The organism is Mesorhizobium sp. C264A (assembly GCF_040324515.1).
Taxonomy (GTDB): Bacteria; Pseudomonadota; Alphaproteobacteria; order Rhizobiales; family Rhizobiaceae; genus Mesorhizobium.
The window spans coordinates 904,643-959,790 of record NZ_JAMYVY010000001.1 but is presented as its reverse complement, the minus strand read 5'-3'; the positions used below and the strand labels follow the sequence as shown (position 1 = coordinate 959,790).

The window sequence follows — 55,148 nt, the reverse complement described above, 5'->3', positions numbered from 1 at the left end:
GCCTTGCTCGCCGCCCTGGCTTCCTTGTCGCGCGTTGCTTTGAGGATCGCCTTTTCGCTCTTCAGCGTCGTCAGGCCAGGCGCCGGCTCCGAGCCGGTTCTGCCGTTTTGCGGTCCCGTGGGAACCGAGGCGCCCTTGCCCGCATCGTAAAGATCGATGATTTCGGCCAGCCGCTCGGGGGTGAGATCCTCGAACGTATCCTTGAAGACCATCACCATCGGCGCGTTGACGCAGGCGCCGAGGCATTCGACTTCCTCCCACGACAGTGTGCCCTTGTCGTTGGTGTGGAATTGGTCGTGATGGATTTTCGAGCGGCACACATCCATCAGCGCTTCCGAGCCGCGCAGCATGCAGGGCGTGGTGCCGCAGACCTGGATATGTGCGCGCGTGCCGACCGGATTGAGCTGGTACTGCGTGTAGAAGGTCGCGACTTCGAGGCCGCGAATGCGCGGCATGCCGAGCATGTCCGAAATCGTCTCGATCGCCGCCTTGGTGACCCAGCCTTCCTGCTCCTGCGCAATCATCAGCAAGGGAATGATCGCCGACTGCTCGCGGCCCTTCGGATATTTCTTGATCCATTGCTTCGCAACCGCCGCATTCGCCCGGTTGAAGGCGAAGGAGGCTGGCTGGACGCTTGCTTCTGCGAGACGGCGGACTGACATTTAGCGATCGGGCCCCTGCTCTGCTACGAGAGCTATTGCGGTTTCACATTCTTTCTGATGAGAAAACGGAATGCGTTCGGCAGATCGAGCAACACTCGCAAATCGCTCTGCGGGCAACATGTATTGCCACAGCCCCAGAACAGTTTGCCTTACTTGAGGCGAGATCCATGCCATGACCGCATCAGCGTCGATGTCATCGTCGAACAAGTGCTCGTAAAAAGCGACACCAGCCGCATTCCAAATCTGTTTGTTCGGGTGAACGGCAGCCCATTGGGCGAACCCGTGCATTCTACCCAGCTTGTCGACGTCATTGTCGCGGTGGGCAAGGCGCGTCTTGGGTAGCAAGGTAAAAAAGAAGTCATAGATCGAACAGTGCTGAGTCGAGTTGTAAGAAGCCTCTGCGAACTCGACCGGCAGCATGGCTTTTGCCAATTCGCGCCACCGCGGTAGGGCAGCGTCGGCATTCCCTCGAACACCGACCTGAGAGCGCACTGTAGGATTGGCTGCCGCCATCACCGATCAACCTCCCCGAAGACGATATCGAGGGAACCCAGGACGGCAGTGACGTCGGCCAGCATGTGGCCGCGGCAGAGGAAATCCATGGCTTGCAGATGCGCGAAGCCGGGCGCGCGCAGCTTGCAGCGATAGGGCTTGTTGGTGCCGTCGGAGACGAGATAGACACCGAACTCGCCCTTCGGCGCCTCGACGGCAGCATAGACCTCGCCGGCCGGCACGCGATAGCCCTCGGTGTAGAGCTTGAAATGATGGATCAGCGCTTCCATCGAGCGCTTCATCGCCTGGCGCTTCGGCGGCACCACCTTGCCGTCGAGGTTCGACACCGGCCCGGTGCTCTCCTTGCCGAGCAGAAGGTCGACGCACTGGCGCATGATTTTCGCCGACTGGCGCATCTCTTCCATGCGCACGAGATAACGGTCGTAGCAGTCGCCGTTCTTGCCGATCGGGATGTCGAAATCCATCTCGGAATAGCATTCATAAGGCTGCGACTTGCGCAAATCCCAGGCCGCACCCGAGCCGCGCACCATGACGCCGGAAAAGCCCCAGGCCCAGGCGTCGGCAAGCGACACGATACCGATATCGACATTGCGTTGCTTGAAGATGCGGTTGCCGGTAAGCAGCCTGTCGAGGTCGTCAAGCGACTTCAGGAACGGGTCGATCCACTTGCCGATGTCCTCGACCAGCTTCGCCGGCAGATCCTGGTGCACGCCGCCGGGACGGAAATAGGCCGCATGCATGCGCGAACCGGAAGCGCGCTCATAAAACACCATCAGCTTTTCGCGTTCGACGAAACCCCACAGCGGCGGCGTCAGCGCGCCGATATCCAGCGCCTGCGTCGTCACATTGAGGATGTGCGACATGATGCGGCTGAGCTCGGAATAGAGCACGCGGATCAACTGGCCGCGCTTCGGCACTTCGATGCCGAGCAACCGCTCGGTGGCGAGCGCGAAGGCATGCTCCTGGTTCATCGGTGCGCAATAGTCGAGCCGGTCGAGATAGGGCACTGCCTGCAGATAGGTTTTGTGCTCGATCAGCTTTTCGGTGCCGCGATGCAGCAAGCCGATATGCGGATCGACGCGGTCGACCACCTCGCCGTCAAGCTCCAGCACAAGACGCAAAACACCGTGCGCCGCAGGGTGCTGCGGTCCGAAGTTGATGTTAAAGTTGCGGACGGAGGTTTCAGCCATTCTGGCGCCTCTGGCGAAGAGTCAGTAGTGAGTAGTGAGTAGTGATCATCAATCTCAATGCCTGCTTCATTCCGCCTGCTTGGCCTGCACCGTTCGGATAAGAGATCTCATCATTTTTCCAATCTCTTCGCATCGCAGCAGCAGCTCAATCTCATTGTCTTTTCGCAGCAGGCCAACCCGACATGCCAGCAGTATGTGTGTCTCCAGTTCCTTCAACGAGCCTTGCGCCATGCGCAAAAATTGAACGAACGACCCTCTGTTCTCCCGACCGTATCCCTCCGCGACGTTCGCTGCGACCGAAACCGCCGATCGGCGCATCTGAGAGGTCATGCCGTAAATCTCATCCCTCGGAAACTCTTTGGTGAAACGGTAGCAATCCTCAGCAAGCGTCATCGCCGATTGCCACACCTTCAAGTCGCGATAAGATTCGATCCGTTGCTCCAAATCTTTTGCTACTGACTACTCACTACTTCCTACTCACTGTTTCGCCTTCTCATCGCCCGGCAGGACGTAGTCCGTCCCTTCCCATGGCGAGAGAAAATCGAAGTTCCTGAATTCCTGCTTCAATTCCACCGGCTCGTAGATCACGCGCTTGGCTTCGTCGTCGTAGCGCACCTCGACGAAACCTGTCAGCGGGAAGTCCTTGCGCAGGGGATGGCCCTCGAAACCGTAATCCGTGAGGATGCGGCGCAGGTCCGGATGGCCGGAGAACAGCACGCCATAGAGATCGTAGGCTTCGCGCTCATACCAGTCGGCGCCGGGATAGACAGCGGTGAGCGACGGCACCAGCGTCTCTTCGTCGGCCTGCACCTTGATGCGGATGCGCAAATTCTGCTTCGGCGACAGCAGATGATAGACGACATCGAAACGCTTGACGCGCGACGGGTAGTCGGCGCCGCAGATATCGATGATCGAAATGAACTGGCAGCCCGAATCGTCACGCAGGAAGCTTGTCACCTCGATCAGATTGTCTGTAGCAACCGAGATCGTCAGTTCGCCATAGGCAAGCACTGCATCGGTGACGCGGCCCGGCAGCCTTTCGCCGAGATAGGTCGACAGTTCGCTCAGGGATGCGGCCATGGGTCTACCGTTCGATCGTGCCGGTGCGGCGGATCTTCTTCTGCAGGAGAAGAATGCCGTAGAGCAGCGCTTCGGCGCTTGGCGGGCAGCCGGGCACATAGATGTCGACCGGCACGATGCGGTCGCAGCCGCGCACCACCGAATAGGAATAGTGATAATAGCCGCCGCCATTGGCGCAGGAACCCATCGAGATGACGTAGCGCGGCTCCGGCATCTGGTCGTAGACCTTGCGCAAAGCCGGGGCCATCTTGTTGGTCAGCGTTCCCGCCACGATCATGATGTCGGACTGGCGCGGCGACGCGCGAGGAGCCACGCCAAACCTTTCAGAATCATAGCGCGGCATCGAGGTGTGGATCATCTCGACGGCACAGCAGGCGAGACCGAAGGTCATGAACATCAGCGAGCCGCTGCGTGCCCAGGTGATCAGCGCCTCGGTCGAGGTGACCAGAAAACCCTTGTCGGCCAGTTCATTGTTGATCTCGAGGAAGAACGGATCGTCGGAACCGACCGGACGTCCGGTATTGGGGTCGATCAGGCCTTTGGGCTTCGGCGCGACGAGCGTTCCGGAACTGTCGTTCAATCCCATTCCAGCGCTCCTTTTTTCCACTCATAGGCAAAGCCGATGGTCAGCACCGCCAAAAACACCATCATCGACCAGAAACCGAGCATGCCGATCTTCGAGAACGACACCGCCCACGGAAACAGGAAGGCCACTTCCAGATCGAAGATGATGAACAGGATCGACACGAGGTAGAAGCGGATGTCGAATTTCATCCGGGCATCGTCGAACGAGTTGAACCCGCACTCGTAGGCGGAAAGCTTCTCCGGATCGGGATTGCGATAAGCCACCAGGAACGGCGCGATGATAAGCGCCAGGCCTACAACTGCGGCCACGGCGATGAAGAGGACGATGGGCAGGTATGAACTGAGGAGTACGTTCATGCTCGGCTTTCCGTTGGCGGCCAATCCACTTTGATTACAGCAACCAACCCTAATGCGGAAGCGCGACAGTTTAACCGCTGAACCGTTTTAGGTGCCTTTGCTGCGACGCGGCGAGGGTTAGCGCAGGGCTTTCAGCGAAGCAAGTCAAACCTTGTTCAAAAGACAGTGCTGGACGGCAGGCCGGGAAAAACTGGTCCGATCTCCTCCTGTTTGATTTCCTTCATCTTTCACTCCACTTTTGTCTCCTGACACATCTCCCGCCATTTGCCTGCTAGCATGACCGGAATCGCCGGCTAAAGTCGGGGAAAATGGTTCGAGGCAAGACACTTTGACGAAGGACAATATCTCACTCCCGACGGCCAGGCGCATCGCGCTCGCCGCGCAAGGATTTCTCGATCCCCGCCCGGTCGGCACGCCCGATCGCCGCCACCTCGCCCGCGTGCTGTCGCGCACCGGCTTGCTGCAGATCGATTCCGTCAGCGCGGTGGTGCGCGCCCACTATATGCCGCTCTATTCGCGGCTTGGCCCCTACCCGCTGGCTTTGCTCGACAATGCGGCCATCACCCGCAAACGCACGGTGTTCGAATACTGGGCGCATGAGGCCTCGTTCCTGCCGGTCGAGACCTACCCGCTGATGCGCTGGCGCATGCAGCGGGCCGAGCAAGGCGACGAAATGTATCTCGGCCTCGCCAAATGGGGCCGCGAGCACGCCGCCTATATCGAAGAGATCTACCGCGCGGTCGCCGAGCGCGGCCCGATTGCCGCTTCGGCACTGGAAGGCCAGAAAGGTTCGGGCGGCTGGTGGGGCTGGAGCCACGCCAAGCACGCCTTCGAATGGCTGTTCTGGGCCGGACGCATCACCACGGCGCACCGCCGTGGCTTCGAGCGTTTCTACGACCTGCCCGAGCGCGTGCTGCCGCAGGCGATCCTCGATCTGCCGGTGCCGGCGGCCGAGGACGCGCACCGCGAATTGCTGCGCATTTCCGCCCGCGCCCACGGCATCGCGACGTCGGGTGACCTGCGCGATTATTTCCGCTTGTCGCCAGCCGACATGAAGGGCCGGTTGGAGGAACTGGTTGAGATGGGCGAGTTGCTGCCGGTAAACGTCGAAGGCTGGGACAAGCCGGCTTACCTCTATAAGGACGCCCGTCTGCCGCGAAAGATCGAGGCCCGCGCGCTACTGGCGCCCTTCGATCCGGTGGTCTTCGAGCGCTCGCGCACCGAGCGCCTGTTCGATTTCCACTACCGCATCGAGATCTACACCCCGGCTGACAAGCGCCAATATGGCTACTACGTGCTGCCCTTCCTGCTCGGCGACCGGATCGTCGCCCGCGTCGATCTCAAGGCCGACCGGCCTGCGAGTGTCTTACGCGTCCACGCCGCCTACGCCGAAGCAGGCGCACCGCCTGAGACCACCGCACAGCTTTTCGAGGAACTAAAGGAGATGCAGGGCTGGCTTGGACTTGAGCGCATGGAAGTGACGCCCGCCGGCGATTTGGGGCCGGCATTGGCTAGCGAGAGAGATGGCCAACCCTTGCAGCGTCTGTCATAGACGCCTCAATAAGCCTCGTAGGTTGTGCAATGGCATCGGACAAAGTGCTCGACATGATCCATGGCGCCCTCATTGCGCATGGAATAGATGCAGTCCGCAGAGATAGGGACGTCATGCTCCAATCGAAGCAGCTTCGGTTTGAGGCTGAGGTGTTCGAGACGAGTTCTGACCGGCTGGTCCTGGAAATCTACATTTTTTCTCCGCTGCTTGATGTTCAGCCGGTCATTGAATCCTTTGCTGGCTTCGGCGACACGCGCGAACAGGAACTGAACCAGGCGTTTGAAAAGTTTCTCCGTGGTGTTTTCCATGTGGCCATTGAGGGACTGGCCGATCACGTCTGCGAGAACATGCAGGCCGAAATAGAGCTTTGGCAGCGAAGCAGCGCCAGTTGGAAGATCTGGCGAAAAGATGCCCGCTGGAAAATCTATAGCGGCCCGGTCATTTCCCAGGCCACAACCGAGCTATGCTCGCTGACACCAGGCTATCCAGCATTCTATGCCAAGCTGGAAAAGCTGTTCACAGCTTCGGTACCCCCCGGAAGCCATTTTGTCCGGACCTTTCTGGCAGGCTTGAAGGGCACGCTGATTAGTGCCGAAGTCCTTCTGGACAACGCGGTTTGGCATGAGGGACAGAATCTGGCTGTCGGTCATGACTGGGACTATAGCGATGGCTATCAAGCTATCCGACAGGTCATCCTGGCACTGCCGGAAGCCGGGACATGACAGCCCCTGCCGACATCGCCATGTCGTAGCCGTGCGTTGACACCGCCGCCCGCAAAAGCCTAAATCCGCTGCCCGCAACGGCAAGGGCCAAGAGGGAATGCGGTGCGGGATTTCGGTCCCAAATCCGCGGCTGTCCCCGCAACTGTAAGCGACGAGCCAAGGCCGAAAGCCACTGGGTAACACCGGGAAGGCGGCTAACCAAGGCGACGACCCGCGAGCCAGGAGACCTGCCGTCTGAGACAAAGTATCCGATCGCCTGGCGGGTTTCCGGGCAAGGAGCACGGTTTTTGGACCAGAACAGCAGTTTTTCGGCTGGCACAGCGGACATTGCGTCCGGGGACAACGACGCCCTGACCGGCGTGACCGTCATCGTCTGCGCCTCCTGCCGCGATGAGACCGGTTCCGACGCCCATCCGCGCGCCGGCGAATTGCTGGCTGAGGACACACGCCGCGCCGCTGCCGGCGATATCCGGGTCCGCACCGCCGAATGTCTCGGCAATTGCAAGCGCCGCCTCAGCGCCGCGATCCTGCGCGATGGCTGCTGGAGCTATGTCTTCGGCGATCTGACCGCAACCAGCGGCGCCGACCTCGTTACCGGCGCAAAGCTCTTCGCGACTTCGGCCGACGGCCTCATCCCGTGGCGCGGCCGGCCCGATAGCCTCAAGCGCGGCCTCGTTGCCCGCATCCCACCCCTCGACATGCTGAAGGACTGACGATGAACGCTTCAAACCCGGCCGCCAACCTCTCCCGTGTTCCCTGCACTGTCGTTACAGGCTTCCTCGGCGCCGGCAAGACGACGCTGGTCCGCCATCTCCTGGAAAATGCCGGCGGCAAGCGCATCGCCATCATCGTCAACGAGTTCGGCGACATCGGCATCGACGGGGAAATCCTGAAAGGCTGCGGCATCGACACCTGCCCCGAGGAAAACATCGTCGAACTGGCCAATGGCTGCATCTGCTGTACAGTCGCCGACGATTTCGTGCCCGCCCTCGACAAGATCCTCGCGCTGACACCGAGGGTCGACCACATCCTGATCGAGACCTCGGGCCTCGCTCTGCCCAAGCCGCTGGTCCAAGCGTTCCAGTGGCCAAGCGTGAAGAGCCGGGTGACCGTCGATGGCGTCATCGCCGTGGTCGACGGCCCGGCGCTGGCCGAAGGCCGCGTCGCCAACGACATGGACGCGTTGCAGGCACAGCGCGCTCAGGACGAAACGCTCGACCACGACGATCCGGTCGAAGAAGTCTTCGAGGACCAGATCGCCTGCGCCGACCTGATCATCCTGTCGAAAAGCGATTTGATGGATTCAGCCGGTTCGGCCCGCGCCAACGCCATCATCAATGAGCATTCCGCTCGCGCGGTAAAAATCGTGCCGACTGCGCATGGCAAGGTCGACCCGTCGGTGCTGCTTGGCCTCGGTCTCGCCGTCGAAGACGACATCGAGAACCGCAAGTCGCATCACGACGGCGCTTTCGATCATGAGCATGACGATTTCGACACCTTCATCGTCGACATCCCCTCGATCGCCAATCCCGACGACTTAGCCAAGCGCGTCGCCACCGCCGCCGAACGGGAAAACGTGTTGCGTGTAAAAGGCTTCGTCGATGTCGGCGGCAAGCCGATGCGGCTTTTGCTGCAGGCCGTCGGCCCACGCGTCAACCATTACTATGACCGCGCCTGGACGGCCGAGGACGATCGCCGCTCGCGTCTTGTCGTCATTGGCCTGAAAGGACTGAACCGCCCGGCGATCGAGCGTATACTCGCCGGCTGATCCAAACCACGAGCCGAAATGCATATACTCACCACCACATCCGCCTCGCTCGACGATCTCGCCGAGCCCGTCGATCTCGGGCAGACGCCGGCGGATATCGTGGCGCTGTCCTTCACCGACAGCGACCTCGCCGGCCTCGCTGCGGCGTGGAAGGCCGATGCCGCCGCCTGCCGTCGATGCGGCTGGCGGCGCTGCGCGACCTGCGCCATCCCATGTCCGTGGACCTCTGGATCGACAGCGTCGCCCGCCAGGCCAAGGTGATCTTGGTGCGCATCCTCGGCGGCTATGACTGGTGGCGCTATGGCTGCGACCAACTCGCAGTGACTGCTCGCGAACGTGGCATCAAGCTGGCGCTGCTGCCTGGTGAAAGCCATGACGAGGACCTCAGGCTGATCGAAGCCTCGACGCTGCCGCGCGAGGAGCTGGACGGCCTGCTGGGCTATTTCCGCGAGGGCGGGCCGGAGAATATGGCAGCGCTGATGCAGCGGCTGGCGGGGTTGGCTGGGCAGGATGCGGCGGCGGCTGAGCCGGTCAGCGTGCCGAAAGCCGGGTTTTATGAGCCTTGCTGCGGCGTGGTCGAATTTGCCGATGTCGGCGTTCCGTCACACCCCCCTCTGTCCTACCGGACATCTCCCCCTCAAGGGGGGAGATCAGCCGTCACCAAAGCCGGCTCCTCTTCGGCCCCGTTGAACAGGAAGCTGTCTGGGTCATCTAAGATTGGCGAAACCGTTGACGACAGCTCAATCTCCCCCCTTGAGGGGGAGATGTCCGGCAGGACAGAGGGGGGTGTGACAGAACTCCACGCTGATAACCCCATGGTCCCCATCCTCTTCTACCGCTCGATGCTGCTGGCAGCCGACGTCGCCCCCATCGACGCGCTTTTTGATGCACTGCGCCAACGCGGCATGCGCGCGGCCCCCATCTTCGTCTCCAGCCTCAAAGACCCGACCTCCCTGGCCTTCGTCGGAACCGCGCTGGCCACGCTCAAGCCCACCGCCATCATCACCGCAACCGCCTTCGCTTCCGGCGCCGAACCCGGCGTCGAAACGCTCTTCGACCGCGCCGGCGTGCCTGTCTTCCAGGTCATCGTCGCCACCACCCGCCGCGACGTCTGGGACAACAACCAGCGCGGCCTGGCGCCCGCCGACCTCGCCATGCATGTCGTGCTGCCCGAACTCGACGGCCGCATCCTCGCCGGCGCGATTTCCTTCAAGGGCGAGAGCGAGACCGACCCGGCGCTCGGCCACCGCGCCTTCGCCAACCGGCCGGAACCGGATCGCGTGGCGCAAGTGGCGGACAGGCTAGCGGCGTTCACACGGTTGCAGCAGACGCCCCGCGCGACGCGTAAGTTGGCGATCCTCATTCCGGATTATCCGAGTGCGCCCGGCCGCACTGGCTATGCCGTGGGCCTGGATGTGCCGTCCAGCGTGCTGGCCATGCTGCATGACCTGAAGGAGCAGGGCTATCGGGTTGAAGGGATTCCGCAAATGCCGCGTGCGCTGCTGGACGCGTTGGAGCGGAGCGGTGGTGGGCTGGGGCTGGATGAGTATCTGGACTTCTCAAAGGATTTGCCGGCTGAGGCACTGGCTGCAGTCGAGGCGGCATGGGGCGCTCCTTCACCCTCCCCCTTGTGGGAGGGTCGGTTCGCGACATTCGCGAAGCGGATGGCGCGAAACGGGGTGGGGGTAGCGGTGCACCACCCCCACCCGGCCCTGCGGGCCACCCTCCCCACAAGGGGGAGGGTAAGAGCGGCTTCCCCTTCCGCGCCGCCACCTTCGGCAACATCACTGTCGCTCTCGCCCCCGACCGTGGCCGCTCGGCCGACCGGCGCGCCGATTACCACGACCCGACGCTCCCTCCCCGCCACAACCTCATCGCCTTCGGCCTGTGGCTGCGCAAATCGCTCCGCATCCATGCTCTCATCCATGTCGGCGCTCATGGCACGCTGGAATGGCTGCCCGGCAAGACGGTAGCGCTCTCACAAAACTGCTTCCCCGAGATCGTCACCGGCTCGCTGCCCGTCATCTATCCCTTCATCGTCTCCAATCCCGGCGAGGCGGCGCAAGCCAAGCGGCGCATAGCAGCCGTCACGCTTGGCCATCTGCCGCCACCACTGGCAGCTGCTGGCCTTGATGAAGGGCAGCACAAGCTCGAACGCCTCGTCGACGAATACGCCCAGGCCGACGGCCTCGACCGCCGCCGCCGCGATCGTCTGGCCAAGCTGATCGTCGACACGGCGCAAAAGACCGGCTTCGCCTCCGAAGCCGGCGTCGCCGGAACCGATGCGCCCGACGAGGCGCTGCGCCGCATCGACGCCTGGCTCTGCGACCTCAAGGATTTCGCCATCAAGGACGGCCTGCACATCTATGGCCGCGCTCCCGACGACGAGCCCGACGCCATGCGCGTGCAAAGCGCGGAGGCCGAGAAAGCAGCACTTCTTGCCGCGCTCGACGGCCGTCACATCAAGGCGGGTCCGGCGGGCGCACCGGCGCGTGGCCGCTCCGACGTGCTGCCCACCGGCCGCAACCTGTTCACCTCCGACCCGCGCACCATGCCGACGCCGACCGCCTACGATCTGGGAAAGGCGGCGGCAGAAGAAGTCGTGCGCGGCTATATGCAGTCGCATGGCGACTGGCCGCGCTCGCTGGTCATCGACCTCTGGGGCTCGGCCTCGCTGCGCACTGGCGGCGAGGAGATCGCGCAAGGCCTGGCGCTGATGGGCTGCCGGCCGCAATGGGACAGTGCCACCGGCCGCATCACCGGCATCGAAGTGCTGCCGCCGGCCACGCTCGGTCGCCCGCGCGTCGATGTCACCTGGCGGATTTCGGGTCTGTTCCGCGACATGTTCCCGACCCAGATCGCGCTGATCGACGCCGCCGCCAACGCCGTAGCCGCGCGCGACGAGGACGATTCGGAAAACCCGCTCGCCGCCAGAACCCGCGCCGATGGCAAGATCGGCCCGCGCATCTTCGGCACCTCGCCCGGCACCTACGGCGCCGGCGTCGAGGACCTGTTGTCGAGTGGCGACTGGGCCGCGCGCGAAGAAATCGGCCGCGCCTATCTCGATGCGACATCGCATGCCTATGGCGGCGCCGAGGGCGAAGGCATCGCCTCCCCCGGCGCTTTCGAGACCCGCATCGCCGAGGCCGATCTGCTGGTCCACACCGGCGACGATCCCGGCCGCGACATTCTCGAGGGCTCCGCCGACGTCGCCTTCATCGGCGGCTTTTCGGCTGCACTTGCGACGCTCGGCCGAAATGCCGACGTCATCGTGCTCGACACCACCGACCCGCACAAGCCGAAGCCGCGCTCGGTCGGCGAGGCTGTGTCGCGGGTTGTGCGGGCGCGCGCCGTCAATGCCCGTTTCATCGCCGGCCAGATGCGCCATGGCCCGCGCGGCGCTTCCGAATTTGCCGAAACCGTCGACCGCCTCATCGGCTTCGCCGAAACCACCCACGCCATATCAGGGGCGCTGATCGAGGCCGTGCATTATGCCTATGTCGGCGATCCCACGGTTCGCGCCTTCATCCTGCGCGAAAATCCGGCGGCGGCCAAAGTCATTGCCGAACGCTTCCTGTCGGCGCGCCGGCGTGGGCTGTGGCATCCCTTGCGCAACTCGATCGACGACGATCTCGCGGCGTTGATCGCCGAGGCCGAGGCGCTCGGGGTCGCGGCATGAACGCCTTCTCGCGCCGCGGCGCCTGTCCGGCTCTCTCGGCGCCGATGCAGACCGGCGATGGCCTGCTGGTGCGGCTTAATCCTGTAGCTGGAGGTCTTTCGCCCAAGCTTTTGATCCGACTCGCCGAATCCGCCCTGCGGCACGGCAACGGCATCATGGAAGTGACCGCACGAGGCAGCCTGCAGATACGCGGCCTGACAGCGGAAAGTGCTGGGCTGCTGGCGGCGGAGGTGGATGCGCTGGGCATCGCCGTGCGCACCGGCGTGCCGGTCGAGATCGGGCCGCTGGCTGGCATCGATCCGCGGGAGATTGCCGATCCGCGAGCTTTGGCTGAGCGGGTCAGGGCTGCGGTCGAGGAAGCTGGGCTGACGCCAAGGCTCGGGCCGAAGGTTTCGGTGGTTGTCGATGGCGGCGGGCAGTTGACGATGGATGGGGTGACGGCCGATGTCAGGCTGAAGGCGGTGCGGGACGGCGGCAACGTTATGTGGGCTTTGTCTGTTGCCGGCGATGGCCAAAGCGCGAGGCCGCTTGCGACGGCCGATGAGGATGCAGCGCGCGATATTGCGGTTGCTGCCCTCAGGATGACCGCGGAGAAAGGCCGGGAGGCACATGCGAGGGATTTGTCGGAGAGGCAGCTAGCGTCTCTCGCAGGTTGGCATTCCTTCGCGCCCCCCTCTGTCCTGCCGGACATCTCCCCCACAAGGGGGGAGATCAGCAGCTTCGCTGTCAGCTCTTCGCCTTCGACGTTGAAAACTGGCGAAACCGGCGGCGACAGCACAATCTCCCCCCAAGTGGGGGAGATGTCCGGCAGGACAGAGGGGGGCGCCGTAGAGCGCTCTCGCTCGCCGATTGGCCTCTTCGACTTGAACACCGGCCACGCCCTCGGCATCGGCCTGCCCTTCGGCAGCATGCCAGCGCAAAACCTTATCGACCTTGCCAGCCGAGCGTCGAACCTCGGCACCGCCGAAATCCGCCTCGCCCCCGGCCGCGCCTTGCTGTTCCTCGGCCAACCGTCGTCCGCAAACCACCCCCTGCGAGCCACCGCCGCCGCCCTTGGCTTCGTTACCACCGCCGCCGACCCGCGCACCCGCATCGCCGCCTGCCCCGGCACTCCTGCCTGCGCATCCGGCCGCATCGCCACGCGCGATATTGCCGAGACAATCGCCGCCGAAAACGCTGATATCCTCGACTTCACACTGCACATTTCCGGCTGCGCCAAGGGCTGCGCTCACCCCGGCTCTGCCGCGCTAACAATCGTCGGCGGCGAAAACGGAGCCGGACTTGTCGTGAACGCGACGGCAAAGGCCCTTCCTGCGGGCTACAGGCCGGGCTATGACGCCGCGCGCGGCATCGGTCGCGTCGCAGCGATGGTCCGCAGCGCTCGATATCCAGGTGAAACCGCCGCCGCCTGCCTGACAAGGCTCGGACCGGCGGCAATCGCCAAGGCTTACCGACAAACTGAACAACGGAAATGAGCATGGCCGCCTACGACTACATCCATGACGGCAACGCGATCTATGAACGTTCCTTCGCCATCATCCGCGCCGAGGCCGACCTGTCCCGGTTCTCCGAGGCGGAAGCCGACGTTGCCATCCGCATGATCCATGCCTGCGGCCAGGTCGAAGCATCAAGTCATTTTGTCTTCTCCAGCGATTTCGTCGCCGCCGCCCGCAGCGCTTTGGCGGCCGGCGCACCGATCTTCTGCGATGCCGAAATGGTCTCGCATGGCGTCACCCGCGCCAGGCTGCCGGCCGGCAATGAGGTGATCTGCACCTTGCGCGACCCGCGCACGCACGACATCGCCAAGCAGATCGGCAACACCCGCTCGGCCGCCGCGATCGACCTCTGGGGCGAACGCATGGCCGGTTCGGTCGTGGCCATCGGCAATGCGCCGACAGCGCTCTTCTATCTCCTGGAAAAGCTGCGCGATGGCGCGCCGAAACCGGCCGCCATCATCGGCATGCCGGTCGGCTTCGTCGGTGCCGCCGAATCCAAGGATGCGCTGGCCGAAAACTCCTATGGAGTGCCCTACGCCATCGTGCGCGGCCGGCTCGGCGGCAGCGCCATGACCGCCGCCGCGCTCAATTCGCTGGCGAGGCCCGGCCTGTGAACGCAACTGTCAAAGAAGATCTGGCAAAAGGCCGCCTCGTCGGCGTCGGCACCGGTCCCGGCGATCCCGAGCTCTTGACGCTGAAGGCTGCCCGCATCCTGGCCGAGGCCGATGTCGTCGCCTACTTCGCCAAGCGCGGCAACAACAGCAACGCGCGCGCCATCGTCGAGGCGCGTTTCCGGCCGGATATGCTGGAACTGCCGCTTCTCTATCCCGTCACCACCGAGATCGACAAGGATCACGACGACTACCGTTCGCAGATCACCGATTTCTACGAGCAGTCGGCCGAGAAGGTCGCCGAACACCTCGAAGCCGGCCGCATGGTCGCCGTGCTCTCCGAAGGCGACCCGCTGTTCTACGGCTCCTACATGCACCTGCATGTCCGCCTCGCCCATCGCTTCCCGACCGAAGTCATCCCCGGCGTCACCGCCATGTCGGGCTGCTGGTCGCAGACCGGCGTGCCGATCGTCCAGGGCGACGATGTCCTGACGGTTTTGCCCGGCACGATGAGCGAATTCGAACTGACACGCCGTCTCGCCGACACCGATGCCGCCGTCATCATGAAGGTCGGCCGCAACCTGCCCAAGATCAGGCGGGCGCTGGAGGCCACCGGCAAGCTCGCCCGCGCCGTCTATGTCGAGCGCGGCACCATGGCCGGCAGCATCACGATGAGGCTTGCCGACAAGCCGGACGACAAGGCGCCCTATTTCGCCATCGTGCTGGTTGCCGGCTGGTCCGGCCGGCCTGGCGTCATGGGAGCCAAGCCATGAGCGGCCGCCTCACCGTCATCGGCCTTGGGCCCGGCAATGCCGATCAAGTGACGCCGCAAGCCAGCCGCGCCGTCGCCGAGGCAAAGTTCTTCTATGGCTACAAGCCGTATCTCGACCGGCTTGATCTTCGCCCGGATCAAACCCGCGTCGCCTCGGACAATCGCGAGGAACTCGCCCGCTCCAAGGACGCGCTGGTAAAGGCGGCGGACGGCCATGACGTCGCCGTCGTCTCCGGCGGCGATCCCGGCGTGTTCGCCATGGCGGCCGCCGTCTGCGAGGCGATCGAGGCCGGTCCGGCCGAATGGCGCACCGTCGATGTCACTGTCGTGCCCGGCGTCACCGCCATGCTGGCGGTTGCCGCCCGCATCGGCGCGCCGCTCGGCCATGATTTCTGCGCCATCTCGCTGTCCGACAATCTGAAGCCGTGGGACTTGATCGAACTGCGCCTCCTGGCGGCGGCCGGCGCCGGCTTCGTCATCGCGCTCTATAACCCGATCAGCAAGGCGCGCCCTTGGCAGCTCGGCCGTGCCTTCGAATGCCTGGCCGCCATCCTGCCCGGCACCACGCCGGTCATCTTCGGCCGCGCCGCCGGCCGCCCGGACGAGCGCATCGAGGTCTTTTTGCTGGCCGATGTCGACGCGCAAAAAGCCGACATGGCGACCTGCATCATCATCGGTTCGCCGGAAACACGGATCATCAAGCGCGGCGACAAACCGGCGCTGGTCTACACGCCGCGCTCCGCGACGGGGTCGAGACCATGATCGATCATCGCGGCCAATGCTTCGACAGTTTCGGCCGACGGCACCTCCGGCAGGATGGGCCTGCGCACCATCACCACCTCGATACCGAGCGCCCGCGCCGCCGCGATCTTGCCGTAGGTGGCCTCGCCGCCGCTGTTCTTGGACACGACACCATCGATGCGGTGCTCCTCGAGCAGTGCGCGTTCATCCGCCTCGCGAAACGGCCCGCGCGCCAGAAGGTAGGTCGCATCCGGCACCGCCAGTTTCGGCTCGACCGGATCGACGCTGCGGATGAGGTAGTGATGCTGCGGCGCCGCCTCGAAAGCCGCGACCTCTTGCCGGCCGAGCGCCAGGAAGGCGCGGCGCGGCGTCGATCCAAGCGCGTGCACCGCATCGCCTGTCGTATCGACCTGCGTCCAGCGGTCGCCGTCGACAGGCTTCCAGCCGGGACGGCGCAGCGCCAGGATCGGCACACCGGTCAGGCGCGAGGCTTGCGCCGCATTGGCGGATATCTGCGCCGCATAGGGATGTGTGGCGTCGATCAGCAGGTCGATGCCCGCCTCCCTGAGATAGGCGGCCAGCCCGTCGGCGCCGCCAAATCCGCCGCTGCGCACCGGCACGCCTTGCGCGACCGGGCTTTCGGTGCGGCCGGCCAGCGACAGGGTGACAGACAGATCGCTCCGCGCGGCCAGCTTTCCCGCCAAGTGCCGGGCTTCGCTGGTGCCGCCAAGGATCAGAATGCGGTGGGTCATCATGCCTGCTGAGAGTAAGCGCGGCGCCAAGCCGAAATGGCTGACGGTGATCGGCATCGGCGAGGACGGTTTAGCGGGTCTCGGCGACGAGGCCAAGCGGCTGATCGCCGAGGCCGAATTCGTCTTCGGCGGCAAGCGGCATCTGGCGCTGGTGGCTTCGCTCATCAAGGGTGAGCAGCGCCCATGGCCGGTGCCATTCGATGCCGGCATGGCAGACGTGCTGGCGCTGGCCGGCCGGCGCGTCTGCGTGCTCGCCTCCGGTGATCCATTCTTCCACGGGGTCGGCGCCACCCTTGCCCGCAAGGTCAAGCCTGAAGAGATGCATGTCATCCCCGCGCCATCGGCGATTTCGCTGGCTGCCGCCCGGCTCGGCTGGGCGTTGCAGGACATCGAGACGATCTCGCTGCATGGAAGGCCGCTCGACCTGATCCGGCCGCTGCTGCATCCCAGGGCGCGCATCCTGGCGCTGACATCGGACGGCGACGCACCAGCGACAATAGCGCGCCTGCTCGTAGAGCTCGACTTCGGCGGTTCGCGGCTGACCGTTCTGGAAGCGCTGGGCGGACCGAACGAGAAGCTTCGCTCGGCACGTGCCGACGCTTTCGATCTCAGAGACATCAATCCGCTCAACGTGCTGGCGCTTGAGCTTGAATCGACACAAGAGGCCCGCATCCTGCCGCTGACCGTTGGCCGCGCCGACCATCTGTTCGAGCACGACGGCCAGATCACCAAGCACGACATCCGCGCCATCACGCTTGCGGCGCTGGCGCCGAGGCGTGGCGAATTGCTGTGGGACATCGGCGCCGGTTCCGGCTCCATCGGCATCGAATGGATGCTCGCTCACCCCTCGATGCGCGCCATCGCCATCGAGGCCAACACCGACCGCGCCGCCCGCATCGTCCGCAACGCCGCGCATTGCGGCGTGCCCGGTCTTGTCGTGGTGGAAGGGTCGGCGCCCAAGGCACTGGCCGGGCTGGACACGCCGGATGCGATCTTCATCGGCGGAGGTGGCAGCGACGCCGGCGTACTGAACGCCGCCATCAAGGCGCTGCCATCCCGTGGCCGTCTCGTTGCCAATGCGGTGACGCTGGAGATGGAGGCGCTGCTTCTCGCGGAGCACATCAAGCGCGGCGGCGACCTTACCCGCATCACCATTTCCCGCGCTTCTCCTGTCGGTTCGATGCAGGCCTGGCGCCCGGCCATGCCGGTCACCCAGTGGAGCTGGGTGAAGCCATGATGGTGGCGGGCATCGGCAGCCGGAAGGGCGTGAGCGTCGAAGACGTGCTCGCGGCGATCGAAACCGCCCTCGAAGCGCACGGGCTGGCGATAACGGCGCTGTCGGCCTTGGCGACCGCCGCGCTCAAGAAAGACGAAAAAGCGATCTCTGCCGCTGGCCGCACGCTCAACCTTCCCGTCATCATCGTTGATGACGCAGCACTTCAGGCCGTCTCGTCGGAGGCACTCAGCAAATCCGATCTCTCGCAGGATCTCGCCGGCACACCCTCCGTCTCAGAAGCCTCCGCCCTTGCCGTTGCCGGCCCCGGTGCAAAGCTACTTGGTCCACGCACCGTGCTCGGCCCGGTCACCTGCGCCATCGCCATCAGCGGAGACGCGCCATGACCGTGCATTTCATCGGCGCCGGTCCCGGCGCCGCCGACCTCATCACACTGCGCGGCGCCAAGCTGCTGGCAAGCTGCCCGGTCTGTCTGCATGCCGGCTCGATCGTCGCGCCGGAATTGCTGCAACACTGCGCACCGGGGACCAAACTGATCGATACGGCGCCGATGTCACTCGACGAAATCGAGGTCGAATATGTGACAGCCCACCAGGCCGGCCACGATGTCGCCCGCCTGCATTCCGGCGACCTCTCGGTGTGGAGCGCCGTGGCCGAGCAGATCCGCCGGCTGGAAAAACACGGCATTCCTTACACGCTGACGCCGGGCGTTCCCTCTTTCGCCGCCGCAGCCGCAGCCCTTCGCCGCGAACTGACCATTCCCGAGGTGGCGCAAAGCCTGGTGCTGACCCGCGTCTCCGGCCGCGCCTCGAAAATGCCGCCGGGCGAAACGCTGGCCGGCTTCGGCCGCACCGGCGCCACACTGGCCATTCATCTCGCCATCCACGCCATCGATCGCGTCGTCGCCGAATTGTCGCCGCATTATGGCGGCGATTGCCCGGTGGCGATCGTCTTTCGCGCTTCATGGCCGGACGAGCGCGTGCTGACCGGCACGCTAGCGACCATCGAGGCGCTGCTCGCCGCCGATCCCATGGAGCGCACGGCGATCATCTTCGTCGGCCGCTCGCTGGCAGCGGAAGGTTTTGGCGAGAGTTCATTGTACGACGCCCACTACCAGCGGCGTTTTCGCGGGCGGGACGGATTGTGAGCGGTAAAAGCGAAAACACCACGCTCGAACAGGCCCTTGCCCGGCTGAACTTCAAGCCGCGCCGGCTTGAGCCGGGCCATGTCTGGCTGGCCGGCGCCGGTCCCGGCGATCCCGGCTGCCTGACGCTGGAAGTGCTGGCGGCATTGGCCGAGGCCGACGCTGTGGTCTATGACGCGCTGGTCTCCTCTGACGTTGTCGCCGTTGCGGACAATGCCCAGCTGTTCTTTGCAGGAAAACGCGGCGGCAAACCGTCCATGAGGCAGGACGATATCACCGCTTTGCTGGTGCGGCTGGCACGCGAGGGCCGCCGCGTCGTCCGGCTGAAGGGCGGCGATCCCTATATTTTCGGCCGCGGCGGCGAAGAGGCGCTGGCGCTGGCGCGCGAAAAAATCCCTTTCCGCGTCATGCCCGGCCTGACATCGGGGCTGAGCGCGCTGGCCGCCACCGGCATTCCCGCAACCATGCGCGGCATCAACAAGGCGATCATCCTGGCGACAGGTCATGCCGCCGGCACAGATGACGATCTCGACTGGGGCGCGATCGCCCGCACCGGCCAGCCGGTGGTCATCTATATGGGCATGGCCAATCTGCCTGTTATCGCCGCGTCGCTGCTCGAAGGCGGGCTGGCGCCGTCGACGCCGGCGGCTGTCATCGTTTCGGCGACGACACCGCAGGAGCGGACCGTCGTCGCGACACTCGCCACCATTTCCGAAGCGGCCGCCGCGGCGGAATTGGCCTCGCCGGCCCTCATTGTCGTCGGCGGCATCGTCGCCATGCGCGCAGCACTGGCGGGTAACGCATGACCCGCGCCATCATCATCGGCGCGCCGCGTTCCGGCTCCGGCAAGACCAGCGTCACCATCGGCATTTTGCGCGCGCTCGCCCGGCGCGGCATCAAGGTGCGCGGCGCCAAGTCCGGCCCCGACTATATCGATCCGGGTTTTCATACCGCCGCAACTGGCCTGTCCGGCGTCAACCTGGACAGCTGGGCGATGTCGCCTGACCTGCTCAACGCGTTGGCCGGCAATGCCACCGAGGATGCCGATTTTATCTTCCTCGAAAGCGCGATGGGCCTATTCGACGGCATCCCGGCCGGACAAGGCCGCACCGGCTCGGCCGCCGATCTGGCGCGGCTCTACCACCTGCCGGTGCTTTTGGTGCTCGACGTCTCGGGACAGTCGACGACGGCGGCCGCCGTCGCCAAGGGTTTTGCCACCTACGACCCGGATGTGCGCATGGCCGGAATCGTGCTCAACCGTCTCGGCAGCGAGCGCCACCGCAAGCTGTGCAGCGAGGCGATCGAAACGCTCGGCCTGCCGGTCGTCGGCGCCATCCTGCGCGATCCCACGCTCAATTTGCCGGAGCGCCATCTCGGCCTCGTCCAGGCCGGCGAATATGCCGACCTGATGACGCATCTCGACCGCCTCGCCGACATGGTCGAGAAATCCCTCGACCTTGACGCCATCATGGCGCTGGCCGCGCCGTTTTCGCCGGCATCAGGCAGTTTCGAACATGCCTTGCAGCCGCCCGGCCAACGAATCGCGCTCGCCGAAGACGCCGCCTTCACCTTCCTCTATCCGCACGTCGCCGCCCACTGGCGTCAGGCCGGCGCCGAGATCGTGCCGTTCTCGCCGCTAGCCGACGAAGCACCGGTGCAGAATTGCGGTGTCTGCTGGCTGCCCGGCGGCTATCCCGAGCTTCACGCCGGCAGCCTCGCGGCGGCGACCAATTTCCGAGCTGGCATGGCCAGGTTTGCCGAGACCAAGCCGATCCATGGCGAGTGCGGCGGCTTCATGGTGCTGGGCGAAGCGCTGGAGGACGCGGCCGGCGAGACGCACGCCATGCTTGGCCTGCTCGGCCATTCCACCAGCTTTGCCAAGCGCAAGATGAACCTCGGCTACCGCGAGGCACGCCTGCGCGTCGCCTGTCCGCTGGGGCCGCAAGGCGCGCTGATCCGTGGCCATGAATTCCACTATGCGCAGATGATTGCGACCGGCAATGACGAGCCATTGGCCGATCTCGCCGACGGTCAGGGCAATCCGCTCGGCGCCTCCGGCTATCGCCGCGGCCATGTCAGCGGCACCTTCTTCCACGCCATTGCGAGGGGTGCATGACCTCCGTGCCCTCGCCCCGGCAAGCGCTCGACGACGTCGCGCTTTGCCTCGTCTTCTTCACCCGGCTGCCGCTGCCGGTCTTCGACCTTCGTGGCCGCAGCCTGGCCGATGCGATCTGGGCGGCGCCTGTCGCCGGCCTCGCCGTCGCTGTGGCTGGTGCTGTCGTCTACGCCGCGGGCGTACAGCTCGGCCTTGCCCCCGGCCCGGCAGCAGCCCTTGCGCTTGCAGCAACCCTGCTCGCCACGGGCTGCCTGCATGAGGACGGGCTTTCCGATGTCGCAGATGGCTTTGGCGGCGGCAAGACGCGCGATAAAAAACTGGAGATCATGCGCGACAGCCGCATCGGCACCTATGGCGCAGCAGCTCTTGGCCTGTCGATGCTCATCCGCTGGAGCGCGCTGTCGCAACTGGCGAATCCGACAAGCGTGCTCTTCGCGCTGATCGCCGCCCACGCCGCCTCGCGCGGCCTGCTCGGCGCGTTCATGCATCTGGCGCCGGCGGCGCGCAGTGACGGCCTGTCTGCCGGCGCCGGGACCGTCTCGGCTCAGACAGCTGTTCTCGGCGCCGTGCTCGGCGCCATCCCGCTTCTGACTCTGGGGCTCGGCGGCGCCTTTGCCGCACTGATCCTGCTCGCTCTCGTGTTCAGCGCCTTGCGCGCGCTCTGCCTCAACCAGATTGGCGGCCACACCGGTGACACGATCGGCGCCCTGCAGCAGTTGGGCGAGATCACTGTCCTGCTCGTCGCTTCCATTTCCCTTTCCTGATTCTTCCCCGGAGATTCCTTCCCCATGCCCTTCAAATCATTCGATGAACTGCGCGCCGCCTGTTTCGATCTGCCTGCCGGCAGCGATACCGCCGCAAATGCAGTCGCCCGCCGCCAGGACACATTGACGAAGCCGCAAGGCAGCCTGGGCCGGCTGGAAACCCTCGCCGCCTGGCTGGCACGCTGGCAGGGCCGCGACATGCCGAAACTCGATCGCGTCAAAGTCTTCGTGTTCGCCGGCAATCACGGCGTCACCGCGCAGGGCGTGTCGGCCTTCCCGTCGGAAGTGACCGTGCAGATGTTGGCGAATTTTGCCGGCGGCGGCGCCGCCATCAACCAGCTTGCCCGCATCGCCGGCGCGGAACTCGACGTCATCCCGCTCGATCTCGATCATCCGACAGGCGACTTCACTGACGTGCCGGCAATGGACGAAAAAAACTTCCTCGCCGCCGTCTCGGCTGGCTATGACGCGGTGACGAACGACCTCGACCTCGTCTGTTTCGGCGAGATGGGCATCGGCAACACCACGCCGGCGGCCGCCATCTCGACCGCCCTGTTCGGCGGCGGCGCTGAAAAATGGACCGGGCGCGGCACCGGCGTCGACGATGCCGGGCTGAAGCGCAAGGTCACCGCCATTGAATCCGGCCTCAAGCGCCATGCCGACGCGCTGTCCGACCCGCTGAAGATCGCCGCCGCCCTTGGCGGCCGCGAACTCGCCGCCATCTTCGGCGCCACGCTCGCCGCCCGCCGCAAGAACGTCCCGGTGCTGCTCGACGGCTTCGTCTGCACGGCAGCGGCAGCGCCCCTGGCGCGACTGCACCCCTCAGGCCTCGCCCACACCATCGCCGCCCATGTCTCGGCCGAATCCGGCCACCGCCGCCTGCTCGAAGCGCTCGGCCTGCCACCGCTGCTCGACCTCGGCATGCGGCTCGGCGAAGGCTCGGGCGCCTGCCTCGCCGTCAACATCGTCCGCTCGGCACTGGAATGCCATGCGAGGATGGCGAGTTTTGCCGAGGCTGGCGTGTCAGAGAAGTAGGCTTTCGCAAGGTTTGCAGGGACGCGCGGACTGGGTGGCCATATCAAGTGGAAGGCCACCCGCGCGGGCCATGTCGCGCCTCCTAGGGTGGAAAGAACGTCCATGACGCGCCCGGCCACTCGCGCAACAAAAAAGCCTCGCCGAAGCGAGGCTTTGAAAGAAGGCACAGTCAGAAATCAGAACTTGTAGGCAAGTCCAACGCGAACATCGTTGGTGGTCAGATCAAGCCTGGCTTGCTGTGTCGGGAAGTCGAACGGCGCAGGCTGCGATTTGCGGCCATAGTCGGAATAGCGGTATTCGAACCGCGCAATCAAATTGTCGGTGACGGCATAGTCAAGTCCGGCGCCTACCGTCCAACCAACCATGTTATCGCTGTTCTCAATCGACCCACCTGGAAAATTGTTTGCGCCGGAGTAATGACCGATAGCGAGACCGCCAGTTACAAATGGCAGAAAACGATCGAACGCATAGCCTGCACGCAAGCGTGCCGACCCGAACCATTTTAACTCACCGCTTGCGAAGACAACGGGAGGCCCCGCAGGAAACGTATTGTCGCCCTTTACGTCGGCGAAATTGGCATCCGCTTCAACGCCGATGACATAGTTGCCATTGAACTGGTAGTTATAGCCAACATAGGCACCGCCAAAGCCCCCTTTGGGATCGACGGAGGTGCTGATGAAGGGAGGCCCGGCCGGAGACCCAGCGCCGTCGTAAGTTGAATTTCCCCAAGCGTACCCGCCCGCCGCACCTACATAAACACCGGTCCAAGTATAAACCACAGGCTCGGTTGGCTGGGGGGAAAGGTCCGCCGACAATGCAGGGCTGGCAAATGCAAGGGAAGCAAGAAGGGCAAACTTCAGTGTGCGCATCGGATCATTCCTGGGACAGAAGCAGATGATTCAGGTTTAGCCTGGTTCTTCAGCAAGCCATGTAACCTTTCTGCCACAAATCGGAAAAAATGCTTGATCATAGGCCGACAGAAGGGGCCATTACTGCCGCTATCAAGGATAGGCCAGGATATCAGTCGTTACGAAGCTCTGGCCCGATCCGTCGTCTGCCATCTCAGAACTTGTCCGGCATGCCTGTTCCACCTCAATGGCGCGACACTGACCCTGCCCCACCCTGCCATTGAGCGCCTGGATAAGGCCGGCAAGAAACTCGGCCGCATGCGGCTACCGCGTGGAATCCACGTGAGCCGTGAGCCGGTCCGAAACCGGCTCACATCGCCCTGTATTCCAACGGTCTTTCCACCTAAGCTTTTGAAATCTTTGGTGGGTGCGCACAGGATTGAACTGTGGACCCGCTGATTAAGAGTCAGCTGCTCTACCAACTGAGCTACGCACCCACTCGACCGGTAAAAACCGGCGTTGGCGGGCATATAGCCGCCGATACCGGTCCTGTCCAGCCCTGCCGGAATCATTTCCCGACAAATCGCTGAACTGCCGCAGGCGGTCACACGAACAGCTTGCCTTCCGCCACCTTTACCGCATGGCCGCCGATGCGCGCGGAGGCCAGTTTTCCGCCTTCGACAGTGAGTTCGAGGCGGATGCGCGAAGGGCGGCCCATCTCCAGCCCCTGCTCGATCCACAGCTGCGAAATGCCGTCGGTCGGGCCATCGAACTGCATGATGGCGCCGGCAAAGGCCGCCGCCGCCGACCCGGTCGCCGGGTCTTCATAGGACGGCGTGCCCGGCACGATCATACGGACATGGAAGGCGCTGTCATGGTTCACCGTCTGGCGGCAATAGACATACGGGCTGGCGAAGGCCCATTCGCTCTTGCGCGGCGCCAGTTCCGACCAGGCCTGGTTGTCGAGCTTGATCCGGCCGGCAGCCTCCAGATTGGCGACCGGAATGGTGACGTAAGGCACGCCTGCCGACCAGAACGACACCAGGTGATTCTCGAAGCCGATCTCGTGCGGCGCCAGCCCGAGGGCGGCGCCGATCGCCTCCGGGTCGGCATCGAGCTTCAGCGGCTCCGGCAGCTTCGCCAGGTCGAACTCGGCAAAGGTGGCGCCATCGTGCCGGCTGACGGCGCAGCGCACCGGGCCGATATTCTCCTCCAGCACGAAGATGCCGGCTTCGCCCTCGCCTGTCAGTTCGGCCAGCGCGATCGCGGCGCCAACTGTCGGATGTCCGGCGAACGGCATCTCATAGTCGGGCGTGAAAATGCGGATGCGGTTGCGATGTTTTGGATTGTCCGGCGGCAGCACGAAGACCGATTCGGACAGGTTGAACTCGCGCGCAATGGCCTGCATGGCGGCTGTATCCAGCCCTTGGCTGTCGAGCACGACAGCCAGCGGATTGCCGGCCAGCCGCTCCGTCGTAAACACATCGTAGAGCAAGTAATTGCGGGTCTGCATCTTGAAAAACCTTCCGCCTCAATCCGAACATGGCCGAAATTTAATTTGATATTCGAACCACCAAGCCTGATCTGTGCACAACTAGGGACATTACGCTTTCATAGGGGTCCGGCGTGGACCAGCTTGTCAATCTGCCAAAGACGGAATCGGATTCCGCCATCGAGGCGGCGCTCGGGCTTGATCAGAGCGGCGTGCGCAAGACGCGCCGCCGGGGCTGGCTTTACGCGCTGCTGGCGCTGATCGCACTTGCCGCCGGGTTGGCTGGCTACCAGTGGTTTGCCGGCTCGCCGGCCAAGATCGACTACACCACCACGCCGGCTACCATTGCCGACCTCACCGTCGCGGTTTCGGCGACCGGCACGCTGCAGCCCCTCACCCAGGTCGACATTTCAAGCGAGCTGTCCGGTATCATCCGCTCGGTCTCGTCCGAAGAGAACCAGCAGGTCAAGGAGGGCGACGTGCTGGCGACGCTCGACACGGTGAAACTCGAGGTCCAGATCGAACGCGCCGAGGCCTCGGCCAAGGCCGCTGCCGCCAATGTCGAGGACGCCACGGTAACCCTGAAGGAGAACGAAAGCGCCCTCACCCGCGCGGCCGAACTGACCAGGCGTGGCATGGCGACCGATCAGTCGCTCGAGGCGGCGACTGCCACGCGCGACCGCTCCAAGGCGGCGCTCGATAGTGCGCAGGCCAATCTCGCCATCGCCCAGGCCGATCTCAAGGCGCAGCAGACCGACCTTGCCAAGAGCACCATCTATGCGCCGATCGACGGCATCGTCTTGACGCGTTCCGTCGACCCCGGCCAGACGGTCGCCTCCTCGCTGCAGGCGCCGGTTCTGTTCATCATCGCCGCCGATTTGAGGAACATGGAATTGGTGGCGGCGGTCAACGAGGCCGATATCGGCGCGGTCAAACCAGGCCAGCATGCACGCTTCACCGTCGATGCCTTTCCGGAGCGGCCGTTCGACGCCGAGATCCGCGACATCTCCTACGCCTCGGTCACCACCGACGGCGTCGTCACCTACAATGCACGGTTGGAAGTCGACAATAACGAGCTTTTGCTGCGGCCCGGCATGACCGCCACGGTTTCGGTCGTCACCAGGCAGGCCAAGAGCGTGCTCACCGTGCCTTCAACAGCGTTTCGCTATCGGCCATCGGCACCTGCTGCCCGCGCGTGGAGCCTCAGCGATCTGTTCACCGGCCGCATGGGTCGTGGCGGCAACCGCCGCCAGCCGGTGAAGGCGCCCACCGACGGCTCACGCACGCTCTATGTGCTGGAGAACGGCCGGCCGCACCCGGTCAACGTGAAGATCGGCTCCACCGACGGCGAACTGACCGAGATCACCTCCGGGCTGGATGAAGGTGCAGAGGTTATCACGACCTCGCAGCTGCGGAGCTGACGCCATGGCCGCGGGCCTCATCGGTTTCGACACGGTCTGGAAGAGCTATGGCCAGGGCGAAGCCAAGGTCCATGCGCTGGCCGGCGTCGACCTCGCCATCCAGCGTGGCGAATTCGTCGCCATCATGGGCCCGTCCGGTTCGGGCAAATCGACCGCGATGAACATCATCGGTTGCCTCGACACGCCGACGGCCGGAACCTACTCCTTCATGGGCATCGACGCCGGGCGGCTCGACCGCAACCGCCGGGCGCTTCTGCGCAATCTCTATATCGGCTTCGTCTTCCAGGGTTACAATCTGTTGCCGCGCACCACGGCGGCGGAAAATGTCGAGCTGCCGCTGATCTATCGCGGCGCGCCGGCCCGCGAGCGCCGCGATCTTGCCATGCAGGCGCTGGCGGAGGTCGGCCTGGTCGGGCGCGAACATCACACGCCGGCCGAACTCTCCGGTGGTCAGCAGCAGCGCGTGGCGATCGCGCGCGCCATCGTCACCAGGCCGACGCTGCTCGTCGCCGACGAGCCGACCGGCAACCTCGACACCGCCCGCACGCATGAGATCATGGAGCTGTTGACGCGGCTGAACCGCGAGCTCGGCCTGACCATCGCCATGGTCACCCACGAGGCCGATGTCGCCGATTATGCCGAGCGCACCATCCGCTTCCTCGACGGCCACGTCGCGTCCGACACGGCCAAGTCGGAGTTGGCGTCATGATCTGGGAAACCGTCCGCCTCTCTCTGCGCTCCATCCGCCGCAATGTGCTGCGCTCGTTCCTGACGCTGCTCGGCATCGTCATCGGTGTCGCCGCCGTCATCGCCATGCTGACCATCGGTTCGGGCACCACGGCCAAGGTCAAGTCGGACATCGCCAAGCTCGGCTCGAACCTGCTCGTCGTCCGTTCCGGCCGCCCGGCAGGCACCGGCGGACCAGGCGGGCTCGACCAGGCGGTACGGCCTCTGGCCGACAAGGATGTAGCCGCCCTCGTAGCCCACCTGACCGGAGCGCGCGCCATTGCGCCGGCGTCGCAGAAACAAGTCCGCGTCATCTTCGGCACCGAGAGCCTGACCTCGGGGGTCACCGGCACCGACAGCGCCTATCTCGACGCCCGCGACTGGAAGCTGGTGTCGGGCCGCCCGTTCTCGGATTCGGAAACACGCTCCGGCACCGGCGTGTGCCTGATCGGCGAAACGGTGCGCCAGCAATTCTTCGGCGCCGGCGAACCCGAGGGCGAGATCATCCGCGTCAACCGCACCTCGTGCAAGATCATCGGCCTGCTCGAACCCAAGGGCTATACCGGCTTCGGCCAGGACCAGGACAATGTCGTCTTGATGCCGCTTGCCGCCTATCAGCGCCGCATCGCCGGCAACCGCGACATCGACAACATCTACGTCGCCGCCGACGACCGCACCCCGACCACCGAATTGCAGCCGCGAGTCGAGGACGTTTTGCGCGACACCCGCCGCATCACGCCGGACCGCGAAGACGATTTCTCGATCCGCGACATGACCCAGATCGCCGACGCCATGGCCAGCGCCACCACCACCATGACCGGCATGCTAGGCGCCGTCGCGGGCGTCAGCCTGCTGGTCGGCGGCATCGGCATCATGAACATCATGCTGGTCTCGGTCACTGAGCGCACCCGCGAGATCGGCATCAGGCTCGCCATCGGCGCGCATGAAAAGCACATCCTCATCCAGTTCCTGGTCGAGGCGACGGTGCTGTCGCTGCTCGGCGGCATTATCGGCATCCTGATCGGCCTGGCGCTGGCCGGCCTCGCCTCGGCAACGCTGGCCATACCGTTTGCGCCGAGCCCGGCGGTCATCCTGCTCGCCGTCGGTTTTTCGGCGCTGATCGGCATGGTGTTCGGCTTCTTCCCGGCGCTGCGCGGCGCCAGGCTCGACCCGATCGACGCGCTGCGCCACGAATAAGCGCCAGATCAGCTCCACCGCAACCAACCGCTATCCACAAGGATGGGTGCTTGTCGACATCGGCAATACTTGTTGTCGTCCGGTCTGCGATGCTAATTTTAGAGCAAAGCATCTGGTCAAGGAGTGGCAATGAGCAAGAAGGCGCGGCTGATTCTGACGATGGTGATCATCGAAGGCGCCCTTGCGGGACTTTGGTGGTATCTCGCCCGCTACGGCATGGCCAATCCCGATCGTGTCACCGCCGATTTTCAGGCAGTCGTCGGCCAGACGATGGGCATGGTCATGGGTGGATTGCTGGGCATCGGCGTCATCCTGTTCCTCGTCGCCGCCCGCAACGACCGCAAGGCGGCGCAGAACAATCCGCGCCGTTAGCCCCCGCCACCGCCAAAATGCCACTCGACCAGCGGCTTCATATGCGGTGCCAGCCCTTCCGGCAGGTCGGCGGCGTGGCGGATGATCACCGGCCCCTCGATCTCCGGCTCGGTCTCGGTCGCGACGAAGGCGCCGATGCGCCGCGCAATCTCGTCGGCCGGCGCATCGACGTGGTAGCGGCGGAAGAGGACCGTGCCGGTCGAAGTCGACAGCGCATGGTAGCGCTTGCCGCGCGCAGCGCCTGTCAGGTCAAGCCCGGTCTCCTCGCGCACTTCGCGGATCATGTTGAAATCGACATCGACGCGGCCATCGCGAAAATCGATCGGCTCGAACGAGCCGGCAGCGAAGTAGACACTGCCGGCCGGGACCGTGTGCGCGCCCATGCGGATCGCCACCAAGGCGTTGTCGCCGGCGACCAGCATGGCGTGGCCATAGGCATGCTCGGCGCCCGTCCCCTGCCGGTTCTTTCGCCACAGCAGGAAGGTCGAGTACTTCACCGCGTGACAACGCCCGACGATCCGGTTGTCGCGCCAGGCGAGCGCCGAGAGCAGCACCACCGTGCCGTCGAACAGCGCCGGATTGGCCGTGACCTCGCGCCGCCAGTTGTCAGTGATTGCCTGCGCGTTGTCGCGCTCGAACGGATGCGGGCCAGGGTCGAGCCGGACGTCGATTTCGTCGACGGGCAGGATGACGTTGCGCGGCAGGTCGAAGCTCACCGTGCTCAAGCCATGTCCAGGGTAATTGCGACGGGACAATGGTCCGACGCCTTCGGCCGGTCCCAGCCGGCGCGCGGAAAGCGCTCCACCGCCTGTCCCGCCGGAAAGATGGTGCGCCAGGGCTGGCCGTTGCGGATGATGTCGGGAACCGCCGTCGCATTCTTCGCCGCCAGCCCTTTCGACAGCAGGATGTAGTCGAGCTGGCACAGATGCCGCTCCTTCGGCCCGCGCGTGTGGTAGAAACTCCAGCGGTCCATCTCCGGCCGGCGTTCGACGACGTTTTCGCAAAAGCCGCCGGCGGTGAGCACATCGATACAGGACTGGCTCTCGTCGATCACCTGGAAGCGGTAGCCGTCGACGGCGTCGCCCTCGATCTTCACCCGCTGGCGGTAGTCGTTCATGTCGCCGCAGATCGCCCAGTTTTTATCGGCTGCGTGCTCTTTGCCGAAGCGCTCCTCGATGATGCGGCGCACGGCTTGCGCCTCGGCGATGCGCACCGGCATCGTCGCCTCGCGTCCGTCGAGCCCGTTGCGCGGCGAGCCCATCGATTTGAAATGGACGAGGTAAAGCGTCAGCGGCACGCCGCCGACCTTGATGTCGACCTCCAGGCAATCGCGCCGGAAGATGCGTTCATTGGCCAGGTTGCCGAGCGCCTCGAGTTCAGGCGTGTGCAGCCCGAACTGCTCGAAGGTGACATAGGCATGGCTGGTCATGCGCACGAATTCGATCGGCTGACCTTGCGCGGTCTCGTTGCGCATCATCACGGCAACGTCGATGCCGCGCGAATCATTGCCGGCGGTGGTGTATTTCTGCCGGTAACCCTCGCCCACCATCTTGAAGAGATAGCCATACTCGAACGCCTTCAGCGCCTCGATGTTGTCAACCTCCTGCATGCAGATGATGTCCGCGCGGGTGGCGGCGATGGCGAGCGCGGTCAACTGGCGCGTATCGTCGGATTGCGCGATGGCGCGCGCCTGCTCCAGCATCCGGTATTCGGCTTCGCTCTGGATGTCGAAAAGCGCCAGCGTGCGGTCTTCGTTGAGCTGGTTGCGGAAGCCCGAGTAATCGAACCTGTTCATCAGGTTTTCGACATTGAAAGTGGCGAGGCGCAGCGACATGGGCTGACCTTTGCCTGCAAGCGCCAATGAAAACAAGGGCTGCTCGTCATGGCTGATGGAACCTTTCTGTTCATCCTCCGTTCAGACGCCAAGGTCCATCAATAGGCCACTTCCCTGGGGTATCCGGGCGTGGGGCCTGTATCACTTGGAGAGTGCAATGAGCTCGCTCTTTTCGTCCACAGTCAAATCCGGGCTGTTAGCGCTCGGTCTTTTCTCGGGTCTCACGGCGCCATCCGCCGCCGGCCCGATCCTGCAGCCAAACCTGGCGGTGCCGACAAGCACCGCATTGTCTGACATCACACCGGTTCGCGACAGCTGGGCGGGCGGCAATGACCGCCGCTCCTTCAACGATTGGCAGTGGCGCCGCCACGACGGCCGTCGCTTTGCCCGGTCAGGCAACTGGAACAACGGCAACTGGAATGGCGGCAACTGGAACGGCGGCGACAACTGGCGCTGGCGCCATCACCGCCACCATCGCGGCCGTGATTTTGACACCGGCGCCGCAGCAGTTCTCGGCCTCGGCCTGGGTCTCGGCCTCGGCAGCATCTACAACAACGGCTATTACAATGACGGCTACTACGTGCAGCCGGCGCCCCGCCGCTATTACCGCACGCAGCGTCTGTCCAGCGCCCATGTACAGTGGTGCTACGACCGCTATCGGTCCTACCGGGCCTGGGACAACACGTTCCAGCCCTATGGTGGCCCGCGCCAGCAATGCTGGTCGCCCTACAGCTGAACTATAAACGACAATACACGACGGCGCCGCCCCATCGCGGCGCCGTTTTCATTTGGGAAAGACGGCTGGTCTCGGTCACCGCTAACCATATGTTTATCGGCTCAGCCTATCCGTGATATCGTGCCCCATCTGACGATCGCGCCGATCCGGTCGCGAAGGACGTGCCGTCATGGCCGACAACGAGTTGCGAAACAAACACCGGCAGCGCGTGCTGAAAGGCGCGACGATTCTGACCGGCCTCACCAATTCCGAGGTCAAGTGCACGGTCCGCAACATGCATGCCGGCGGCGCCGAACTGAAAGTGTCGATAGACGCGCGCGTGCCGGACGAGTTCCTGCTCTATGTGCCGGTCGACGGCATCGGCTACAAGGCCATCGTGCGCTGGCGCCGCGACGACCGCATCGGCGTCGAGTTCACCGGCACCGAGCCGAAGCCGCATTGGCACTATGGCTGAGCGTCCTGATCGATAAACCGGCATGAAAGAGCCGGCGAATCGCTCCGCCGGCTCTTTGCTCCCAATCCCGACGACTGCGGGTTAGTTCTTGGCCTTGTCGACCAGCTTGTTCTTGGAAATCCAGGGCATCATGGCGCGCAGCTTGGCGCCGACTTCCTCGATCTGGTGGCTGTCATTGTTGCGGCGGATGCCCTTGAAGCGCGACATGCCGGCGCGGTATTCCTGCATCCACTCCGAGGTGAATTTTCCGGTCTGGATGTCTTTCAGCACGCGCTTCATCTCGGCCTTGGTCTCGGCGGTAATGATGCGCGGGCCTGAGACATATTCACCCCATTCGGCGGTGTTCGAGATCGAGTAGTTCATGTTGGCGATGCCGCCTTCATAGATCAGGTCGACGATCAGCTTGACCTCGTGCAGGCACTCGAAATAGGCCATTTCGGGTGCGTAGCCGGCCTCAACCAGCGTCTCGAAGCCGGCGCGGATTAGCTCGACCAGGCCGCCGCAGAGCACGACCTGCTCGCCGAACAGATCGGTCTCGCATTCCTCGCGGAAATTGGTCTCGATGATGCCCGAACGGCCGCCGCCGACGCCGCAGGCGTAGGACAGAGCGAGATCGAGCGCATTGCCGGAAGCATCCTGGTTGACGGCGACCAGGCACGGCACGCCGCCGCCCTTCTGGTATTCGCCGCGCACCGTGTGGCCGGGGCCTTTCGGCGCGATCATGACGACATCGACGGTCGACTTCGGCTCGATGAGGCCGAAATGCACGTTGAGGCCGTGCGCGAAGGCAATCGCGGCGCCGTCACGAATGTTTGGCGCGATTTCGTTTTTGTAGATGTCGGCCTGCAATTCGTCAGGCGTCGCCATCATCATCAAATCGGCCCATTTGGCAGCGTCCGCCACGCTCATCACTTTCAGGCCATCAGCCTCGACCTTCTTGGCGGTCGCCGATCCCGCCTTGAGGCCGATGGCGATTTCCTTGGCGCCGGAATCCTTGAGGTTGAGCGCGTGCGCCCGGCCTTGGCTGCCATAGCCGATAATGGCGACCTTCTTGCCCTTGATCAGATTGAGATCGGCGTCGCGATCGTAATAGACACGCATCTTTTGCTTCCTTCCCACAGAGATTAGAGGCCTTGCGGCCCGGTTTTTGCTCCATAAAGAGCGAGAAACTGCTGCGTCGCCCGGGCGGCATCGCCGCCGATCGCCGCTTCAGTCAATTCCAGCCTGTCGCCGAGCAGCAGACGGATCTGCACGTCGCGGGCGACCAGCCCGAAAAAGGTCCGGAACGCCATTTCGGCGTCCGTAAAGTCGAGCAGCCCGGCCTGCTTGCCGGCAAGCAGCACCGGCTTCAACCGTCTGGCCAGCGCGAAACGGCCATTCTCCAGCACGATCGCGCCGAGATCGTCCTTTCCGGATCCGGCATGGCCGACCGCGACGCGGTTCAGCGCGATCGAGGTATCGCTCGAAATCACCTTCAGCCAGTCCGAGGCGAAGCCTTCCAGGCTTGCCGTCAGCGAGGCAAGATCGAGCCGCTCACCGTCGACCGGCACCACGCGCACTTTCGATGCCTGCCACTGCACGGTCGCCGTCAGCAGTCCGTCGCGGTCGCCGAACCATTTGTAGAGCGTTTCCTTCGAGCAGCTGGCGCGGCGCGCCACCGCCGTCATGGTCAGATTGTCGCCCTCCTCGACCAGCAGCCGCAAAGCCGCGTCCAGGACGGCCTTTTGCCGCTCTGTGAGCACTTCGCTGGTATCGATCTCGGCCCTTGCCTGCAACAATTTCCTGCCCATTCGATGAGGTCGCCGGGTCGCCTCAAACGGCGTACCGTACGTTACGGTTCGGCATATTGCGCAATCCTATGCTCGACGCAAGGGGTCAGGTAGAAAAATCGTCGACGTGAGAGCCGCCGGGCAAACCACGAGATTCTGACGGATCAATCATCGGCGGGCGGATGGCGCAGCTCTCCAAGCAGGCTCGCCAGTATCTTCAGCTCCTCGGCGGAGAGTTTTGCGCCGACCAATTCCGCAATAGACCGTCCATAGACAGCCCACATCCGTCGCCGCGTCTGACGGCCCTTGGCCGAGATGCGGATGGTCTGGCCGCGGCCGTCATCGGCAGCCCTGAGCTTCTCGACCAGTCCGTCTGCCTCGAGGCGCGCCAGAAGCCGCGAGATGTTATACTGCGCAAACAGTGTGCGCTCGGTCAGCTGGAATGGCCGCAGCCCGCCCTCACCCGCCTCGGCGAGTTCATGCAGCACGTCATACCAGTCAAGCGGCGGCAAGCCGCTAGTCTTCAAAGCCTCTTCCGCCTTTTCGATGAGCTGGCGCGAAACCCGCATCAGGCGGGCCCAGGCCTTGACGGCTTCGGGCGAAGGCGTGGTTGTTTTGGCCATGACCCATCCTAGGCGATAGATGCAGTTGCATCAAGCTTGACGGTCAATGCACTTGCATCTATATGCATGCAACTGCATCGATCCGGGAAAGATCCATGAAACACGAAATTTGCAAAGTCGCCGACGTCCCACAGACGGGCAGCCTGATCGCGCCATTCTTCGGCCGCGAGGTCCATATTTGGCGCAGCGGTGAGCGCATCCGCGCCGCCGCCAATGTCTGCCTGCATTTCGGCGGGCCGCTCGACTGCAAGGACGGCAAGCTGGTCTGCCAATGGCACGGCGCCGCCTTCGACATGACATCAGGCGACCGGATCGAAGGTCCGGCGCCAAAAGCGTCGCGACTGATGTTCTTGTCGACGCGCGTCGAGGACGGCGCGTTGAACTATGTCTGGGGAGAGTGACATGCCTGAGAAGAATGAAATGACTGAGAAGAATGAAATGACTGGCAAGCTCATTCTCGTCAGCCATCATCTATGCCCCTATGTGCAGCGCGCGGCGATCTCGCTGGCCGAGAAGGGCGTACCGTTCGAGCGTGTCACCATCGACCTCGCCAACAGGCCGGACTGGTTCAAGGCGATTTCGCCGCTGGGCAAGGTGCCGCTGCTGATCGTCCACGCAAATGGCGAGGAGACGGTGATCTTCGAATCCGCCGTTATTCTCGAATTCCTCGAGGAGACGCAAGCCAATCCTCTGCATCCGGCCGACGCCTACGCCCGTGCCCGGCATCGCGCCTGGATCGAGTTCGGCTCGGCGACATTGAACACCATCGGCCGGTTCTACTCGGCATCGACGGAGGCCGCCTTCCTGGCGGAATCCGCAGCGCTGTCAGCCATGTTCGATCGTGTCGAGAACGAATTGGCCGACCAGGCCGGACCGTGGTTCAGCGGCCAGCGCTTTTGCCTCGTCGACGCCGTCTACGGCCCGGTCTTCCGCTATCTCGACGCCTTCGACCGGATCGGCAATTTCGGCATTCTGGACGGCAAGCCATTGGTCCAGGCCTGGCGCAAGGCGTTGAGCGAACGCGCCTCGATCAAGGGTGCCGTGGCGCCGGACTATCCGCAGCGGCTGCGTCTATTCCTGCGTGCGAGAAATTCGCTTCTCTCGAGCCTGATCCCGCCGGATGATCTGGCCAGTGCACCTCCTCTAGCCCGATCCGCCTGAACGGATCGATCAGCGTGCCGGCCACCATCGAGGCAAGCACGCTTGGCACTGGCGGGATTTTGGCGATGGTTGCCACCAGCCTGTCGCGGAAGAAGGGCAGCATCGTGCCGTCCGACTGGTAGAACGGCGTCAGCGCCAGCGACAGCAGCTGGAAGATTCGGACATGCCATCGCCGCGCCCGGGCGTAGCTTTCCAGCGCTGCCTCGACGTTGCCCGTTTGTGCCAAGGCATGGCTGAGTGCTGCCGCGTCGAGCAACGCCATGTTGGCGCCTTGCCCGAGCTGCGGGCTGGTCGAATGCGCGGCATCGCCGATCACGGCCAGCCTGCGGCCGGCCGGCAGCTTCATCGTGTGGTGGCCGTAGCGCGCCAGCGACAGCTGGTCGAAGCTGTCGATCTGGCTGGTGAACGCCTCGCACTGCGGCCACAGCGAGACCAGTCTCGCCTTCCAGGCGTCGAGCCCTACCGCGCGCACGTTTTCGGCATCCGCCGGCTTCAGGCTCCAGAAGAACGCCGCCATCTTTTCCGCGCCCGGTTCCGGTCGGCCGATCGGCAGGACGCCGATCATCACGCTGGCCTTGTCGTAGCGCTGCAGCAGCGCATTTTCGTCGAAGCCTTGGCGCCAGCCGAGCGAGGCCCAGAACGCGCCGTAAGTGAGCTGCCGCGGCTGGGCCGGATCGTTGAGGCACCGGCGCAGCTTCGAACGCGAGCCGCTGGCGTCGACCACGAGGTCGAACGGCCCTGCCCTGCGGCCCCCCACCGTTCGGCTCTTGTCGAAGATCAGGATCGCCCGCTCACCGACGTCCAGCGTCTCGATCTCGACACCGGTTTCGATGGCGATGCCTTGGCGCTGCGCGGCGCGAAACAACATGTTGAACAACGCCGCCCGGTGCACCGCCAGCCCGAAACGGCCGCCAGGCTGCGCATCGTAGCGCACGGCGAGCACGGTGCGGCCGCTCGAGGCATCGGCGCCATGCAGACGCTCGATGCGGCTCCCCAGCGCCAGAATGTCGTCGAGCAGGCCGAGATCGGCGAGCACGCTCAGCCCGGTCGGCTGCAGGATCAGTCCGGAACCGACGGGCTTGGGTTCCTCGAAACGTTCGAAGATGGTGACGTTGTGGCCCGCGCGCTTGAGATAGAGCGCGGTGGCGAGCCCCGCCGGGCCGGCGCCCGCAATCGCGATGTCGAGAGATTTTTCCATTGCCCGCCCAACTACTGGCCGGACAATCCTTCAGCGCCATTGTCAAATCAAGCCTTTGCTGCATGGACCAAAATATCAGCCACCGGCGTCGAAGGCAGCGCGCGCCTTGCGCACCGCACCATGGTTGAGTTCGGCCCACAGGATCAATTGATGCAAGGCGCCGAACATCGAACGGCCGAGATCGGTCAGGCTGTATTCGACGCTTGCCCAACCCCGAGCCTGGTTCGCCGGTTGTTTTCGCGCCCGACCACTACGACACCGAACAGGCGATCAAGGCGACCGGCATCCCCTACACGATATTCCGCAACGGCTGGTATAACGAGAACCTGTTCACGGCGTTGCCGCAGGCTCTGGCATCGGGTCAGTGGTCCACCTCCGCCGGCGACGGCGCCATTTCCTACGGCACGCGTGACGATTTCGCGGCGGCGATCGCAGCGGGGCTCGCCTCGGACAGCAGCGAAAGCGCGACTTACACGCTGACCGGCCCCAGTGCGTATACGGCTGCCGAAGTGGCGGCGTTGGTCACCGAAGTCACCAGCAAGCCGATCCAGGTCATCCAGCTTTCCGACGAAGCCCTGACCGAGGGAATGAAGTCGGCCGGCCTGCCTGAACCCTTCGCCAAGGTGCTGGTGTCGTTCGACGCTGCCGCCCGCGCAGGTGACCTCGGCATGGTGACAGACGCGGTCGAAAAACTCTCCGGCCGAAAGTCGGTGCCGCTGAAGCAGTTTCTGGAGACGAACAAGGCTGCACTGGCCGGCTGAAAGCTGCCATTGCGGGACGCGGAGCCCTTAAGGTTCGGCCTCCCGCACAATTACTTACGTCGCTTGACCAGTCCCAGCCGGATCAGGCTTTCGCCCGTGGCAATCAAAGCATCTTCGCGCGAGCGTGGCGCCCAGCCGAGCACGCGCACCGCCTTGGCGTTGGTGGCGTTCTTGATCTTGCCCAGTTCCGTTGCGAGTTGGGCCGCTTCCGGATTGAACAGCCCGATGATGCGCACCAGCCAATCGGGAAACTCCCGCGTCGAGACGCGCGACGCCGCCGGCCCGAGCCGCGTCTTCAGGGTCTGCGCGATCTCGCGGACCGTCATGAAATCGCCGGCGACAGCGAGGAACCGTTCGCCCTTGGCGGCGGGGTGGGTCATGGCGCGAACATGCAGATCCGCCACGTCGCGCGCGTCGACGACGCCGAAGGACAGGCGCGGCAGCCCAGGCACGGCGCCGTTCAGCATGCGCTGGACAAATTCGGTCGAGGTCGAATGGTCCGCGCCGAGCACCGGTCCAAAGATGCCAACGGGATTGACGACCGCAAGCTCCAGCGCGCCGCCCCGCTCGGCGATGAAATCCCAGGCCGCGCGCTCGGCGAGCGTCTTGGACTTCACATAGGCGCTGACCTTGCCTGCCGGATCGGTCCAGTTTTCCTCGTTGAAAGGCTGCCCATCCGCGCGCATTTTGCCATAGCCGACGGCCGCGAAGGATGAGGTGAGCACGACGCGCCTGACCCCGGTATCCCGCGCCGCCGCAGCACGCGCAACGCGCCCTCGCGCGCCGGAAGGATCAGGTCATCCTCATGCGTGGGCACGCCGGGCGGAAAAGGTGATGCGACATGCAGCACGTAATCGCAGCCGGCCACCGCCGCCGGCCAGCCTGCGTCGGCCATCAGATCGGCATGGGCGAATGAAAGGGCGTCACCGGGCTCCGTGCCACCTGCCTTGAGCATGGCGAGCACATCGGCTTCGCGCCTGGCCGATCGCACGGAGGTGCGGACGCGGTAGCCGGCCTTCAACAGTTCGAGGATGCAGTGAGCGCCGAGGAAGCCGGACCCGCCGGTGACCAGCACCAATTCGCCGCTCATATTAGCCTCCTCGACGATTTATCCGTTCGAGACCCTCAGATCGCCACCTGCGTGCCGATCTCGACCACACGTCCGGTCGGGATCTGGAAATACTCCGTCGCATCGGCCGCCGAGCGGGCGAGCCCGATGAACAGCTTGTCCTGCCACACCGGCATGCCGGAATTGGGCGATGCCTTGAGCGAGCGCCGCGACAGGAAGAACGACGTCGTCATGATGTCGAACTTCCAGCCCTGCTTGCGGCAGATCGCCAGCGCGCGCGGAATGTTGGGCTGCTCCATATAGCCGAAGGTCAGCGTCACCCGCATGAACAACTCGTTGACTGTCTCCATCTTGACCCGCTCGCTGTCGGGCACCAGCGGCTGCGGTGCGGTGACCACCGACAGAATGACGTTCTGCTCGTGCAGCACCTTGTAGTGCTTCAGGCTGTGCATCAGCGCTGTCGGCGCGCTTTGCGGATCGCTGGTCAGGAACACGGCGGTGCCGGACACCAGCTGCGGCTTCTTCTTCAACAGATTGCCGGCGAGGAAATCGAGCGGGATTTCGTTGCGACGGGTCTTGTCGAACAGATAGCGGCTGCCGCGCACCCAGGTCCACATCGCCAGAACGATGGTGAAGGCCACCGCAAGCGACGCCCAGCCGCCCTCGAACACCTTCACGATGTTGGAGGCAAAGAAGCCGATGTCGATGAATGCGAACACCGCCGTCATCGCCACCGCCACCCACAGGCGCCATTTCCAAATGCGCGTCATGACGACGAACAGCAGCACCGTCGTCACCAGCATGTTGCCGGTCACCGAGATGCCATAGGCGGAGGCCAGCTTGCTCGATTCGCCGAAACCGACGACCAGCAACATCACCGCCAACGCCAGCAAAACATTGACGCGGGGCATGTAGATCTGGCCCGACTGCCGTTCCGACGTGTGCAGGATTTCGAGGCGCGGCAGCATATTGAGCTGCACCGCCTGCCGGGTCAGCGAGAAGGCGCCGGAGATGACCGCCTGGCTGGCGATAACCGTCGCCGCGGTTGCCAATACCACCATCGGGATCAGCGTCCAGCCTTCGTTCATCTCGAAGAATGGATGGCCGACGTGACCGTTCTTCGCCAGCACGAAAGCGCCCTGCCCGGCATAGTTTAACAGCAGGCAGGGAAACACGATGGCCAGCCAGGCGAGCACGATGGGCTTGCGGCCGAAATGGCCGAGATCGGCATAAAGCGCTTCGGCGCCGGTGACGGCGAGGAAGATGGCGCCGATGGTGACGAAGGCGACATCGGGCGAATTGATCAGGAAGGCGACGATGTAGTGCGGGCTGACCGCCCACAGGATTTCGGGATCGGCGATGATGTGGTTCAAGCCCGAAAGACCGATAGCCAGGAACCAGACCGCCGTGATCGGCCCGAAGATCAGCGCCACACCGCCGGTCCCGAAGCGCTGCACCGAAAACAGGATCGCAAGGATGACCAGCGTCAGCGGCACGACGTAGGGCTGGAAGGTCGGGGTAACGACATTCATGCCTTCAACCGCCGAAAGCACCGAGATTGCCGGCGTGATGACGGCGTCACCGAAGAACAATGACGCGCCGACAATACCGATGGCCAGGATGATCGCCGAGCGGGTCGGGAAACTGCCGCGCGCCAGCGCCATCAGCGACAGCACGCCGCCCTCGCCTCGGTTGTCGGCTCTGAGCACAAACATGATGTATTTGATGGTGACGATAATCGTCAACGACCAGATGATCAGCGACAGCACGCCCAGAATATCGCCGCGCTCGGCGATTTCGCCGCCGGAGGACGCAACAAGCGCTTCCCGGAAGGCGTAGATCGGGCTGGTGCCGATGTCGCCATAGACCACACCGAGCGCGCCCAGCATCAGAACTTTGGTGCTGTGCTGTTCGATTTCGGGATGGCTCGATTGTTCGACGGGTTCTGCCTCAATACCAGCATTGGTAAGGGCCATGGACGACACTCCGATAAGCGCGCGGTGCTCTACGCTTGCTGCGATGCAATATCAAGTGCCGTGACGGTAGGGCTACCATGTTCCCAGCGCAGGGCTTGCCCCGCAATGACCGGTGCGTGGCGTCAAAGGCTGCCGGAAACCTCAGATCGCCACCTGCGTGCCGATCTCGACCACACGTCCGGTCGGGATCTGGAAATACTCCGTCGCATCGGCCGCCGAGCGGGCGAGCCCGATGAACAGCTTGTCCTGCCACACCGGCATGCCGGAATTGGGCGATGCCTTGAGCGAGCGCCGCGACAGGAAGAACGACGTCGTCATGATGTCGAACTTCCAGCCCTGCTTGCGGCAGATCGCCAGCGCGCGCGGAATGTTGGGCTGCTCCATATAGCCGAAGGTCAGCGTCACCCGCATGAACAACTCGTTGACTGTCTCCATCTTGACCCGCTCGCTGTCGGGCACCAGCGGCTGCGGTGCGGTGACCACCGACAGAATGACGTTCTGCTCGTGCAGCACCTTGTAGTGCTTCAGGCTGTGCATCAGCGCTGTCGGCGCGCTTTGCGGATCGCTGGTCAGGAACACGGCGGTGCCGGACACCAGCTGCGGCTTCTTCTTCAGCAGATTGCCGGCGAGGAAATCGAGCGGGATTTCGTTGCGCCGGGTCTTGTCGAACAGATAGCGGCTGCCGCGTATCCAGGTGGTCATGATCAGCCCCATGAGGCAGGCAACGGATATTGACACCCATCCGCCTTCCACGATCTTGACGACATTCGCCAGGAAGAAACCCATGTCGATGGTGCCGAACAGCAGCGCCAATGCCAGGGCGAGCCCAAGCTGCCATTTCCACAAATTGCGCATGACAACGAACAGCAGAATGGTTGTCATCAGCATCTCGCCGGTCACCGAAATTCCGTAAGCGGAAGCCAGCGAACTCGAGCTGCCGAAGCCGACAACCAGCAGCATCACTCCCAGGGCGATGAGCAGGTTGACGCGCGGCATATAAATCTGGCCGCTCTGCATTTCGGACGTGTGCTGCACCTCGATGCGGGGCAGCAGGTTGAGTTGCACTGCCTGACGTGCCAGCGAAAAAGCACCCGAGATCACCGCCTGACTGGCGATCACGGTGGCGGCCGTTGCCAAGCCGACCATTGGCATCAGCGCCCAATCCGGCAACATCTCGAAGAATGGATTGGTCGGCCTGCCGCCATTCGCCAACACAAAGGCGCCCTGGCCGAAGTAGTTGAGCAGCAGGCAAGGAAACACCACGGAAAACCACGCGAGCACGATCGGCTTGCGCCCGAAATGTCCAAGGTCGACATAAAGCGCCTCGGCCCCCGTTACCGCCAGGAACACTGCACCAACGGTCACGAAAGCGGCGGTCGGCGTGCCGGCTAAGTAGGCGATCGCATAATACGGGTTGATCGCCAACAGCACCGAAGGATCATCCATCAGGTGGTAGAGCCCGGAAACGCCGATGGCCAGGAACCATAGCGCCGTCACCGGCCCGAATACTGCCGCCACCTTCCCCGTGCCGAAGCGCTGCACGGAGAACAGAAACGCCAGGATGACCAAGGTGATCGGAACGACATAGGCCTCCAGCGTCGGTGTCACCACTTCCAGGCCCTCAACTGCCGACAGCACGGAAATGGCCGGAGTTATGATAGCGTCTCCGAAAAAAAGCGACGCCCCGCAAAGTCCGATGCCGAGGATAAGCTTGGCGCCTTTTGGATAGGCGCTGCGCGCCAGCGCCATCAGGGACAGCGTGCCGCCCTCGCCCTTGTTGTCGGCGCGAAGCACGAAAGCGACGTATTTTATGGTGACGATAATCGTCAGCGCCCAGACGATCAGCGACAGCACGCCCAGGACATCTATGCGCGTGTCGGTACCAGGCGAAGCGTGAAGCGCCTCGCGGAAGGCATAGATCGGGCTGGTGCCGATATCGCCATAGACGACGCCAAGCGCGCCCAGCATCAGAACTTTGGTGCTGTGCTGTTCAGTGTGGGAGTGGTTCGGTTGTTCGACGGGTTCAGCCTCGCTACCGATGCTGGAAAGAGCCATCGACTACTCCCCGATCACCGCGCGGTGCGCCTTGCTTGCTGTCATGCGATATCACCTTCGACACGAGCCTTCCACCGCTACCAACCGCAAGCCTTCAGAAACCGCCCCACCGTGCCGGCCATGCCATACTCCAACGCATCGGCTGTCAACCCGTGTCCGATAGACACTTCGGCCAATGCCGGAATGCGCTTTGCCAATGCCGGAAGGTTGTTCACCACCAGATCGTGCCCGGCATTGACCTGGAGCCCGGCGGCGAGTGCGGCATCCGCGGTTTTTCCCAATCTTTCCAGCTCCTTCCGCGCCTTGGCGGAATCGGAATGGTAGCTGCCGTAGGGCCCGGTATAGAGCTCGATGCGGTCGGCGCCGGTGTCGCGCGCGGCATTGACGCCGGTGGGATCCGGATCGGAAAACAGCGACACGCGGAAGCCCCCTTTTTTCAGACGCTTGACGATCGGGTTAAGGAACGCCGCCTCGGCGGCAAAGTTCCAGCCATGGTCCGATGTCGCCTGCGCCGGATCGTCGGGCACCAGCGTCACCTGCTCCGGCTGGTGCCTTTCCACAAGCGCCAGAAAATCCTCGGTCGGGTAGCCCTCGATGTTGAACTCCGCCTTGGGAAACTCGTCGTCGATCAGCGCCCGGATCTCCGGCAGGTCGGAATGCCTGGTGTGGCGCTCGTCGGGCCGCGGATGAACCGTCAGCCCGTGCGCGCCGGCCGCCAGCGCCAGGCGGCCGAGCCCGGTGACGCTCGGCCACGGCAGGTCGCGGCGGTTGCGCAGCATGGCGATGGCGTTGAGATTGACCGAGAGTTTCGCGGGCATGGCGTGAGGTCCGGCTGTTTGTGCAGCGCATCTATACTGCCTTTGATGGGAACAGACAGGGGCTTTCGGGTGTTCCAGTGATGACATCTGCTCGCAAGGGGGAACCCAGCCAATGAATTTTCTCCAATCCGTGCCCGCGATCCGCCGCCTCGAAACCGACCGTGAGGACCTTTTCGCCATCGACGTCGTCGGCCATGTATCGGCCGCCGACGGCGAAAATCTGTTCGGATTGCTGGAGGCTGCCTACGCGCTGCACCCGAGGATCGATGTCTTGGTGCGGCTGGTTGATCATGAGGGCGTCGACTGGATCGATATGGACGACGAGACGCTGAAACAGGGCACGGTGCACGCCCTGGAGCATATCGCCCGGTGCGCGACGATCGGTGAGCCCGACTGGATAGCGGATGCGCGGAACTTCCTTCCGGCTTCGCCACCCATCGAGTTCAGGCACTTCGCGGCCGAGGATGAAGCGGATGCCTGGCAATGGCTGGGTGCGACGCCACTCAGCCCTGCTGCGCCGGCTGCTACCTGACGCCGGCTATCTAACGCCAGCTATCTAACAATCGTCAGCCGCTCTGCCGCCCGCGTGATGGCAGTATAGAGCCAGCGCTGGCGGGTTTCCTTGAACGCCCAGCTCTCGTCGAACAGCACGACATCGTTCCACTGCGAACCCTGCGCCTTGTGCACGGTCAGCGCGTAGCCATAGTCGAAATCGTCAAAGCGCTTCTTCTGCTGCCAGGGGATATCGGCGTCCGGATCCTCGAAAGCCGACTTGAGCAGCTTGATCTTGGCGACGCCGCGGTCGGGATCGTCCTCCTCGGGCGAGACCAGAAGGTTGATGCCCGGCTTCACCGTCTCGCGCGACGAGGTCATCACCTTCCACAGCGAACCGTTGAGCAGGCCCTTGGCGGGGTCGTTGCGCAGGCAGACCAGCTTGTCGCCGGCCTGCGGATAATCGGCATTGAAACCCTTCAGCTCGCGCAGGCGCTGATTGTAGCGGCGGCGTGTGCGGTTGGTGCCGACCAACACCTGGTCCGCCTTCAGCACCAGCTCCTGGGTGACGTCCTCCTTGCCGATGACCTGCGCGCTGCCGTAGTCGCCGCGCATGAACTCGCGGCCCTCGCGCACGTCGAGCGCCAGCTGGATGATCGGATTGTCGCGCGCCTGGCGGTGGATTTCGGTCAAGAGCACATCCGGCTCATGCTCGGTGAAAAAGCCGCCGCCCGAGATCGGCGGTAGCTGCGCCGGATCGCCAAGCACCAGGATCGGCGTGCCAAAACTCAGAAGGTCGCGGCCAAGCTGCTCGTCGACCATCGAGCATTCGTCGATGACCACCAGCTTCGCCCGTGAAATAGGGCTTTGGCGATTGAGCGAGAAGGTCGGCGACATCGAGGTCTTGCCGGTCACCTCGTCCGACACCGATTCCTCGCCCTTCGGCCGGTAGATCAACGAATGGATGGTGCGGGCATTGACCGCGCCCTTGGAACGCAGCACCTGCGCCGCCTTGCCGGTGAAGGCGGCGAACTGCACCTGCCCGTCGACATGCTCGGCAAAATAGCGCGCCAGCGTGGTCTTGCCGGTGCCGGCATAGCCGAACAGCCGGAAGACCTGCGGCCGGCCCTCTTTCAGCCAGCGCGCCACCGCCTTCAACGCCTCATCCTGTTGGGGAGAGAATTCCATCGGTTCGACAGACCGGATTCGCGAGAGAAAGACAAGCTTGGTGCCAACCACCGCTTAAAACGATGGGATTGCCTCACCTTCAACGGGACAAACTAGCAGGCGCAAATGCGAACGTAAAGTGAACATGCAAGCGGATAACGAACGATTTGAGTTCAGGCACTTGAACCTAGATCGGGCAATGCCACTATCACGGACATGATCGAGATGCAGATCGGCGCAGACACCTATAAGCGAGGATATTGATGAGGTCGTTCGCAGACAGGCTGATCGGAAAGTCGATAAAGAAGATCGAAATCGGCGAACCTGGTTATGGCATCGTTGTCTCCTTGTCGGATGACGCAGGGTTCGCGATATATACCGAGGTCACGGCCTGTCTGAGTGACGAAAATGCCAGAACCATAGAACGTGTTACCATCAGCGACGAGCAAGTGATCCTCCACTTGGGTGACAACGACTTCGTCGCCATTTCCAAAAACCGTGGCCGCTTCGCCGTCGTTGAGGCGTTTGTCTATGGGGACGACGAAGGCATGGTCGTCGAAAATTAGTTGCATCGGCCGCCAGATTTCAAACACCAACCACAGGCGGACTATATGTTCGCGCCGCCGCCGCTACCTCTGGTCGGCCCCGGATCGTTCTCCAACAAAATCGGCTTGCCGTGCGGGGTTGCATGCGCGGCGCGTTCCCAGGCGGCGGCGAGCGTGTCGACGTCACTTTTTCCCGCGACGCCCTTGGCCGCCAGCAGCGTCTCCAGCGCAGCCAGCCAATGCTCGTAGTAGTCGTGGCCGTCGCTTGCGGCGCCCGGCTTCTTCACTTGCGCCGACAGCGCATCGGCCCATTCGCTCCACGAAAACAGGCCCTTGTCATGCAGCGCCACCGTCATGGCGAAGGCTTCGGCCTGCCAGGGTTCGGCGAATACCGGTTCGTCCAGACCCGCCGGCAATGCACCTTCAGGCCGGCTCAAGATAGCTCTCCCAGGCATCGATCGAGACGGTCAGCGTCGGGTCGGCGCCCTCGCCCCAGATTTCCGAGCCATCGAAGACCACGGTATAGACCCATTGCGGGTTTTCACCGTTGCCATGCGCGTTGCTGTCGGGGAACACAAAACCGTCACGCACGGCCTCGATAACTCCGTGCTTGCCGCGCGCATAACGCGGCAGCCTCGTGTGGGCGGTGGGATTGAAATTCCTTGTCCGCACCGGGTCGCCGGCCTTGAAGCGCGGCGCCGTCTCGACCGGCCGGTCGCAGGGACTGCCCTTGGCCAGTACCGCCGGCACGTTTTCGGCCTTCAACACCCTTTTGGGCGTCGCCGCCGGATCGACCGCCTTACCCTCCGTCAGATCGCGCTCGCTGACGAAGCCATGGCGCTTCAGCAGCACCTCGAGCGCTTTGATCCAGATCTGGTAGTAGCTCGAGGAATAATAGACGGCCGGATGCAGCGATTCCCTGGCGTGCCGGCTCTCGTCGATGTTCCACGCGCCCATGGCGCCGGCAGTCAGCGTGACGCCGAGCGCCCGCCTCTCCCAATCCGCATGAAAATACGGTTCGTCCTTTTCGGGCGCGACCGGCCCGAAACCCATCTGCCCACCGAGATCCTGCGGCCCGTTCATGCCGGTACCTTCTTTGTCCCGGGTTCTTTGGCCACCGCCGTGCCGATCATCGCATCGCGGCTGACCAGTTCGGCGAGCTGGTCCTCACTCCAGCCTTCGGTACCGCCAGGCCGCATCGGCACCACGAGATAGCGCAGTTCGGCAGTCGAATCCCAGACGCGGATGTTTTTCTCCGCCGGCAAGGTCAGCCCGAACTCCTCCAGCACGCCGCGCGGATCGATCACGGCGCGTGAGCGATAGGGCGGCGCCTTGTACCAGACCGGCGGCAGGCCGAGCACCGACCACGGATAGCAGGAGCACAGCGTGCAGACGACGAGGTTGTGCGTCTCGTCCGTGTTGAACACCGCCTGCATGTGCTCGCCCTGGCGGCCGGTGTAGCCCAGCGAGGTGATCGCCGCAGTCGCGTCGCGCTTCAGCCACTCGGCAAAGGCCGGATCGCTCCAGGCTTTCGCCACCACCCTGGCGCCGTTGCGCGGTCCGATCTTGGTCTCATAGGTGTCGACGATGACGTCGATTGCGGCCGGATCGATCAGGCCTTTTTCGGTGAGGATGGTCTCCAGCGCGCGCACGCGCGCCGCAAACGGGTCGAGCTCATTGTCGTGGTCATGATCATGGGACATGATCTCAGATTAGGATCGGCGGCCCATGGCCGCAAGCATGACAGCTTGGGCCACGGGCTATCCCCTATTCGGCGGCGGCCTTCTGGGGTTCGATGAGCCGGTCCTCGGGGCCGAACAGCGACGCCTGCTCGCCGCTCTCGACCGCATGCAGCGCCGGCTTGTTCTTCTTCGAAGAGAAGAAGCTCACCAGCCACCCGGAGAAATTCTCGAAATAGACATAGATGACAGGGGTGACGAACAGCGTCAGCGCCTGGGAAGCGAGCAGCCCGCCGACGACCGCGACACCGAGCGGCTGGCGCAGCTCAGCACTGGCGCCGGTGCCGAGCGCGATCGGGAACGTGCCCATCAGCGCCGCCAACGTCGTCATCATGATCGGCCTGAAACGCATCAGGCACGCCTTGTGTATGGACTCCTTGGCCGACATGCCTTCTCGTCGCAGCTCCAGCGCGACGTCGACCATCATGATGCCGTTCTTCTTGACGATGCCGATCAGCATCAGGATGCCGATCACCGCGATCACCGACAGGTCCATGCCGGCAAAGCGCAGCGCGACCACGGCGCCCAGCACCGCCGAAGGCAGGCCGGTCAGAATGGTCAGCGGATGGATGAAGCTCTCATAGAGGATGCCGAGTACGATATAGATGGTCAGAATGGCGCCGCCGATCAGCAGGCCCTGATTGGCCAGCGAGTCCTGGAAGGTCTTGGCGGTGCCGGCAAAGCTGGTCGAAATCGCCGGCGGCATGCCGATCTGCTCCTTCAGCGCGGCGATGCGGGCCGTGCTGTCGCCCAGCGCCACGCCTTGCGGCAGGTTGTAGGAGATGGTCACCGCGGGCAGCTGGCCGAGCTGGTTGACCGTCAGCGCGCCGGCGGTGCGGTCGACGCGGGCAAAGGCGCCGAGCGGCACCAGGCTGCCGCTTGCCGTCCTGACCTGGATGGCCAGCATGCGCTCGGGCGACCATTCGATGTTGGGATCGAGCTCCATGATGACTTCGTAGCTGTCGGCCGAGCCGAAGATCGTCGAGACCTGCTCCGTGCCGAAGCCGCCATAGAGACTGGAGCGCAGCGTGTCGGTGTCGATGCCGAGCGACGCCGCCTTGTCGCGATCGACCACCAGCGTCGCCTGCAATGAATTGTTCTGCAGATCGCTGGTGACGTCGGTGAAATTCGCATGATCGGCCGCCATCGCATCGTTGAGCTTTTGCGCCCATGTGTCGGTCAGGCCGGTATCGAGGCCCTGAACGACGAGCTGGTAGGCGCTGGCGGAAGAACGCGCGCCAAGTCGCAGGTTCTGCACCGGCTGCATATAGGCATCGATCCCCGGCACGACGGCCAGCTGCCGCCGCAGATCCGACAGCACCTTATCGATGTCGGGGCGCTGGCTCTTGTCCTTCAGCTGCACATAGAGCTGGCCCTGGTTCAGCGCATTGTTGCCGCCGCCGGCTGACCAGGCCACATGCGAGACATAGGGCGAACGCGAGAAGACACTTGCCGCCTGGTTCTGCAGCTTGACCATGGCGTCGTAGGAGATGTCCTGCCTGGCGATCGTCGTCACCGAGATCTGGCCGATATCCTCTTGCGGGAAAAAGCCTTTCGGCGAGACCTCGATCAGCCAGACCGACCCTGCCGCCGTGCCGACGAAGACGAGGAACACCAGAAAAGTGTGGCGCAGGCAGAAGGTCAAAAGCCGGTCATAGCCGCGGGTGACGATATCGTGCTTGTGGCCGGGGGCATGCTTGTCGCGATCGGCCTTGGTCACCGACAGCAAGCGCGAACACAGCATCGGCGTCAGTGTCAGCGACACGAACATCGAAGCCAGGATGGCGACCGTCACCACGACGGCGAATTCGTTGAAGATGCGGCCTATGACGCCGCCCATCAAAAGCACGGGGATGAACACCGCCACCAGCGAGATCGAGATCGAGATGATGGTGAAGCCGATCTCGCGCGCGCCTTTCAGCGAGGCATCGAAGGCCGAGAGACCGTCCTCCTCCATGTGGCGAAAGATGTTTTCCAGCATGACGATGGCGTCGTCGACGACGAGGCCGACTGCGAGCGTCAGGCCCATCAGCGAGATGTTGTCGATGGAAAAGCCGAACAGGAACATGGCGCCGAGCGTCGCGATCAGCGAGATCGGCACCGCCACGGCCGGAATGATGGTTGCGGTCACCCGGCGCAGGAAGACGAAGATCACCGTCACCACCAAAGCGATCGTCAGAAGCAGCGTGAACTGGACGTCGTCGACGGCCTGGCGGATCGAGGTCGAACGGTCGTTGAGCAGCTTGATGTCGGCGGCGGCCGGCATTTGGTCCTTGAACGACGGCAGCATCGCCTTGACCTTGTCGACGACGTCGACCGTGTTGGCGTCGGGCTGGCGCTGCACCGCCAGGATGATGGCGCGCGTGCCGTCGTACCAGCTTGCGGTCGTCGTGGTCTCGACCGAGTCGATGACGCGCGTCACCTCGCCCAGCCGCACCGGATGGCCGTTCTTGGTGGCGATGATGAGGTTGGAGAACCCGGCGGCATTGGTGAGCTGCGTGTTGGCCGTGATGGTCAGCTGCTGCTTGTCGTTCTGCAAGACCCCGAGCGGCGTGTTGGAATTGGCCGAGGCGATCGCCGTCTGCAGCTGGTCGATCGAAATGCCGCGCGCCGCCAGCGCCGTCGGGTCGATCTGCACGCGCACCGCATATTTCTGCTGGCCGAAGATCGACACCTGCGCCACGCCGTCGATGGTCGACAGCGAGGGCGAGATGACGTTTTCGGCGAAGGCGTCGAGGTCGGTGAGCGGAACCGTGTCGCTGACCAGCGACATCAGAAGGATCGGCGCGTCGGCCGGATTGACCTTGCGATAGCTCGGCGGCGACGTCATCTCCGGCGGCAACTGCCGCTGCGTGCGCGCGATCGCCGCCTGCACGTCGGCGGCCGCCGCGTCGATATCCCGGTTGAGCACGAACTGGATGGCAATGGACGTGCGTCCCAGCGAATTGCTGGTCGAGATCGAATCGATGCCGGCGATGGTGGCGAACTGCTTGATCAGCGGCGTCGCCACCGAAGTGGCCATGGTTTCGGGCGAAGCGCCGGCCAGGGTGGCCGAGACGTTGACGACCGGGAATTCGGCGCTCGGCAGCGCCGCCACCGGCAGGAACTTGTAGGCAAACAGCCCGCCCAGCACGAGGGCGAACGACATCAGCAGCGTGGCGACAGGCCTGCGTATGCAGAATTCGGAAATCATTGGGCAGCCGCCTTGCCGGCCTCGGCGACCTTGGGAGCAGCTTGATCACCGCTGGCCGCCTTGCCTTCGTGAATGGCGGCGCCGTCCTTCAGCCTGGTCTGGCCCTCGACCACCACCTTCTCGCCTGATTTGACGCCCTCGCTGATGGCGCTGTTTTCGCCTTCGGTCAGCGCCACCTGCACCGGTCGCATCTCGACCGTGTTGTCGGGCTTGACGACATAGACGAACGGTCCCTTTTGGCTGGGCTGCACGGCAACGGTCGGGATGGATGTCATCTGCGGCATGATGCCGGCGTCGAGCACGACATTCACATATTGCCCGGGCCACAGTGAAAGATCGGCGTTGGGAATGCTCGCCCGTGTCGCGATGGTGCCGGACGCGGTGTCGACGCTGGAATCGACGAAGTCGAGCGTGCCGTTGCCGATCGGCGTCGGATCGCCATCCTTGGTCAGCGTCACCGCGCCTTGCTGCGGGTTGGCCAGCGCCTTGTGCAGCAGCGCCAGGTTGCTCTCCGGCAGGTTGAAGTTGACTTGCAGCGGATCCATCTCGGTGATCGTCACCAGCGGCGTGGCCGTGCTCGAGTTGCCGTTGCTCAAGGTGACGAGGTCACCGACCGAAACGTTGACCGCGCCCAGCCGGCCGGCAATCGGCGCCTTGATGCTGGCAAAGCCGAGCTGGACATTGTCGGCGTCGATCGTCGCCTTGTCGGCATCGACCGTCGCCGCGGCAGCCTTTTGCGCCGCCACCGCCTGATCGTAAGTCTGCTGCGTGCCGGCCTGCTTGGCGACGAGATCCTTGGCGCGCTGAAGGTCGGAGCCCGAACTGGTTAGCAGCGCCTGGTCCTTGGCGAGCGTCGCCTGATCCTTGGCAAGCTGCGCCTTGAGCGCCCTGTCGTCGAGCGAGAACAGCAGGTCGCCGGCCTTCACCATCTGGCCGTCCCTGACGTCGATCGATACGATCTGGCTGGACACGCGGGCGTTGATGTTGACCACGGCCGGCGAAGACACGAAGCCGATGGCGTAACGGCGGATCGGAAAATCGGCCGTTGTCGCGGTGGCCGAGACGATCGAGGCCGAACGGGCGGCATTGCCGCCGGCGCCGGATTTGCCCCCTGCCTTGTCGGCCGAAGCCTTGTCCGATCCAGCCGGCTTGTCCGCCGCTGCCGTCTGCCTGGCGCCCGGCAGCATCTGCTGCAGACTGCTCATCGCCGCCGGCGAAAAATAGACCCATGCCGCGGCGACACAGGCCGCTGCCACCACCACCGCCAGAACGACTTTACCGCGCATCGACTAAAAGCCCTATGATCCGACACGCCGAACCCGGTGGTCTCATTCTACGCAATCACGGCGCCTTGCCGCGATCTCGCCGAAGTAGATAGGACGCACATTTGTCGGAAAAGGGCCAAAACACGGCATTACGAAGATTTAATGTGCACTGCACAATGACTATGCAGCCGGCTCAGCAGTCGGAAAACCAGCCAGGATGCGGTTGAGATCTCAGGCGGGATGCGTCTATTTCAGCATCGGCCAGAGCGTCGCCGCCAAGAGCACGCCCATGGCGATGTTGAACCATTTCAGCCGCACCGGATCCGACAGGAACCCGCGCAGCGCTGTGCCGAAACCGGCCCACATCGAGACGCTCGGCAGGTTGACGACGGTGAAGGCGATCGCGATCAGCGCCACCGACAGGAACGGGTGGTCCGGATTGGAGTAGACGGCCATGGCGGTGATCGCCATCACCCAGGCTTTCGCATTGACCCACTGGAATGCGGCTGCCTCGATGAACCGCATCGGCCGTGCCTCCGTCTCACCCTTGCTGGACAGCGAGCGCGACATGGCGATCTTCCAGGCGAGATAGAGCAGATAGGCCGCGCCGGCGATCTTCAATCCGGTGTGCAAGGCCGGAAACGCCGTAAGCACCGCGCCCAGGCCAAAGCCGACAGCAAGCAACAGCACCAGGAAACCCATGCTGATGCCCAGCATATGCGGAATGGTTCTGACCAGGCCGAAATTCACGCCCGACGCCAAGAGCATGAGGTTGTTCGGCCCCGGCGTGATCGAGGTCACGAAGGCGTAGACCAAAAGGGCAAGGAAAGCGTCGAGGGTCATGACGGCTCACAAAGGTCAGCAATGCTGACTTAAATCGACAGAGCGCTGGACGCAACCTCATTCCATTGGTCCAAAGCGCTCCGCCGTGATCCGCCTATCCCGAGCCAGCCAGGCCGGCACAGTCTACCTGCCGTGGGCCCGCGCCGACAACAGGCTGGGAGCGGCGGCGGCCTCCTGACGGCCAGCCACACGCCGCAGGCCTTTGCGCCTCGGCGTGTTCCCGGGAAGCTTCACGCCATGCGCGAGGCCGAGGGCAGCCAGGATGCGGATGAAGAGCCAGCCGAGATCGATCTGCCCGCGTTCCAGGCCGAGCTTTGCGGATTCGGGAAACGCATGGTGATTGCCGTGGAAACTCTCGCCAAAGGTCACCAGGCCGAAACGCGGCAGGTTGTAGCCCTGCACGGCAACGCCATCGACGCGCCAGCCCTGCTGCCCGCTGCGATGTGCGAAATGCCCGACCAGCCAATGCCCGGTCAGCGACACGGAGATACGCACCGCAATGCCCCAGACCACCCAGCTCCACCCGCCGAGGAGCAAGAAAAGGATCGCCCACGGCAGTTGCTGCAGCATCCAGGTCCGCTCGACGAATTTGTAGAAGCGGTCGTTTCTGATCGACGGCTCGATGACGAAGTCAGGCGGATTGCGCAACGCTACGGCGCAATGCATTTGCCAGAAAGCGTCGGTGAAGAAAGGCCGGCGGTGGGCGTGCAGGTCGTGACAAGCCGTCTGGCGCTGCGCCCAGTCTCGTATGTCATGCGCATAGATCATGCCGAACGGACCGGCCATGCCGACGAGCGTGCCGAGATAGACCAGCGCGTGTTTGAGCCAGATGTGAACCTTGAACGAGCGATGGATGAGCAGGCGATGCATGCCGACCGAGTGTCCGGCGCAGATCGTCACCGCCGTCGTCGCTACGAACAGGGCGAAAGCGCTCCAGCTGAAGGTCAGCGGCCCGAACACCAACGCAATCAGCGTCATCGCACCGACCCAGATCGACTTGGCCGGCATCCAGACGACCTCGCCATCTTCGGCATCGCTCAAGGGCTGCGAGATCATTCTGCCTGTGGATATGGTCTTCATCGGTACCCCTCCTCTGCAGGAAACATTTCCGGACCAAAGAGCCTTGCCTTCCGGCGCGCCGGCGCTTATTTAGGCAATAAGCTAACTATCTACTATTCCGATTTAGGTATTTAGGCAATAGACTAAATACCGGAAGCGAAACGACAGAGGCAGGCGGTGATCGAAGACAATGCAGCGGATGGCGACACGGCTATCGGGGCAAGCAGCGCCATACAGCGCGTGTTCGAGGCGCTGTCATCGCAGCCGAGGCGCAAGATCCTCGCCTATCTCGCCCACTCCTCGCTGACCGCGGGCGAGATCGCGGCGCGCTTCGACATGTCGAAGCCGTCGATCTCGCAGCATCTGAGCATCCTGGAGACGGCCGGCCTCATCGCCAGGGAGCGGCAGGGACAATTCATCCGCTACTCGCTGGTCCAGAACAATCTGGTTAACACGCTGAACGGCTTCGTCCAGGACGTCTGTCCGGTATCGCGCCCGATCAAAAGGGAGAGTAAGAATCTGGCGAGCGGCAAGGTCGATCCCAAGCCGGTAAAATAGTTGGACTGAGACTACATCCCTTGCGGGCCGCGGTTCATCGCCGCCACGCCGGTGCGGCAGATCTCGACCAGGCCGAGCGGCTTCATGATGGCGATGAACTGGTCGAGCTTCGAACCCTTGCCGGTAATCTCGAAGATGAAGTGCTCGGTGTTGGCGTCGATGACCGAAGCGCGAAAAGCGTCCGCCAGACGCAGCGCCTCGACGCGGGCTTCGCCGGTGCCGGCGACCTTGACCAGCGCCAACTCGCGTTCCAGCGGCCGCTCCTGGCCGAACTCGTGCGAGCGCACGGTGAGATCGACGACGCGATGCACCGGTACGATGCGTTCGAGCTGGTGCTTGATCTGCTCCAGCACATGCGGCGTGCCGCGCGTCACGATGGTGATGCGCGACAGGTGCTTCTCGTGTTCGGTCTCGGAGACGGTGAGGCTCTCGATGTTATAACCGCGGCCGGAAAACAGGCCGATGACCCGGGCAAGCACACCGGGCTCATTGTCGACCAGCACGGAGAGCGTGTGGTTCTCCGGCTTTTCCGTTTCCTTGGCGATGAAATAGGCGGAGCCGGTCGGTTGAAGCTGTGCGTTCATGACATGAATCTCGATTTCAGACTTTGAGCTAATTCTCTGTTTGCGCACGGCTTCTCGCGACAGCCCTGCCCCGGCTTGGACCTAGACCAGTTCCCTGCCCTTGGCGTCGATGGCGTTGGCCACGGCTTCGTCGGTCGCCTCGTCGGGCAGGAGCATTTCATTATGCGCCTTGCCCGACGGGATCATCGGGAAGCAGTTGGCGAGCGTCGCCACCCGGCAATCGAACAGCACCGGCTTCTTCACCGCGATCATCTCCTTGATCGCATCGTCCAGCTCGTCCGGCTTCTCGCAGCGAATGCCATGGCCGCCATATGCGTCGGCCAGCTTGACGAAGTCGGGCATCGCTTCGGTGTAGGAATGCGACAGACGGTTGCCGTGCAGCAGCTGCTGCCACTGGCGCACCATGCCCATATACTGGTT

At 63.9% G+C, this 55,148-nt stretch carries 55 protein-coding genes, 1 tRNA gene, 5 pseudogenes and 1 riboswitch (2 of these 62 running past the window's edge); of the genes and pseudogenes, 29 read left to right on the top strand and 32 right to left on the bottom strand.

Annotation, left to right across the window (positions count from 1 at the left end; genetic code table 11):
* The 7 genes from NKL04_RS04650 to NKL04_RS04620 all read right to left on the bottom strand — a co-directional run.
* Positions 1-662, bottom strand: the 5' portion of a protein-coding gene (locus NKL04_RS04650) for an NADH-quinone oxidoreductase subunit E (protein ID WP_023670821.1). It extends 670 nt beyond the left edge of the window; only the first 662 of its 1,332 coding nucleotides appear in the window; it begins with the start codon at positions 660-662; the stop codon falls past the left edge of the window.
* On the bottom strand, positions 663-1,175 hold the full coding sequence (locus NKL04_RS04645) for a DUF7674 family protein (RefSeq protein WP_023700376.1): 513 nt from the start codon (positions 1,173-1,175) through the stop codon (positions 663-665).
* Complete coding sequence (locus NKL04_RS04640; protein WP_023685196.1) at positions 1,175-2,365, bottom strand: NADH-quinone oxidoreductase subunit D; 1,191 nt, start codon at positions 2,363-2,365, stop codon at positions 1,175-1,177. The genes NKL04_RS04645 and NKL04_RS04640 overlap by 1 nt, the downstream gene beginning before the upstream one ends.
* 66 nt (positions 2,366-2,431) lie before the next feature.
* Positions 2,432-2,809, bottom strand: coding sequence for a four helix bundle protein (locus tag NKL04_RS04635; protein WP_031193090.1), 378 nt, complete (start codon positions 2,807-2,809; stop codon positions 2,432-2,434).
* 33 nt (positions 2,810-2,842) lie between these two features.
* Entirely contained in the window at positions 2,843-3,445 is a 603-nt protein-coding gene (locus tag NKL04_RS04630; protein WP_023700377.1) for an NADH-quinone oxidoreductase subunit C, read from the bottom strand.
* A 4-nt stretch (positions 3,446-3,449) separates the two neighbouring features.
* Positions 3,450-4,031 carry a NuoB/complex I 20 kDa subunit family protein gene (locus tag NKL04_RS04625; RefSeq protein WP_023670824.1) on the bottom strand — a complete coding sequence of 194 codons (582 nt, stop codon included), beginning with the start codon at positions 4,029-4,031 and terminating at the stop codon, positions 3,450-3,452.
* On the bottom strand, positions 4,022-4,387 hold the full coding sequence (locus NKL04_RS04620; RefSeq protein WP_023670825.1) for an NADH-quinone oxidoreductase subunit A: 366 nt from the start codon (positions 4,385-4,387) through the stop codon (positions 4,022-4,024). The genes NKL04_RS04625 and NKL04_RS04620 overlap by 10 nt, the downstream gene beginning before the upstream one ends.
* Positions 4,388-4,715: 328 nt before the next feature.
* Between NKL04_RS04620 and NKL04_RS04615 the strand changes: the two genes are divergently transcribed.
* The 10 genes and pseudogenes from NKL04_RS04615 to NKL04_RS04575 all read left to right on the top strand — a co-directional run bounded on the left by NKL04_RS04615 (position 4,716) and on the right by NKL04_RS04575 (position 15,749).
* Positions 4,716-5,939, top strand: coding sequence for a winged helix-turn-helix domain-containing protein (locus tag NKL04_RS04615; RefSeq protein ID WP_352723336.1), 1,224 nt, complete (start codon positions 4,716-4,718; stop codon positions 5,937-5,939).
* 29 nt (positions 5,940-5,968) lie between these two features.
* Positions 5,969-6,661 (top strand): DUF6348 family protein, encoded by a 693-nt coding sequence (locus NKL04_RS04610; RefSeq protein ID WP_023690307.1) that lies wholly within the window; start codon positions 5,969-5,971, stop codon positions 6,659-6,661.
* 61 nt (positions 6,662-6,722) lie between these two features.
* Positions 6,723-6,910, top strand: a riboswitch (cobalamin riboswitch).
* 38 nt (positions 6,911-6,948) lie between these two features.
* A complete protein-coding gene (locus NKL04_RS04605) occupies positions 6,949-7,374 on the top strand; it encodes a DUF1636 family protein (protein ID WP_023700378.1) in 426 nt (141 codons plus the stop codon).
* A 2-nt stretch (positions 7,375-7,376) separates the two neighbouring features.
* Positions 7,377-8,429: a cobalamin biosynthesis protein CobW gene (gene cobW / locus NKL04_RS04600; RefSeq protein WP_023700379.1), complete on the top strand. Its 1,053-nt coding sequence runs from the start codon at positions 7,377-7,379 to the stop codon at positions 8,427-8,429.
* A gap of 18 nt (positions 8,430-8,447) precedes the next feature.
* Positions 8,448-10,036, top strand: a pseudogene (locus tag NKL04_RS32050) (cobaltochelatase subunit CobN); the annotation flags it as partial.
* On the top strand, positions 10,033-12,108 hold the full coding sequence (locus tag NKL04_RS32045) for a cobaltochelatase subunit CobN (protein WP_502903336.1): 2,076 nt from the start codon (positions 10,033-10,035) through the stop codon (positions 12,106-12,108). The pseudogene NKL04_RS32050 and the gene NKL04_RS32045, both read left to right, overlap by 4 nt.
* Positions 12,105-13,583 (top strand): precorrin-3B synthase, encoded by a 1,479-nt coding sequence (cobG, locus tag NKL04_RS04590; protein WP_023700380.1) that lies wholly within the window; start codon positions 12,105-12,107, stop codon positions 13,581-13,583. Before NKL04_RS32045 ends, cobG begins: the two co-directional genes overlap by 4 nt.
* A gap of 2 nt (positions 13,584-13,585) precedes the next feature.
* Entirely contained in the window at positions 13,586-14,218 is a 633-nt protein-coding gene (locus NKL04_RS04585; RefSeq protein ID WP_023746866.1) for a precorrin-8X methylmutase, read from the top strand.
* Complete coding sequence (locus NKL04_RS04580) at positions 14,215-14,988, top strand: precorrin-2 C(20)-methyltransferase (protein ID WP_031209222.1); 774 nt, start codon at positions 14,215-14,217, stop codon at positions 14,986-14,988. Before NKL04_RS04585 ends, NKL04_RS04580 begins: the two co-directional genes overlap by 4 nt.
* The gene (locus NKL04_RS04575) at positions 14,985-15,749 is read left to right on the top strand and encodes a precorrin-3B C(17)-methyltransferase (RefSeq protein WP_023700382.1); all 765 of its coding nucleotides are present in this window, start codon (positions 14,985-14,987) and stop codon (positions 15,747-15,749) included. The genes NKL04_RS04580 and NKL04_RS04575 overlap by 4 nt, the downstream gene beginning before the upstream one ends.
* Here the strand turns inward: NKL04_RS04575 and NKL04_RS04570 are convergent.
* Positions 15,713-16,480, bottom strand: a complete 768-nt coding sequence (locus NKL04_RS04570; protein WP_023700383.1) for a cobalt-precorrin-6A reductase — start codon at positions 16,478-16,480, stop codon at positions 15,713-15,715. The two genes, NKL04_RS04575 and NKL04_RS04570, sit on opposite strands and share 37 nt — an antisense overlap.
* Before the next feature lies 1 nt (position 16,481).
* Here NKL04_RS04570 and NKL04_RS04565 point away from each other — a divergent pair, with 1 nt between their 5' ends.
* Genes NKL04_RS04565 through cobT form a run of 7 tightly spaced genes read left to right on the top strand, consistent with a single transcriptional unit; the run spans position 16,482 to position 22,773 of the window.
* Positions 16,482-17,717 (top strand): bifunctional cobalt-precorrin-7 (C(5))-methyltransferase/cobalt-precorrin-6B (C(15))-methyltransferase, encoded by a 1,236-nt coding sequence (locus NKL04_RS04565; protein ID WP_023700384.1) that lies wholly within the window; start codon positions 16,482-16,484, stop codon positions 17,715-17,717.
* On the top strand, positions 17,714-18,100 hold the full coding sequence (locus NKL04_RS04560) for a cobalamin biosynthesis protein (RefSeq protein WP_023700385.1): 387 nt from the start codon (positions 17,714-17,716) through the stop codon (positions 18,098-18,100). Before NKL04_RS04565 ends, NKL04_RS04560 begins: the two co-directional genes overlap by 4 nt.
* The gene (cobM, locus tag NKL04_RS04555) at positions 18,097-18,861 is read left to right on the top strand and encodes a precorrin-4 C(11)-methyltransferase (RefSeq protein WP_023690316.1); all 765 of its coding nucleotides are present in this window, start codon (positions 18,097-18,099) and stop codon (positions 18,859-18,861) included. Before NKL04_RS04560 ends, cobM begins: the two co-directional genes overlap by 4 nt.
* Complete coding sequence (cobA, locus tag NKL04_RS04550) at positions 18,858-19,664, top strand: uroporphyrinogen-III C-methyltransferase (protein ID WP_023700386.1); 807 nt, start codon at positions 18,858-18,860, stop codon at positions 19,662-19,664. The genes cobM and cobA overlap by 4 nt, the downstream gene beginning before the upstream one ends.
* Positions 19,661-20,974, top strand: a complete 1,314-nt coding sequence (locus NKL04_RS04545) for a cobyrinic acid a,c-diamide synthase CobB (protein WP_023700387.1) — start codon at positions 19,661-19,663, stop codon at positions 20,972-20,974. The genes cobA and NKL04_RS04545 overlap by 4 nt, the downstream gene beginning before the upstream one ends.
* Positions 20,971-21,738, top strand: a complete 768-nt coding sequence (gene cobS / locus NKL04_RS04540) for an adenosylcobinamide-GDP ribazoletransferase (RefSeq protein WP_352723332.1) — start codon at positions 20,971-20,973, stop codon at positions 21,736-21,738. The genes NKL04_RS04545 and cobS overlap by 4 nt, the downstream gene beginning before the upstream one ends.
* Positions 21,739-21,762: 24 nt before the next feature.
* Positions 21,763-22,773: a nicotinate-nucleotide--dimethylbenzimidazole phosphoribosyltransferase gene (cobT, locus tag NKL04_RS04535; protein ID WP_023830152.1), complete on the top strand. Its 1,011-nt coding sequence runs from the start codon at positions 21,763-21,765 to the stop codon at positions 22,771-22,773.
* Positions 22,774-22,949: 176 nt separating this feature from the next.
* Here cobT and NKL04_RS04530 read toward each other — a convergent pair whose 3' ends face one another.
* From NKL04_RS04530 to NKL04_RS04520, 3 genes are all read right to left on the bottom strand, one after another.
* Positions 22,950-23,642: an outer membrane protein gene (locus tag NKL04_RS04530; protein ID WP_032996943.1), complete on the bottom strand. Its 693-nt coding sequence runs from the start codon at positions 23,640-23,642 to the stop codon at positions 22,950-22,952.
* A gap of 400 nt (positions 23,643-24,042) precedes the next feature.
* A tRNA-Lys gene (locus tag NKL04_RS04525) sits at positions 24,043-24,118 on the bottom strand.
* Positions 24,119-24,225: 107 nt separating this feature from the next.
* Positions 24,226-25,134, bottom strand: a complete 909-nt coding sequence (locus NKL04_RS04520; protein ID WP_023700390.1) for a PhzF family phenazine biosynthesis protein — start codon at positions 25,132-25,134, stop codon at positions 24,226-24,228.
* Positions 25,135-25,247: 113 nt separating this feature from the next.
* Here NKL04_RS04520 and NKL04_RS04515 point away from each other — a divergent pair, with 113 nt between their 5' ends.
* The 4 genes from NKL04_RS04515 (at position 25,248) to NKL04_RS04500 (ending at position 28,829) form a co-directional block, all read left to right on the top strand.
* A complete protein-coding gene (locus tag NKL04_RS04515) occupies positions 25,248-26,534 on the top strand; it encodes an efflux RND transporter periplasmic adaptor subunit (protein WP_023700391.1) in 1,287 nt (428 codons plus the stop codon).
* 4 nt (positions 26,535-26,538) lie between these two features.
* Positions 26,539-27,243, top strand: coding sequence for an ABC transporter ATP-binding protein (locus NKL04_RS04510; RefSeq protein ID WP_023685174.1), 705 nt, complete (start codon positions 26,539-26,541; stop codon positions 27,241-27,243).
* Positions 27,240-28,457, top strand: coding sequence for an ABC transporter permease (locus NKL04_RS04505; RefSeq protein WP_023700392.1), 1,218 nt, complete (start codon positions 27,240-27,242; stop codon positions 28,455-28,457). The genes NKL04_RS04510 and NKL04_RS04505 overlap by 4 nt, the downstream gene beginning before the upstream one ends.
* A 129-nt stretch (positions 28,458-28,586) precedes the next feature.
* Entirely contained in the window at positions 28,587-28,829 is a 243-nt protein-coding gene (locus NKL04_RS04500) for a hypothetical protein (RefSeq protein WP_023690325.1), read from the top strand.
* Here NKL04_RS04500 and NKL04_RS04495 read toward each other — a convergent pair.
* Positions 28,826-29,545, bottom strand: a complete 720-nt coding sequence (locus NKL04_RS04495) for an NUDIX hydrolase (RefSeq protein WP_023668380.1) — start codon at positions 29,543-29,545, stop codon at positions 28,826-28,828. The genes NKL04_RS04500 and NKL04_RS04495 overlap by 4 nt on opposite strands.
* Positions 29,546-29,550: 5 nt before the next feature.
* On the bottom strand, positions 29,551-30,663 hold the full coding sequence (locus tag NKL04_RS04490; RefSeq protein ID WP_023690932.1) for an endonuclease/exonuclease/phosphatase family protein: 1,113 nt from the start codon (positions 30,661-30,663) through the stop codon (positions 29,551-29,553).
* Between the two features lie 157 nt (positions 30,664-30,820).
* On the opposite strand from NKL04_RS04490, the gene NKL04_RS04485 reads away from it, so the two are divergent.
* Both NKL04_RS04485 and NKL04_RS04480 read left to right on the top strand, forming a co-directional pair.
* Positions 30,821-31,399: a BA14K family protein gene (locus tag NKL04_RS04485; RefSeq protein WP_023700393.1), complete on the top strand. Its 579-nt coding sequence runs from the start codon at positions 30,821-30,823 to the stop codon at positions 31,397-31,399.
* Positions 31,400-31,568: 169 nt separating this feature from the next.
* A complete protein-coding gene (locus NKL04_RS04480; RefSeq protein WP_023685169.1) occupies positions 31,569-31,853 on the top strand; it encodes a PilZ domain-containing protein in 285 nt (94 codons plus the stop codon).
* A gap of 81 nt (positions 31,854-31,934) precedes the next feature.
* On the opposite strand, the gene ilvC is transcribed toward NKL04_RS04480, so the two are convergent.
* The 3 genes from ilvC to NKL04_RS04465 all read right to left on the bottom strand — a co-directional run bounded on the left by ilvC (position 31,935) and on the right by NKL04_RS04465 (position 34,245).
* The gene (ilvC, locus tag NKL04_RS04475) at positions 31,935-32,954 is read right to left on the bottom strand and encodes a ketol-acid reductoisomerase (RefSeq protein ID WP_013531065.1); all 1,020 of its coding nucleotides are present in this window, start codon (positions 32,952-32,954) and stop codon (positions 31,935-31,937) included.
* 23 nt (positions 32,955-32,977) lie between these two features.
* Positions 32,978-33,643, bottom strand: a complete 666-nt coding sequence (locus NKL04_RS04470) for a TetR/AcrR family transcriptional regulator (protein WP_245271367.1) — start codon at positions 33,641-33,643, stop codon at positions 32,978-32,980.
* A 143-nt stretch (positions 33,644-33,786) separates the two neighbouring features.
* Positions 33,787-34,245, bottom strand: a complete 459-nt coding sequence (locus NKL04_RS04465) for a MarR family winged helix-turn-helix transcriptional regulator (RefSeq protein ID WP_023700395.1) — start codon at positions 34,243-34,245, stop codon at positions 33,787-33,789.
* Positions 34,246-34,340: 95 nt separating this feature from the next.
* Between NKL04_RS04465 and NKL04_RS04460 the strand changes: the two genes are divergently transcribed.
* Positions 34,341-34,646 (top strand): Rieske (2Fe-2S) protein, encoded by a 306-nt coding sequence (locus NKL04_RS04460; protein WP_023690332.1) that lies wholly within the window; start codon positions 34,341-34,343, stop codon positions 34,644-34,646.
* 1 nt (position 34,647) lies between these two features.
* Positions 34,648-35,406 carry a glutathione S-transferase family protein gene (locus tag NKL04_RS04455; RefSeq protein ID WP_023700396.1) on the top strand — a complete coding sequence of 253 codons (759 nt, stop codon included), beginning with the start codon at positions 34,648-34,650 and terminating at the stop codon, positions 35,404-35,406.
* Here the strand turns inward: NKL04_RS04455 and NKL04_RS04450 are convergent.
* Both NKL04_RS04450 and NKL04_RS04445 read right to left on the bottom strand, forming a co-directional pair.
* A pseudogene (locus tag NKL04_RS04450) lies at positions 35,369-36,604 on the bottom strand (FAD-dependent oxidoreductase); the annotation flags it as partial. The gene NKL04_RS04455 and the pseudogene NKL04_RS04450 sit on opposite strands and share 38 nt — an antisense overlap.
* Before the next feature lie 75 nt (positions 36,605-36,679).
* Positions 36,680-36,808: pseudogene (locus NKL04_RS04445) on the bottom strand (winged helix-turn-helix transcriptional regulator); the annotation flags it as partial.
* Between NKL04_RS04445 and NKL04_RS04440 the strand changes: the two are divergent.
* Positions 36,808-37,365: pseudogene (locus tag NKL04_RS04440) on the top strand (NmrA family NAD(P)-binding protein); the annotation flags it as partial. The pseudogenes NKL04_RS04445 and NKL04_RS04440 overlap by 1 nt on opposite strands.
* A 50-nt stretch (positions 37,366-37,415) precedes the next feature.
* On the opposite strand, the pseudogene NKL04_RS04435 reads toward NKL04_RS04440, so the two are convergent.
* From NKL04_RS04435 to NKL04_RS04420, 4 genes and pseudogenes are all read right to left on the bottom strand, one after another.
* Positions 37,416-38,455, bottom strand: a pseudogene (locus tag NKL04_RS04435) (SDR family oxidoreductase).
* A 35-nt stretch (positions 38,456-38,490) separates the two neighbouring features.
* On the bottom strand, positions 38,491-40,410 hold the full coding sequence (locus tag NKL04_RS04430; RefSeq protein WP_286442487.1) for a potassium transporter Kup: 1,920 nt from the start codon (positions 40,408-40,410) through the stop codon (positions 38,491-38,493).
* 141 nt (positions 40,411-40,551) lie between these two features.
* Positions 40,552-42,465, bottom strand: coding sequence for a potassium transporter Kup (locus NKL04_RS04425; protein WP_023823130.1), 1,914 nt, complete (start codon positions 42,463-42,465; stop codon positions 40,552-40,554).
* Positions 42,466-42,542: 77 nt separating this feature from the next.
* A complete protein-coding gene (locus NKL04_RS04420; protein ID WP_023702989.1) occupies positions 42,543-43,283 on the bottom strand; it encodes a pyridoxine 5'-phosphate synthase in 741 nt (246 codons plus the stop codon).
* A 112-nt stretch (positions 43,284-43,395) separates the two neighbouring features.
* On the opposite strand from NKL04_RS04420, the gene NKL04_RS04415 reads away from it, so the two are divergent.
* Entirely contained in the window at positions 43,396-43,815 is a 420-nt protein-coding gene (locus NKL04_RS04415; protein WP_023682069.1) for a SpoIIAA family protein, read from the top strand.
* A gap of 20 nt (positions 43,816-43,835) precedes the next feature.
* Here NKL04_RS04415 and NKL04_RS04410 read toward each other — a convergent pair whose 3' ends face one another.
* Positions 43,836-44,963, bottom strand: a complete 1,128-nt coding sequence (locus NKL04_RS04410) for an ATP-dependent DNA helicase (protein ID WP_023682070.1) — start codon at positions 44,961-44,963, stop codon at positions 43,836-43,838.
* Between the two features lie 242 nt (positions 44,964-45,205).
* Here NKL04_RS04410 and NKL04_RS04405 point away from each other — a divergent pair, with 242 nt between their 5' ends.
* Positions 45,206-45,508 (top strand): hypothetical protein, encoded by a 303-nt coding sequence (locus NKL04_RS04405; protein ID WP_023668360.1) that lies wholly within the window; start codon positions 45,206-45,208, stop codon positions 45,506-45,508.
* Between the two features lie 41 nt (positions 45,509-45,549).
* Here the strand turns inward: NKL04_RS04405 and NKL04_RS04400 are convergent, their stop codons facing one another.
* From NKL04_RS04400 to NKL04_RS04370, 7 genes are all read right to left on the bottom strand, one after another.
* A complete protein-coding gene (locus NKL04_RS04400) occupies positions 45,550-45,924 on the bottom strand; it encodes a nitrile hydratase accessory protein (RefSeq protein ID WP_023725319.1) in 375 nt (124 codons plus the stop codon).
* Positions 45,911-46,570, bottom strand: coding sequence for a nitrile hydratase subunit beta (nthB, locus tag NKL04_RS04395; RefSeq protein WP_023725320.1), 660 nt, complete (start codon positions 46,568-46,570; stop codon positions 45,911-45,913). Before nthB ends, NKL04_RS04400 begins: the two co-directional genes overlap by 14 nt.
* Complete coding sequence (gene nthA / locus NKL04_RS04390) at positions 46,567-47,190, bottom strand: nitrile hydratase subunit alpha (RefSeq protein WP_023702993.1); 624 nt, start codon at positions 47,188-47,190, stop codon at positions 46,567-46,569. Before nthA ends, nthB begins: the two co-directional genes overlap by 4 nt.
* A gap of 64 nt (positions 47,191-47,254) precedes the next feature.
* The gene (locus NKL04_RS04385; protein WP_023702994.1) at positions 47,255-50,419 is read right to left on the bottom strand and encodes an efflux RND transporter permease subunit; all 3,165 of its coding nucleotides are present in this window, start codon (positions 50,417-50,419) and stop codon (positions 47,255-47,257) included.
* Positions 50,416-51,705: an efflux RND transporter periplasmic adaptor subunit gene (locus tag NKL04_RS04380; protein WP_023702995.1), complete on the bottom strand. Its 1,290-nt coding sequence runs from the start codon at positions 51,703-51,705 to the stop codon at positions 50,416-50,418. Before NKL04_RS04380 ends, NKL04_RS04385 begins: the two co-directional genes overlap by 4 nt.
* 225 nt (positions 51,706-51,930) lie before the next feature.
* Entirely contained in the window at positions 51,931-52,527 is a 597-nt protein-coding gene (locus tag NKL04_RS04375; protein ID WP_023688075.1) for a LysE family translocator, read from the bottom strand.
* Positions 52,528-52,650: 123 nt separating this feature from the next.
* Positions 52,651-53,607 carry an acyl-CoA desaturase gene (locus NKL04_RS04370; protein ID WP_023714739.1) on the bottom strand — a complete coding sequence of 319 codons (957 nt, stop codon included), beginning with the start codon at positions 53,605-53,607 and terminating at the stop codon, positions 52,651-52,653.
* Between the two features lie 156 nt (positions 53,608-53,763).
* On the opposite strand from NKL04_RS04370, the gene NKL04_RS04365 reads away from it, so the two are divergent.
* Positions 53,764-54,144, top strand: coding sequence for a metalloregulator ArsR/SmtB family transcription factor (locus NKL04_RS04365; protein ID WP_023702997.1), 381 nt, complete (start codon positions 53,764-53,766; stop codon positions 54,142-54,144).
* Positions 54,145-54,155: 11 nt separating this feature from the next.
* Here the strand turns inward: NKL04_RS04365 and ilvN are convergent, their stop codons facing one another.
* Both ilvN and NKL04_RS04355 read right to left on the bottom strand, forming a co-directional pair.
* Entirely contained in the window at positions 54,156-54,728 is a 573-nt protein-coding gene (ilvN, locus tag NKL04_RS04360; RefSeq protein ID WP_023668352.1) for an acetolactate synthase small subunit, read from the bottom strand.
* Between the two features lie 81 nt (positions 54,729-54,809).
* Positions 54,810-55,148, bottom strand: the end of a protein-coding gene (locus NKL04_RS04355) for an acetolactate synthase 3 large subunit (RefSeq protein WP_023668351.1). It continues 1,458 nt past the right edge of the window; the window shows 339 of its 1,797 coding nt (coding positions 1,459-1,797); the start codon falls outside the window, past its right edge; the stop codon is at positions 54,810-54,812.

What these genes read in the sequence shown, in the direction of transcription:
- NKL04_RS04430 (WP_286442487.1), bottom strand. Translation starts at nt 40,410, where the DNA reads ATGGCCCTTACCAATGCTGGTATTGAGGCAGAACCCGTCGAACAATCG.
- NKL04_RS04410 (WP_023682070.1), bottom strand. Translation starts at nt 44,963, where the DNA reads ATGGAATTCTCTCCCCAACAGGATGAGGCGTTGAAGGCGGTGGCGCGC.
- NKL04_RS04465 (WP_023700395.1), bottom strand. Translation starts at nt 34,245, where the DNA reads ATGGCCAAAACAACCACGCCTTCGCCCGAAGCCGTCAAGGCCTGGGCC.
- NKL04_RS04470 (WP_245271367.1), bottom strand. Translation starts at nt 33,643, where the DNA reads ATGGGCAGGAAATTGTTGCAGGCAAGGGCCGAGATCGATACCAGCGAA.
- NKL04_RS04455 (WP_023700396.1), top strand. Translation starts at nt 34,648, where the DNA reads ATGCCTGAGAAGAATGAAATGACTGAGAAGAATGAAATGACTGGCAAG.
- NKL04_RS04490 (WP_023690932.1), bottom strand. Translation starts at nt 30,663, where the DNA reads ATGTCGCTGCGCCTCGCCACTTTCAATGTCGAAAACCTGATGAACAGG.
- NKL04_RS04520 (WP_023700390.1), bottom strand. Translation starts at nt 25,134, where the DNA reads ATGCAGACCCGCAATTACTTGCTCTACGATGTGTTTACGACGGAGCGG.
- NKL04_RS04610 (WP_023690307.1), top strand. Translation starts at nt 5,969, where the DNA reads ATGGCATCGGACAAAGTGCTCGACATGATCCATGGCGCCCTCATTGCG.
- ilvC (WP_013531065.1), bottom strand. Translation starts at nt 32,954, where the DNA reads ATGCGTGTCTATTACGATCGCGACGCCGATCTCAATCTGATCAAGGGC.
- cobG (WP_023700380.1), top strand. Translation starts at nt 12,105, where the DNA reads ATGAACGCCTTCTCGCGCCGCGGCGCCTGTCCGGCTCTCTCGGCGCCG.
- nthB (WP_023725320.1), bottom strand. Translation starts at nt 46,570, where the DNA reads ATGAACGGGCCGCAGGATCTCGGTGGGCAGATGGGTTTCGGGCCGGTC.
- cobW (WP_023700379.1), top strand. Translation starts at nt 7,377, where the DNA reads ATGAACGCTTCAAACCCGGCCGCCAACCTCTCCCGTGTTCCCTGCACT.
- NKL04_RS04480 (WP_023685169.1), top strand. Translation starts at nt 31,569, where the DNA reads ATGGCCGACAACGAGTTGCGAAACAAACACCGGCAGCGCGTGCTGAAA.
- NKL04_RS04570 (WP_023700383.1), bottom strand. Translation starts at nt 16,480, where the DNA reads ATGACCCACCGCATTCTGATCCTTGGCGGCACCAGCGAAGCCCGGCAC.
- nthA (WP_023702993.1), bottom strand. Translation starts at nt 47,190, where the DNA reads ATGTCCCATGATCATGACCACGACAATGAGCTCGACCCGTTTGCGGCG.
- NKL04_RS04415 (WP_023682069.1), top strand. Translation starts at nt 43,396, where the DNA reads ATGAATTTTCTCCAATCCGTGCCCGCGATCCGCCGCCTCGAAACCGAC.
- ilvN (WP_023668352.1), bottom strand. Translation starts at nt 54,728, where the DNA reads ATGAACGCACAGCTTCAACCGACCGGCTCCGCCTATTTCATCGCCAAG.
- NKL04_RS04575 (WP_023700382.1), top strand. Translation starts at nt 14,985, where the DNA reads ATGAGCGGCCGCCTCACCGTCATCGGCCTTGGGCCCGGCAATGCCGAT.
- NKL04_RS04370 (WP_023714739.1), bottom strand. Translation starts at nt 53,607, where the DNA reads ATGAAGACCATATCCACAGGCAGAATGATCTCGCAGCCCTTGAGCGAT.
- cobT (WP_023830152.1), top strand. Translation starts at nt 21,763, where the DNA reads ATGCCCTTCAAATCATTCGATGAACTGCGCGCCGCCTGTTTCGATCTG.
- NKL04_RS04485 (WP_023700393.1), top strand. Translation starts at nt 30,821, where the DNA reads ATGAGCTCGCTCTTTTCGTCCACAGTCAAATCCGGGCTGTTAGCGCTC.
- cobS (WP_352723332.1), top strand. Translation starts at nt 20,971, where the DNA reads ATGACCTCCGTGCCCTCGCCCCGGCAAGCGCTCGACGACGTCGCGCTT.
- NKL04_RS04405 (WP_023668360.1), top strand. Translation starts at nt 45,206, where the DNA reads ATGAGGTCGTTCGCAGACAGGCTGATCGGAAAGTCGATAAAGAAGATC.
- cobM (WP_023690316.1), top strand. Translation starts at nt 18,097, where the DNA reads ATGACCGTGCATTTCATCGGCGCCGGTCCCGGCGCCGCCGACCTCATC.
- NKL04_RS04385 (WP_023702994.1), bottom strand. Translation starts at nt 50,419, where the DNA reads ATGATTTCCGAATTCTGCATACGCAGGCCTGTCGCCACGCTGCTGATG.
- NKL04_RS04505 (WP_023700392.1), top strand. Translation starts at nt 27,240, where the DNA reads ATGATCTGGGAAACCGTCCGCCTCTCTCTGCGCTCCATCCGCCGCAAT.
- NKL04_RS04500 (WP_023690325.1), top strand. Translation starts at nt 28,587, where the DNA reads ATGAGCAAGAAGGCGCGGCTGATTCTGACGATGGTGATCATCGAAGGC.
- NKL04_RS04565 (WP_023700384.1), top strand. Translation starts at nt 16,482, where the DNA reads ATGCCTGCTGAGAGTAAGCGCGGCGCCAAGCCGAAATGGCTGACGGTG.
- NKL04_RS04585 (WP_023746866.1), top strand. Translation starts at nt 13,586, where the DNA reads ATGGCCGCCTACGACTACATCCATGACGGCAACGCGATCTATGAACGT.
- NKL04_RS04510 (WP_023685174.1), top strand. Translation starts at nt 26,539, where the DNA reads ATGGCCGCGGGCCTCATCGGTTTCGACACGGTCTGGAAGAGCTATGGC.
- NKL04_RS04425 (WP_023823130.1), bottom strand. Translation starts at nt 42,465, where the DNA reads ATGGCTCTTTCCAGCATCGGTAGCGAGGCTGAACCCGTCGAACAACCG.
- NKL04_RS04625 (WP_023670824.1), bottom strand. Translation starts at nt 4,031, where the DNA reads ATGGGATTGAACGACAGTTCCGGAACGCTCGTCGCGCCGAAGCCCAAA.
- NKL04_RS04640 (WP_023685196.1), bottom strand. Translation starts at nt 2,365, where the DNA reads ATGGCTGAAACCTCCGTCCGCAACTTTAACATCAACTTCGGACCGCAG.
- NKL04_RS04545 (WP_023700387.1), top strand. Translation starts at nt 19,661, where the DNA reads ATGACCCGCGCCATCATCATCGGCGCGCCGCGTTCCGGCTCCGGCAAG.
- NKL04_RS04620 (WP_023670825.1), bottom strand. Translation starts at nt 4,387, where the DNA reads ATGAACGTACTCCTCAGTTCATACCTGCCCATCGTCCTCTTCATCGCC.
- NKL04_RS04420 (WP_023702989.1), bottom strand. Translation starts at nt 43,283, where the DNA reads ATGCCCGCGAAACTCTCGGTCAATCTCAACGCCATCGCCATGCTGCGC.
- NKL04_RS04375 (WP_023688075.1), bottom strand. Translation starts at nt 52,527, where the DNA reads ATGACCCTCGACGCTTTCCTTGCCCTTTTGGTCTACGCCTTCGTGACC.
- NKL04_RS04460 (WP_023690332.1), top strand. Translation starts at nt 34,341, where the DNA reads ATGAAACACGAAATTTGCAAAGTCGCCGACGTCCCACAGACGGGCAGC.
- NKL04_RS04560 (WP_023700385.1), top strand. Translation starts at nt 17,714, where the DNA reads ATGATGGTGGCGGGCATCGGCAGCCGGAAGGGCGTGAGCGTCGAAGAC.
- NKL04_RS32045 (WP_502903336.1), top strand. Translation starts at nt 10,033, where the DNA reads ATGGGGCGCTCCTTCACCCTCCCCCTTGTGGGAGGGTCGGTTCGCGAC.
- NKL04_RS04630 (WP_023700377.1), bottom strand. Translation starts at nt 3,445, where the DNA reads ATGGCCGCATCCCTGAGCGAACTGTCGACCTATCTCGGCGAAAGGCTG.
- NKL04_RS04645 (WP_023700376.1), bottom strand. Translation starts at nt 1,175, where the DNA reads ATGGCGGCAGCCAATCCTACAGTGCGCTCTCAGGTCGGTGTTCGAGGG.
- NKL04_RS04530 (WP_032996943.1), bottom strand. Translation starts at nt 23,642, where the DNA reads ATGCGCACACTGAAGTTTGCCCTTCTTGCTTCCCTTGCATTTGCCAGC.
- NKL04_RS04380 (WP_023702995.1), bottom strand. Translation starts at nt 51,705, where the DNA reads ATGCGCGGTAAAGTCGTTCTGGCGGTGGTGGTGGCAGCGGCCTGTGTC.